This window comes from Extensimonas vulgaris, assembly GCF_003337425.1.
In the GTDB taxonomy this organism is placed as follows: domain Bacteria; phylum Pseudomonadota; class Gammaproteobacteria; order Burkholderiales; family Burkholderiaceae_C; genus Extensimonas; species Extensimonas vulgaris.
Genome location: NZ_QPJU01000002.1, coordinates 54,920 through 111,991, shown reverse-complemented (window position 1 = coordinate 111,991; position 57,072 = coordinate 54,920). Strand labels below are relative to the sequence as shown.

General features: G+C 66.9%; 52 protein-coding genes (1 of these 52 running past the window's edge). 37 read left to right on the top strand and 15 right to left on the bottom strand.

Annotated elements, in window-relative coordinates; translation table 11 throughout:
- Position 1: 1 nt before the first annotated feature.
- The 20 genes from DFR45_RS03465 to DFR45_RS03370 all read left to right on the top strand — a co-directional run bounded on the left by DFR45_RS03465 (position 2) and on the right by DFR45_RS03370 (position 20,001).
- Entirely contained in the window at positions 2-244 is a 243-nt protein-coding gene (locus DFR45_RS03465; protein WP_114482308.1) for a hypothetical protein, read from the top strand.
- Positions 245-463: 219 nt separating this feature from the next.
- Positions 464-961, top strand: coding sequence for a hypothetical protein (locus DFR45_RS03460; protein ID WP_144686907.1), 498 nt, complete (start codon positions 464-466; stop codon positions 959-961).
- A 7-nt stretch (positions 962-968) separates the two neighbouring features.
- The gene (locus DFR45_RS03455) at positions 969-1,439 is read left to right on the top strand and encodes a regulatory protein GemA (RefSeq protein ID WP_114482306.1); all 471 of its coding nucleotides are present in this window, start codon (positions 969-971) and stop codon (positions 1,437-1,439) included.
- Positions 1,432-1,866 (top strand): Mor transcription activator family protein, encoded by a 435-nt coding sequence (locus DFR45_RS03450; RefSeq protein WP_114482305.1) that lies wholly within the window; start codon positions 1,432-1,434, stop codon positions 1,864-1,866. The genes DFR45_RS03455 and DFR45_RS03450 overlap by 8 nt, the downstream gene beginning before the upstream one ends.
- 66 nt (positions 1,867-1,932) lie before the next feature.
- Positions 1,933-3,108 (top strand): peptidase, encoded by a 1,176-nt coding sequence (locus DFR45_RS03445; RefSeq protein WP_114482304.1) that lies wholly within the window; start codon positions 1,933-1,935, stop codon positions 3,106-3,108.
- 29 nt (positions 3,109-3,137) lie between these two features.
- On the top strand, positions 3,138-4,061 hold the full coding sequence (locus DFR45_RS03440; protein WP_114482303.1) for a major capsid protein: 924 nt from the start codon (positions 3,138-3,140) through the stop codon (positions 4,059-4,061).
- A gap of 10 nt (positions 4,062-4,071) precedes the next feature.
- On the top strand, positions 4,072-4,296 hold the full coding sequence (locus DFR45_RS03435; protein ID WP_114482302.1) for a hypothetical protein: 225 nt from the start codon (positions 4,072-4,074) through the stop codon (positions 4,294-4,296).
- 3 nt (positions 4,297-4,299) lie between these two features.
- Positions 4,300-4,626 carry a capsid cement protein gene (locus DFR45_RS03430; protein WP_114482301.1) on the top strand — a complete coding sequence of 109 codons (327 nt, stop codon included), beginning with the start codon at positions 4,300-4,302 and terminating at the stop codon, positions 4,624-4,626.
- A 31-nt stretch (positions 4,627-4,657) separates the two neighbouring features.
- Positions 4,658-5,170: a phage protein Gp36 family protein gene (locus DFR45_RS03425; protein WP_114482300.1), complete on the top strand. Its 513-nt coding sequence runs from the start codon at positions 4,658-4,660 to the stop codon at positions 5,168-5,170.
- A gap of 1 nt (position 5,171) precedes the next feature.
- Entirely contained in the window at positions 5,172-5,621 is a 450-nt protein-coding gene (locus DFR45_RS03420; RefSeq protein WP_114482299.1) for a phage tail terminator protein, read from the top strand.
- A 32-nt stretch (positions 5,622-5,653) separates the two neighbouring features.
- The gene (locus DFR45_RS03415) at positions 5,654-6,397 is read left to right on the top strand and encodes a phage tail tube protein (RefSeq protein WP_144686906.1); all 744 of its coding nucleotides are present in this window, start codon (positions 5,654-5,656) and stop codon (positions 6,395-6,397) included.
- Positions 6,398-6,670: 273 nt separating this feature from the next.
- The gene (locus DFR45_RS03410) at positions 6,671-9,883 is read left to right on the top strand and encodes a tape measure protein (RefSeq protein ID WP_114482297.1); all 3,213 of its coding nucleotides are present in this window, start codon (positions 6,671-6,673) and stop codon (positions 9,881-9,883) included.
- Positions 9,884-10,285 carry a hypothetical protein gene (locus DFR45_RS03405; protein ID WP_114482296.1) on the top strand — a complete coding sequence of 134 codons (402 nt, stop codon included), beginning with the start codon at positions 9,884-9,886 and terminating at the stop codon, positions 10,283-10,285. It begins immediately after the preceding gene.
- Between the two features lie 6 nt (positions 10,286-10,291).
- The gene (locus DFR45_RS03400; RefSeq protein WP_114482295.1) at positions 10,292-13,867 is read left to right on the top strand and encodes a hypothetical protein; all 3,576 of its coding nucleotides are present in this window, start codon (positions 10,292-10,294) and stop codon (positions 13,865-13,867) included.
- A 24-nt stretch (positions 13,868-13,891) separates the two neighbouring features.
- A complete protein-coding gene (locus tag DFR45_RS03395) occupies positions 13,892-14,587 on the top strand; it encodes a hypothetical protein (RefSeq protein WP_114482294.1) in 696 nt (231 codons plus the stop codon).
- Between the two features lie 20 nt (positions 14,588-14,607).
- Positions 14,608-15,297: a LamG-like jellyroll fold domain-containing protein gene (locus DFR45_RS03390; protein WP_158636967.1), complete on the top strand. Its 690-nt coding sequence runs from the start codon at positions 14,608-14,610 to the stop codon at positions 15,295-15,297.
- A complete protein-coding gene (locus DFR45_RS03385) occupies positions 15,297-17,498 on the top strand; it encodes a hypothetical protein (protein WP_114482292.1) in 2,202 nt (733 codons plus the stop codon). The genes DFR45_RS03390 and DFR45_RS03385 overlap by 1 nt, the downstream gene beginning before the upstream one ends.
- 9 nt (positions 17,499-17,507) lie before the next feature.
- Positions 17,508-17,798 carry a hypothetical protein gene (locus DFR45_RS03380; RefSeq protein ID WP_114482291.1) on the top strand — a complete coding sequence of 97 codons (291 nt, stop codon included), beginning with the start codon at positions 17,508-17,510 and terminating at the stop codon, positions 17,796-17,798.
- Between the two features lie 3 nt (positions 17,799-17,801).
- The gene (locus DFR45_RS03375; RefSeq protein WP_114482290.1) at positions 17,802-19,787 is read left to right on the top strand and encodes a hypothetical protein; all 1,986 of its coding nucleotides are present in this window, start codon (positions 17,802-17,804) and stop codon (positions 19,785-19,787) included.
- On the top strand, positions 19,780-20,001 hold the full coding sequence (locus DFR45_RS03370; protein ID WP_114482289.1) for a hypothetical protein: 222 nt from the start codon (positions 19,780-19,782) through the stop codon (positions 19,999-20,001). Before DFR45_RS03375 ends, DFR45_RS03370 begins: the two co-directional genes overlap by 8 nt.
- A gap of 131 nt (positions 20,002-20,132) precedes the next feature.
- Here the strand turns inward: DFR45_RS03370 and DFR45_RS03365 are convergent, their stop codons facing one another.
- Genes DFR45_RS03365 through DFR45_RS03350 form a run of 4 tightly spaced genes read right to left on the bottom strand, consistent with a single transcriptional unit; the run spans position 20,133 to position 23,837 of the window.
- A complete protein-coding gene (locus tag DFR45_RS03365) occupies positions 20,133-20,846 on the bottom strand; it encodes an ABC-type transport auxiliary lipoprotein family protein (protein ID WP_114482288.1) in 714 nt (237 codons plus the stop codon).
- Positions 20,843-21,811 carry an MlaD family protein gene (locus DFR45_RS03360; RefSeq protein WP_114482287.1) on the bottom strand — a complete coding sequence of 323 codons (969 nt, stop codon included), beginning with the start codon at positions 21,809-21,811 and terminating at the stop codon, positions 20,843-20,845. Before DFR45_RS03360 ends, DFR45_RS03365 begins: the two co-directional genes overlap by 4 nt.
- Positions 21,811-22,707, bottom strand: coding sequence for an ABC transporter ATP-binding protein (locus DFR45_RS03355; protein WP_114482286.1), 897 nt, complete (start codon positions 22,705-22,707; stop codon positions 21,811-21,813). The genes DFR45_RS03360 and DFR45_RS03355 overlap by 1 nt, the downstream gene beginning before the upstream one ends.
- Positions 22,707-23,837 carry an MlaE family ABC transporter permease gene (locus DFR45_RS03350; RefSeq protein WP_114482285.1) on the bottom strand — a complete coding sequence of 377 codons (1,131 nt, stop codon included), beginning with the start codon at positions 23,835-23,837 and terminating at the stop codon, positions 22,707-22,709. The genes DFR45_RS03355 and DFR45_RS03350 overlap by 1 nt, the downstream gene beginning before the upstream one ends.
- 208 nt (positions 23,838-24,045) lie before the next feature.
- Between DFR45_RS03350 and DFR45_RS03345 the strand changes: the two genes are divergently transcribed.
- The 13 genes from DFR45_RS03345 (at position 24,046) to DFR45_RS03285 (ending at position 43,303) form a co-directional block, all read left to right on the top strand.
- Complete coding sequence (locus DFR45_RS03345) at positions 24,046-25,716, top strand: GMC family oxidoreductase (protein WP_114482284.1); 1,671 nt, start codon at positions 24,046-24,048, stop codon at positions 25,714-25,716.
- Positions 25,717-25,778: 62 nt separating this feature from the next.
- Complete coding sequence (gene apaG, locus DFR45_RS03340) at positions 25,779-26,213, top strand: Co2+/Mg2+ efflux protein ApaG (RefSeq protein WP_114482283.1); 435 nt, start codon at positions 25,779-25,781, stop codon at positions 26,211-26,213.
- Positions 26,210-28,273, top strand: a complete 2,064-nt coding sequence (locus DFR45_RS03335; protein ID WP_114482282.1) for a site-specific recombinase — start codon at positions 26,210-26,212, stop codon at positions 28,271-28,273. The genes apaG and DFR45_RS03335 overlap by 4 nt, the downstream gene beginning before the upstream one ends.
- A 104-nt stretch (positions 28,274-28,377) precedes the next feature.
- Complete coding sequence (locus DFR45_RS03330) at positions 28,378-29,676, top strand: cation:proton antiporter domain-containing protein (protein WP_114482673.1); 1,299 nt, start codon at positions 28,378-28,380, stop codon at positions 29,674-29,676.
- Positions 29,666-30,790, top strand: a complete 1,125-nt coding sequence (locus DFR45_RS03325; RefSeq protein WP_114482672.1) for a YbdK family carboxylate-amine ligase — start codon at positions 29,666-29,668, stop codon at positions 30,788-30,790. Before DFR45_RS03330 ends, DFR45_RS03325 begins: the two co-directional genes overlap by 11 nt.
- Positions 30,791-30,815: 25 nt before the next feature.
- Entirely contained in the window at positions 30,816-31,892 is a 1,077-nt protein-coding gene (thiL, locus tag DFR45_RS03320) for a thiamine-phosphate kinase (protein ID WP_114482281.1), read from the top strand.
- A gap of 165 nt (positions 31,893-32,057) precedes the next feature.
- Positions 32,058-33,908 (top strand): PHA/PHB synthase family protein, encoded by a 1,851-nt coding sequence (locus DFR45_RS03315; protein ID WP_114482280.1) that lies wholly within the window; start codon positions 32,058-32,060, stop codon positions 33,906-33,908.
- 115 nt (positions 33,909-34,023) lie between these two features.
- Positions 34,024-35,562, top strand: a complete 1,539-nt coding sequence (locus tag DFR45_RS03310) for an efflux transporter outer membrane subunit (protein WP_114482279.1) — start codon at positions 34,024-34,026, stop codon at positions 35,560-35,562.
- Between the two features lie 21 nt (positions 35,563-35,583).
- Positions 35,584-36,663, top strand: coding sequence for an HlyD family secretion protein (locus DFR45_RS03305; RefSeq protein WP_114482278.1), 1,080 nt, complete (start codon positions 35,584-35,586; stop codon positions 36,661-36,663).
- Entirely contained in the window at positions 36,660-39,449 is a 2,790-nt protein-coding gene (rbbA, locus tag DFR45_RS03300) for a ribosome-associated ATPase/putative transporter RbbA (RefSeq protein ID WP_114482277.1), read from the top strand. Before DFR45_RS03305 ends, rbbA begins: the two co-directional genes overlap by 4 nt.
- A gap of 2 nt (positions 39,450-39,451) precedes the next feature.
- Positions 39,452-40,588: an ABC-2 transporter permease gene (locus DFR45_RS03295; RefSeq protein WP_114482276.1), complete on the top strand. Its 1,137-nt coding sequence runs from the start codon at positions 39,452-39,454 to the stop codon at positions 40,586-40,588.
- A gap of 40 nt (positions 40,589-40,628) precedes the next feature.
- Positions 40,629-42,080 (top strand): bifunctional enoyl-CoA hydratase/phosphate acetyltransferase, encoded by a 1,452-nt coding sequence (locus DFR45_RS03290; RefSeq protein WP_114482275.1) that lies wholly within the window; start codon positions 40,629-40,631, stop codon positions 42,078-42,080.
- Entirely contained in the window at positions 42,077-43,303 is a 1,227-nt protein-coding gene (locus tag DFR45_RS03285; protein WP_114482274.1) for an acetate/propionate family kinase, read from the top strand. The genes DFR45_RS03290 and DFR45_RS03285 overlap by 4 nt, the downstream gene beginning before the upstream one ends.
- Here the strand turns inward: DFR45_RS03285 and DFR45_RS03280 are convergent.
- From DFR45_RS03280 to DFR45_RS03230, 11 genes are all read right to left on the bottom strand, one after another.
- On the bottom strand, positions 43,291-43,824 hold the full coding sequence (locus tag DFR45_RS03280; RefSeq protein WP_241659304.1) for an aromatic-ring-hydroxylating dioxygenase subunit beta: 534 nt from the start codon (positions 43,822-43,824) through the stop codon (positions 43,291-43,293). The two genes, DFR45_RS03285 and DFR45_RS03280, sit on opposite strands and share 13 nt — an antisense overlap.
- Positions 43,821-45,140 (bottom strand): aromatic ring-hydroxylating oxygenase subunit alpha, encoded by a 1,320-nt coding sequence (locus DFR45_RS03275; RefSeq protein ID WP_114482273.1) that lies wholly within the window; start codon positions 45,138-45,140, stop codon positions 43,821-43,823. The genes DFR45_RS03280 and DFR45_RS03275 overlap by 4 nt, the downstream gene beginning before the upstream one ends.
- A gap of 37 nt (positions 45,141-45,177) precedes the next feature.
- On the bottom strand, positions 45,178-46,449 hold the full coding sequence (locus DFR45_RS03270; RefSeq protein WP_114482272.1) for an aromatic ring-hydroxylating dioxygenase subunit alpha: 1,272 nt from the start codon (positions 46,447-46,449) through the stop codon (positions 45,178-45,180).
- Positions 46,450-46,470: 21 nt separating this feature from the next.
- Positions 46,471-46,959: an aromatic-ring-hydroxylating dioxygenase subunit beta gene (locus DFR45_RS03265; RefSeq protein ID WP_114482271.1), complete on the bottom strand. Its 489-nt coding sequence runs from the start codon at positions 46,957-46,959 to the stop codon at positions 46,471-46,473.
- 32 nt (positions 46,960-46,991) lie between these two features.
- Complete coding sequence (locus DFR45_RS03260) at positions 46,992-47,987, bottom strand: PdxA family dehydrogenase (protein WP_199755282.1); 996 nt, start codon at positions 47,985-47,987, stop codon at positions 46,992-46,994.
- Between the two features lie 154 nt (positions 47,988-48,141).
- A complete protein-coding gene (locus DFR45_RS03255) occupies positions 48,142-49,170 on the bottom strand; it encodes an amidohydrolase family protein (RefSeq protein ID WP_114482270.1) in 1,029 nt (342 codons plus the stop codon).
- Entirely contained in the window at positions 49,167-49,925 is a 759-nt protein-coding gene (locus DFR45_RS03250) for a TetR/AcrR family transcriptional regulator (protein WP_114482269.1), read from the bottom strand. Before DFR45_RS03250 ends, DFR45_RS03255 begins: the two co-directional genes overlap by 4 nt.
- 34 nt (positions 49,926-49,959) lie before the next feature.
- On the bottom strand, positions 49,960-50,760 hold the full coding sequence (locus DFR45_RS03245; protein ID WP_114482268.1) for an SDR family oxidoreductase: 801 nt from the start codon (positions 50,758-50,760) through the stop codon (positions 49,960-49,962).
- Complete coding sequence (locus tag DFR45_RS03240) at positions 50,757-51,668, bottom strand: VOC family protein (RefSeq protein WP_114482267.1); 912 nt, start codon at positions 51,666-51,668, stop codon at positions 50,757-50,759. The genes DFR45_RS03245 and DFR45_RS03240 overlap by 4 nt, the downstream gene beginning before the upstream one ends.
- 14 nt (positions 51,669-51,682) lie before the next feature.
- Positions 51,683-52,171, bottom strand: a complete 489-nt coding sequence (locus tag DFR45_RS03235; protein WP_114482266.1) for an aromatic-ring-hydroxylating dioxygenase subunit beta — start codon at positions 52,169-52,171, stop codon at positions 51,683-51,685.
- Positions 52,159-53,466 carry an aromatic ring-hydroxylating oxygenase subunit alpha gene (locus DFR45_RS03230; protein ID WP_114482265.1) on the bottom strand — a complete coding sequence of 436 codons (1,308 nt, stop codon included), beginning with the start codon at positions 53,464-53,466 and terminating at the stop codon, positions 52,159-52,161. The genes DFR45_RS03235 and DFR45_RS03230 overlap by 13 nt, the downstream gene beginning before the upstream one ends.
- A gap of 616 nt (positions 53,467-54,082) precedes the next feature.
- Here DFR45_RS03230 and DFR45_RS03225 point away from each other — a divergent pair.
- The 4 genes from DFR45_RS03225 to DFR45_RS03210 all read left to right on the top strand — a co-directional run.
- Positions 54,083-54,622: a phosphatidylglycerophosphatase A family protein gene (locus DFR45_RS03225; RefSeq protein WP_114482264.1), complete on the top strand. Its 540-nt coding sequence runs from the start codon at positions 54,083-54,085 to the stop codon at positions 54,620-54,622.
- Complete coding sequence (locus tag DFR45_RS03220) at positions 54,619-55,185, top strand: CinA family protein (protein WP_114482263.1); 567 nt, start codon at positions 54,619-54,621, stop codon at positions 55,183-55,185. The genes DFR45_RS03225 and DFR45_RS03220 overlap by 4 nt, the downstream gene beginning before the upstream one ends.
- Positions 55,186-55,213: 28 nt before the next feature.
- A complete protein-coding gene (locus tag DFR45_RS03215; RefSeq protein WP_114482262.1) occupies positions 55,214-55,618 on the top strand; it encodes a DUF2946 domain-containing protein in 405 nt (134 codons plus the stop codon).
- A gap of 107 nt (positions 55,619-55,725) precedes the next feature.
- Positions 55,726-57,072, top strand: partial view of a TonB-dependent receptor gene (locus DFR45_RS03210; RefSeq protein WP_114482261.1) — the 5' portion only. It continues 942 nt past the right edge of the window; 1,347 of the gene's 2,289 nt are visible here — the first part of the coding sequence; its start codon is at positions 55,726-55,728; the stop codon falls past the right edge of the window.

Sequence of the window (57,072 nt, the reverse complement as noted above, 5' to 3'; positions counted from 1 at the left end):
CATGGGCAGCATCAAGATGCGGCAGTTGGACATGGGCTACAAGCCGCTACAGGCGCGCCCCAGCTGCGGCAATTGCGCGCATTCGGCCGTGGCGGGCTCTGAGGGTGCCGTGGCCGTGTGCTACTGGCGCGAAGAGCGCGGCATGGTGTGCAACGTGGGGGCGTTTTTCGTCACGCCCTACGCCACCTGCGCACGGCACGAACCAAAGCCGCGCCCGCCGGCGACGCCGGAGGATTACCGCTGATGCGTAACGCGCGCCGGCCGCCGAGGGGCGCGACAGGCCGGCAGGGCAGGCAGTGGGTGCCCTGGGGTGGCTTCAGCCCCGCAACCGCTGCAGGCACGTGCACCAATGCGCCGCGTTGACCCTTGCGCGCCGCAGTCTCCAGGCCGGCAACGGCCGGTGCAGCAAAGCCCGGTTTCCGGTGTCCGAGAACACCGGATCTCGAATTTTTGGAGGTTGATGATGTATGACCATGCAGCGAATGCCTCAACGCACGATTTGCACGCGCCTGGGAGCGCTGAAAACGTGTGTGGCAATACGAAGGTAGCCACGGATGCGTTGCGCGCGTCCTGCGGCGTTTTATCGTGTCCGCCTGATTTGACGGATTTTGTCCATGCGAAGCCGCTGTCGGAAGCCGCTCGCGCACTCAATCTCACGCGCTGGACGATCCGGCGCCTGCGCAATGGCTATTGGCCCAGGGACGCGGGCAACATTTTGTCTGCATGGGCATGCTACAAGGCGGAAAAGGCGGTGGTGACGTCGTGGTTCCTGCGCCGTGTGCGCGCCGGCGGTGTCGTGCGCCATGCCGGGGCTGAGTTCGGCGCGCCTTACCTGACGAGCTGCACCGGGCAGATGGTGGCCGTGGCGCGCATGGGCCACGATCTGGTGGCGCAAACCCTGGAATTGCCTGCGCAGCGGTTCACATTGTTTGCGCTGCATGCTGCAGACAAGGGCCGGTGAGGCGATCATGGCCGCAAACCACACTGCAGCAATCCATGTGCTCAAGGCCAAACTGGGCATGAGCGACGACGACTACCGCGCGTTGCTGCTGCACCTGACGGGCAAGGCCAGCAGCAAGGACATGACGCAGGCGCAGCGCCGCACGGTGCGCGAGCACCTGCAGGGCCTGACGGTGCGTATGGGCCTGGCACAGACCACGCGCCGCCACCCGCTGACGCAAGAGCGCTTTGCGCAGGCAAAGGCCTCCGCCAGCCCGCGCGAGCGCAAGGTGTGGGCACTGTGGCACCAGCTGCACCAGGACGGCCTGGTCAACAACCCAAGCCGCGCCGCGCTCGATGCGTGGGTGGAGCGCACGGTGCATGTGAGCGCACTGCGTTTTTGCAACAGCGCCCAGCTGGATACCTGCATCGAGGCGCTGAAGGAGTGGGTCAAGCGCGGGCCGGCGCCGCGCAACGCGCAAGGGGAACGCCATGAGTGACAGGCACCTGAGCGCCGCCGAATTGGCCATTTTGGAGGCGCTGTACCTCGATGGCATGACCGAGGACATGCGCGACATAGCGCATTGCCTGTACGAGGCACTGGTGTTGCAGGACGAGCGCGCCGGGTGCGCAGCACCCACGGGGGAGTGGGGACAAAAGCTGCGCGCCATGGCGGCGCAGTGCATGGCGCAGCTGCTGCACCTGTGCGAGCAAAAAGGTGGCGGGCAGGTGTATTTGCCCAAGGGCGTGGCGGTGCGCCTGAGCCTGCGCGACCGCGAAATGTGTGCCAAATTCCGGGGCGACTACCGTACACTGGCACGCGAGTATGGTCTGACCGAAGTGCGCGTGCGGCAGATCGTGGACACCTATCAGCGCGAGCGCTTTCTGCGGCGCCAGTCTGACCTTCCTGGCATGGACGCCGCCTGAGCGCGGCCAAAAATACTAAAGCGCTTGCGTTCGCCCAGGCGCACGCCCTGCAGCACATTGCAGGGCATGGACACCAAAGAGCTGCATATCTTCCGGGTCGGGCGGCACACCGCTATGGGCGGGCAAACGATCTCGTTTGCCGAGTCTGACCTGCAGGCCACCGTGGCCGCCTATGACCCCGCGAAACACGAAGCGCCGCTGGTGATTGGTCACCCGCGGCACGACCTGCCCGCGTATGGCTGGGTGCAGAGCCTGCGCTATGCCGATGGCAACGGGAAGGATGGCGGCGGACTGTATGCGCTGCCTGCGCAGGTGAACCCCGATTTTGCCGACATGCTGGCCGCAGGGGCGTTCAAAAAAATCTCCGCGTCGTTTTACGGCCCCACCGCGCCGAACAACCCCGTGCCAGGTGTGTATTACCTGCGCCATGTGGGTTTTTTGGGGGCGCAACCGCCCGCCGTGAAGGGGCTGCGCAATCCACAGTTTGCCGACGATGAGGCAGGCATCCTGACGATGGAATATGGCGAATGGGATGACGTGACCAACGCCAGCCTGTGGCGCAGCCTGCGCGACTGGATCATCGGCAAGTTTGGCCAGGATGAGGCCGATCGCGTGGTGCCGAGCTTCCAGGTGCAGAGCCTCGAGGCCAGCGCACAAACCGAACTGGTGCGTGACCAGCTGGAGCAACAGGCTGCCGCGCAGGATGCACAAGCCACGCAGGACCTGCAGCCGCTGCAGGCGAGCTTTTCCCAACCCTCAACCATCCACGAGGAGCCCACAGTGACCGAAGAGGAAGCCGCGCGTTTGCGCGCAGACAACGAGCGCCTGAGTGCCGAGCTGGCCCAGGCCAAGGCCGCGCGGCTGCATGCCGACAACGTGGCATTTTGCGATGAGCTGGTGGCGCAGGGGCGCATGCTGCCCGCCGCGCGCGACGTGCTGGTGGCGACGCTGGACTACCTGGCTGCGCAGGATGCGCCCGTGGAGTTTGGCGAGGGCGACGCCAAGGCACCGCTGCTGACGGCGCTGAAAACTGCATTGCAGGCGCAGCCTGCCATGGTGCAGTTTGGCGAGCATGCCACGCGCGACGCCGTGGCGCCTGAGGTGGCCATGGGCGCAGCTGCTGATGGTGCCGCGTTTGCCGAGTCCGATCCGCAGCGCCTGGCGCAACACAAACAGGTGCTGGCCTACATGGCCGAGCACAAAACCGACTACGCCACGGCCGCTGCGGCCGTGCTGCGCTGACCCACGCCCACGCATAAGGAGTACGCACCATGGGACGTTTGAGCAAACTGCGGATCGTCGATCCGGTATTGACCAACCTGGCCATTGGCTACAGCAACGACCAGTTCGTGGGCGATGCGCTGATGCCGTTCGTGCTGGTGGACAAGGAGGGCGGCAAGATTCCCGTCTTTGGAAAGGAGCATTTCAAGCTCTACGCCACCGAGCGGGCGCTGCGCGCCAAAAGCAACCGCATTGCGCCCGAGGACATCGGCGCCATCGATATTGCGCTCGATGAGCATGACCTCGAATACCCGATCGACTATCGCGAGGACGCGGAATCTGCATTCCCGTTGCAGGCCCGCGCCACGGCCGTGGTGACGGAAGGCATACGCCTGCGCCACGAGGTCATGGTGGCCACGCTGGCGCAGAATCCGGCAAGCTACCCCACGGGCAACAAGATCGCACTGTCTGGAACCAGCCAGTTCACGGATGTTGCCAACTCCGACCCTGAAGGGGTCATCACCGATGCCAAGGCTGCCGTGCGCGCGAAAATCGTACGCGAGCCCAATACGATGGTGATCGGCTATGCGGCCTGGATGGCGCTCAAAAAGCACCCCAAGCTGCGCGCCATCCTGAGCGATACGCGCCAGCGTGTGCTGCAGCTCAACGACCTGCGCGACATCTTTGAAATCCCCAATATCTACGTGGGGCGTGCCGTGACCGCGAACGATGCGGGCGTGGTGAGCGACGTGTGGGGCGACAACATCGTGCTGGCCTATGTGCCGCAGACCGACATGGCCCAGCGCAGCCCGTATGAGCCCAGCTATGGCTACACGCTGCGCCGCCGCGGGCAGCCCGTGGTGGACACGCGCACCGAGGACGGCAAGATCGAGTTGATCCGCAACACCGACATTTTCCGCCCCTATCTGCTGGGCGCGGACGCGGGCTACCTCATCAGCAACACCAACGCCTGATCGATAAGCCATGGCCACACGACACGCCAAAGTTGCGCCGCCCTATGCCATGCAGGACGCCCAGGCAGCGTCCGATGCGCTGGGCAAGTTCGTCGCCGTGCACAGCCACGTGCTGCACGACGGCGTGCTGTATGCACCTGGCCAGACGATCACCATTGATGCCAAAGCGGCGCAGCGCCTGGGCCTCACGCCTGCGGCATGCGATGCCACAGAAACACAGATTGCACAGGAGTAAACCATGCAAACCGAGAAAATCCTGCTCACGCTGACGGTGCCTGCTGCCGCGGCGCTCACCCCGAAACGTTTTGTTGACGTAACGGGCAACATGGCAAGCGCCGGCGAGCGCTCCATAGGCGTGGCCAATGCGTCTTACGACGCTGGCGAAATGGCAGGCGTGGCCACGCACGGAGCCATCCTGGTGGAGGCCGGCGCAGCCATTGCTGCCGGTGCCGAGGTGGAAAGCGACGCCAGTGGCCGCGCCATCACGAAGAGCACTGGCGTCTCCAACGGCGTGGCACTGGATGCCGCTGGCGCCGCGGGCGACGTGATCCGCGTGCTGCGCTGATCCACCCCGCAGACCTATACCTGGCTGAACCATGACCTACGCCTCCATAGCCGACATGGCCCGCGCCGCAACCGGCGGCTGGGACGAGCTGGCGCAGCGTGCCGCCACCGGCAGTGCCGCGGCACTGGTGGATGGTGCGCTGCTGCAGGCCGTGGAGGCGCAGGCAGACCTGAGCGCATGGAGCGCTGAGGCCGAGCAGGCCGCCATCGATGCGCTGGCACGCCTGCAGGATGCGCTGGAGCGTGCGAGCCGCCATGCGGATACGTACCTGTTCCCGCGGTATCGACAGGTGATGCCGCTGGCGCCCGAACTGGTGGCGGGCTCTGACCTGCCTGGCGTGGTGGCCGCGATTGCCGTGAAGCGCCTGTATGGCGCCAGCGTGCCCGAGGAGCTGCGCCGCGGCACCCAATGGGCGGACGACTACCTGGCTGCACTGGCCAAAGGCACGGTGAGCCTGGGCGCTGCGGACACTGCCGTGGCGCAGCCCGCAGGGGCCACCATGGTGCGCACGCAGCCCAAGGCGATCGACTGGAGTGGCTACTGACATGGACAACCTGTTGGCCATCGAAGCCGAGCTGGTGCAGCGCCTGCAGCAGCGCCTGGCGCCGCTGCGCCCAGCGGTGCACGTGCTCACGGCGGCAGACCTTGCCGACGTGACCGAGGAAAAGCAGCTTTGCCCTGCGGTGCATGTGATCTATCAGGGCTACACGCCCACCGAATCGCGCGCCGATGGGCGCGCGGTGCGTATCGAGCAAACCTGGCTCGCCGTGGTGGCGGTGCGCAATGCGCGCGCGGTGCAAAGCGGCGCAGCTGCCCGCGCCGAGGCGGGCGCGCTGGCCCAGCAGGTGCTGCTGGCACTGCAGGGGTGGCAACCCGCTGACGCCACCAAGCCGCTGCAGCTGGCAAGCGCACCCAATGCAGGCTACAGCGCCGGTTACCAATACGTGCCGCTGGCGTTCACGGCTGAGTTGATCTGCAGAACGACCCACAACTGATACCCAACTGAACTGTAGAGAGGAATCACATCATGGCTATTTCTACCCGCACCTTCCGGCCCGTGCTGAACGCTGGCGTGGTGTACGCGCGCCTGGCCGGATCGGCTGCACCCATGGAAAGCATTGGCGGCATCGAGGTGCTCGAGCTGGCCATTGCCGAGGACACCAAAAAGCAGACCGACTACACCCGTGGCGGTGGCGGCACGCGCGCGCAGGTCAAGCGCGTGACGGGCGTAACGATGAGCGCCAGCCTGCAAGACGTAAACGCTGCCAACCTGGCGCGCGCGGTGTTTGGCACGGCCACGTCTGTGACTGGCGGCACGGTGAGCAATGAGACACACACGGCCTACCGCGGAGGCATCATCCCGCTGGCCAATATCGTGCCCACGTCGGTCACGGTGAAGATCGCAGCAGACACTGTAACCATGGCGGGCAATTACGAGGTGCGGCCCGAGGGCATCTATGTGCTGCCCGATGCGACGGGGATCACCGATGGCGATGCACTCATCATCGGCTACACGCATACAGGCCATGACCTGATAGAGGCCCTGACAACGACGGCGCCCATCCTCGAGATGTATTACGCCGGCGTCAATGAGGCGGACAGTGGCAGTGCGAGCACGGTGGAGATTTTCCGCGTGCAGCTGGGCGCGGCGAAAAAAGTGGGTCTGATCGATAAGGATTTTGGCCTGCTAGAAATCGAGGGCGAGGTGTTGTCTGACCCGACGAAAACGGGCATCGGAGTGAGCCCGTTTTTCCGCGTGCGCATGCAGTAAGCGGCACGGCATCGTCAACCTGGCGCCATGGCGCTGAAACACTCATGCCGCCATGGCCCGCTCGCAACATGAGGCTTACGGGACGGAAGGGGACTATCGCTCTGGGCCAAAAAACATGCGTACCAAGCACCAGAAAAGGTAGCCGACCAAGCCCAACACTGCTACGGCAGCTATCGCCATCCCAAGGCGCACCGATGCGCCGGCACCGACCAGGAAGGCGATGCAGAACATGAATGCAATCAGGCGCGGCATGCCCGCATTGTAGGAACCGCAGTGGCAGACAAGCAAGTCACGTATGAAATACGTACCGATGTGCAGGGGCGCGAGTCCATCATCGGACTCGCCAACGACCTGGATGAAGTCTCCAAGGTTTTGAGCGGCGAGCTTGCCCCGCAAGCGCAGTCTGCGGCTGCGCGCTTGCGCGAGCTGGCAACGCAAGACGCCGCAATCACCGGTTTCACCAGACTACAGGCTGAAGTGCGCGATGCGGGCCGCGCTCTCAAAGCTGCCGAGACAGAAGCGGCGAACTACGGCAAGCAGATATCTGCCATGGGGCCACCCACGGCGCAGGAGGCCGCTGCACTCCAGCGGCTGCAGGCAGCGGCTGAAGGCGCGCGCACCACATTCACAGCGCAGCAGCAGGCCCTAGCCAGCTCGCAGGCAGAGTTGCAGCGCTATGGCATATCCGCTCAGAACACCGCGGCGGCGCAGCAGCGCCTGCGCCAGGAAGTGGCGCAGGTGCGCGAATCAGTGCAGGGGCTAGTGCCGGCGTACCAGAATGCTGCAGCAGGCGCCCAGAATGCTGGCAATGCGATGGAAGGAACGCACCGCAAGATCGGCTCAGGAGTGGAGTCGATCAGCCAGCAGCTGGCCAGACTGCAGAGTTTTTACGCCGGGTTCGTGGGAATTTCAGGCCTCAAGTCCATGGCGGAAGACCTTGCCGCCACGGCAGACCAGGTCAACAACCTGCAAAGCCGCATCAAGCTGGTGACAGGGGAGGGAGAGAATTTCAGGCAGACATGGCAGGGCGTCACCGAGGTGGCGCTTCGCACCCATGGCGCACTGCAGGAAACTGGAGATCTATTCACGCGCCTGGCACAGGCCGGAAAGGACGCAGGCCTTTCCACGGCTGCTGCGAGCGCCCAGGCGCTGGCTCTGACGGAGACGATCGGACAGACCATTGCGCTGAGCGGCGCCAGTGCGGAGGCATCCAGCGCGGCCATTACGCAGTTGGTGCAGGGACTTCAGAGCGGCGTGCTTCGCGGTGATGAGTTCAACAGCGTGATGGAGCAATCACCCAGGCTGGCGAGGGCATTGGCAGATGGCCTTGGGGTCAGCACGGGTGAGCTGCGCAAGATGGCAGAGGCGGGTGCGCTTACCAGCGATGCGGTCATCAAGGCGCTGAAGGGGCAGAGTGAGGCCGTGGCCTCTGAATTCGCTAAATTGCCGCCTACGGTAGGCCGAGCGCTGCAGGACCTGTCAACCCAGTGGACTTTGTACGTGGCAGAGGCCGACAAGGCTTCCGGCGCCAGCACGATGGCGGCAGCAGCGATCAATGCGCTGGCCGATAACCTGCAAACCATTGCGGGACTGCTCATCGACGCCGGACAGGCTGCGTTGGCATTCACCGCGTTAAGGCTGGCGCAGCACTTTCTCGGCATTGGCGCTGCAGCACAAAGCGCGGCTGCAGCAGTGGCCGCGAGCAATGCACAGCTTGTGGCCACGGGCCAGGCAGCAGCCGCTGCAGCAGCTGGCGCCAGCCGTTTTGCCACGATCATGGCCAGCCTGCGCACGTTCACACTGGTGGGCATCGTTGCCAATTTCAAGGATATAGGCACATGGATCGGTGAGACCGCAGCCAAATTGGCAGGCTACAAGGACCAGACGGAAGAGCTTGCCCGTGCAGAGAAGCTGCAGGCTGAGATAGCCAAGCAAAATGCGGCCGATCGAGATCGGCTCGCGGCATCCATCCAGGCCGCCATAGACAAGCAGTTTGAGCTGTCGAAGGCAGCGCGAGCGAGTGGTACAGAGTTCGACAATCTGACCAAGCAGGGCATGAGTTCTGCGGAAGCCATCAAGAAAGTCACCGACTCGTTCGACTTGAGCAAGGTTCAGGGCATCAAGGATTTTTCTGCCGTGCTGGACAAGCTCGCGGCGGATGGAAAAATCTCGGCAACCGAGTTGCAGAATGCATGGTCGCAGGCCCTGAACGGCAAAGACCTGGCGCAGTTCGAGGTGACGGCGCGTGCGGCGTTTGCAGGCTCGGCCCGCGAAGGGGAGCGCGTAGCCCAGATGATGGATTCCGTGCTGCGCGAGGCTGTAAGGCGCACCGGCCTTGATTTTGATGTGCTGCAGGGAAAGATTGGTGCAGCGTCACGCAGCGCCATCAATGATGTGGATGCACTGATCGGCGGGATGGATAAGCTCAAGCAGCAGGGCGTTGATACTGGACGCGCGCTCACCGCCAGTTTGTCCAAGGCCATTGATACCGCAGACAGCGAGAAAGCGCTCGAGGTCATCAGCGCAAAAATTGAGCAGGTACGCGCCCAGCTCGGAAACAAGGTTGCGGACGGCCTGCTCGACCAGGCCAAAGACAAAGCCGATGCGCTCAAGGATGCGATGGACAAGGCCCTGCCGGGAATCAACAGCGTGCGTGAGGCCATGAAAACGCTGGGCATCACCAGCGACGAAACCCTCAAGAAAACTGCAGCGACAGCCAAAGACGCCTATGACACCATGGCCAGCAGCGGTGAGGCCAGCGCGCGCGAAATGGGTGATGCGTTCAAAAAGGCCGCCGAGGCTGCGATTGCAGCAAACAATGGCATTGCGCCTGGATGGGTCGAGGCGCAGGCCGCCATGCGCGGCTACCAGGTGGAGGTGGACAAGTCCGGCAAGGCCACGTTGACGCTCGTCGATAGTACGAACATGCATGCCGATGCGCAAAAGCGTGCTGCAGGAGCAGTGGATACCCATACAAGCGCCCTGGAACGCCAGAACGCAGAGCAGGAACGCGCAATTGCAGCGCAGGAAAAGGCCAACGAGCTTGCCACCCGTGACCTGCAGTTGCAGGATGCCAAGCGCAAGGCTGGAACCATCAGCAACGTGGATGCCGTGCCATCGTTCGAGACCCAGCAACAGGCAGATGCATGGATGGCTGAGTGGAAGCGGCAGTATTTGCGGGACAACCCATTCAGCACCAATACGATGGGGCAGTTGGGTGCATTCGGCGTAGCCATGACAGAGTTTGAGTGGCAAAAAGAGGTGGACGCCATGAAGCTGCGCAACGCCATGAAGGGCAGTGGTAATGCGAGCACGTCTTCATTGACCCCACTCGAGGCCATAGACCGCGTGGTCAACCTCTACATAGGCCCCTACAACAACCCCTACGGCATCCCCACCAACGCCACGGGCCAGGCCGCGCTGCAGCGCATGGCCAGCGACATCGTGGACACCCTCCAAACCAGCCGCAGCCAGGCGCTCGCATAAATGCCCATCACCCTCTCAGACGGCGCCCGCACCATCACCCTGCGCGACGATGTGCAGTGGGTCGATGAGTTTGGCTGGCAGCCCGTATCGCAGTCCATCGACTACACCCTCAGCGGCGCGGTAGTCATAGAGCCCTACCAACTGCAGGGCGGCCGCCCCATCACGCTCGCCGGCGCCGATGACCGCGCCTGGATCACCTACGCCGACGTGCAGCAACTGCAATCGTGGGCCAGTGAGGCCGGCAAAACGCTACAGCTCACCCTGCGCGGCAGCACGCGCAGCGTGGTGTTCGACGCCCGCTCAGGCTCAGCCATCGCCGCCGCGCCCGTGGCCTACATCGACGACGCCAACCTGCCCGGCGACTGGTGGGCCGTCACCGCCATCAAACTCCTAGAGGTCTAGCCCCCCATGGCCATCCTACCCACCGACATCAAGCTGCTCGAATCGCAGCGCATGACGGACACCACCGACGGCGGTGGCCGCATGACCAGCCGCGAAATACCCGACAACGTGGCAGGCAACCTGTTCCCCAAAATTTCGCGCATCGACTCCGTGTACGGCCGCGTCAACCTGCGCAAGTTTTACATGGCCGTGCAGACGCAAAACCTGGACGTCTATGCCGGCGCGCACATCGGCGTTTTTGCGCCCCCCGCAAACCCCAATGTCAACATCACCCTGTTTACGACCGGCTCTGACTTTGACACCCGCTCAGACGCGCAAAACCGCGTCGAGGGCTACGTCATCAAGGGCGTCAAAAGCCGCATGAAACTCTTTGGCGACCAGATCATCGGCCAAAAAGCCATCCTGGTGTACCAAAAAACCACCGAGCCGCTTCCCGAGATTGGCGAAACCTATCTGCTCAGCGTCGAAAAATCCGGCTACACGCCCGCCGAGCAATACATCCGCATCACCGACCTCAAGTACGAAGACCGCGAGTTCACAGTAGGCGTTGGTGGCGGCGGCGAAACCACCTTCACCCGCCGCATCATTACGCTTGGCCTTACCAACCCGCTCAAGCAGACCTTCCCTGGCGCCGAGGTCACATACCTAGAGGATACCGGCTCGCCCACCATCGTGCGCGAAACCAACGTGGCCGACACGGCGCGCTACTACGGCATCCAGCCGCTCACCGGCAGCTACACGCCCGGCGCCATGACCATCAAGGCCGCGAGCATGTTCGCCCCCCTGGTGCCCAGCACGAGCCGCGAGACGGCGATCGGGCTGGCGTCTGCGTCGGGGGCTTCAATTATTGTTCCATGCGCATCGCCTGGAAATGAGATAGTTTTTACTCCACCCACAAGGCAAAATTCAAGATATTTTCCGATTGGCATTGACAAGCATGCAACAACATTACAGGTTGACCCGTCAAGAATAACGGTTGACCTGACAAGAAAAGACAATATTTTCACAGTCAATGACGTCTATTATAAAATCATCGAAACAACACCGCTGCATATCGAATATCAGAACGGTGGAACTTGGCTCAATTACGCCTATAACTGGTATTTCAAAAATCCTGCAGTACCAGTCGCCCAACCCGCCCACACCCACGCCATCCCCGTCACGCTAGGCACGCAGGGCCTGGTGCAAAGCCTGGTGTGCATGCCCATCCCAGCGCCCGGATCGCTCATCCTCGACTACCGCAGCAACGGCCGCTGGTACCGGCTGGTGGACGACGGCACCGGCGCCGTTGCCGATGCCGATGGCAACACGGCGCTGGGCTCCGGCAAGCTGTCGTTTATCGACGGATCGTTGCTCGTAACGCTGGGCGCGCTACCGGATGTTGGCAGCAGCATCTTGCTCTCGTGGGGCTCGTTTGTGCACTACGACTTGCTCAGCAACGTGTCGCCCACCATCACCCCGCCCACAGTGCGCCAAACGCTCGCGGCCTCCGATGCAGCCAATGTGGTAGCGCCCGGCACGGTCACCGCCACCTGGGGCAGCGGCTTGAGCGTGACAGACAATGGCAAAGGTGCGCTCACCGGCAGCGCAGGCAGCGGCAGCATCAACTACGCCACGCGCGAGGTGCGCCTGCAGTTTGCAGCGCTGCCCGCGCCAAATACCGTGGTGCAGTGGGCCTATAACCAGGTGCCGCCCAACGCCACCAGCCCGCAAATCGTCACAGCGGCCAGCACGCAGGGCAATTTGCAGCTCAACGGCATCGGCGGCGGCAGCCTCAAGCAGGGCTCTGTGCGCATCGAGGCGCTTGCGGCGTTTCCGCAGTCCATCACAGCCACGGTGGTTTTTTGCGACGACGGCAATGGCAAGCTCATCGCGCAACCGCTGAGCAGTGCAGTTTCCAACCCGTTTTACAGACTACCGCAAAGCTACGGGCCAAACCCCGCAGGCACCATCGATTACGTCACCGGCAACGCGGTCATCTACCCATCCACAGGCTACGCGCTCTATTGGGATGGGACGGCGTGGCAGCAGCAGTTTTTCACCGCCACATGGGCATCCAACACTGCCACCTGTTATTTTTCGCTCACATCTGACGCAGCCAGCGCCGCCACCGACTCCACCACCATCACCCAGCTGCAGATAGACCTCACGCCCTACACCGCAAACCCCGTAGTGCCCGCCAGCCTGCTTTTCGACGCCTGCGGGCGCACGTACTACGACAAGCAGGGCACGCTCTACAACCAGTTCGATTTTTCGACGGGCAGCGGTCACCCCGCCGGCAGCATCGACTACGCCGCCGGCGTGGCCACGCTCACCGAGTGGGTAGCCGCCAGCAGCCCGGCATTTACGCTCAAGGCCGGCTTGGTCAAAAAAGGCGACTACTGGGTCTATGACAGCAGCTGGCGCGTGCCCGGCTCGCCGTTGCGCCCCGCCAGCCTCTACGTGCAGGTGTCCAGCGCAGACGGGCGCCTGCTGGCCGGCAGCGCAGACCAAAACGGCAAAATCACCGGCCCCGAAATGGACGGCCAGGTGCAGCAAGAGGTGGGCGTGGTCAACGTGCGCTTTGGCGCCACCGTGCTCGACAGCAGCCTGACCGACGCCGAAAAAGCCGAACCCTGGTACAACCCCGCCAACGTGGACGGCACAGGCCATATCTGGCGCCCCACCAGGTGCATGCCCGAGACGCTCCGCTACTCGTGCGTGGTGCTCACCCAGCTGCCGCTAGACCCCGCCCTGCTGGGCCTAGACCCCGTGCGCCTGCCGCGTGACGGGCGCGTGCCCATATACCGCCCGGCCGACGTGGTGGTGGTGCACAACACCAAAACCGACGCCGTGCCCACACTCAGCGCCGGCCAGGTGGTCACGCTCAGCCGCTCTCCGGTCGATGTAGTCATGGTGATCGACGCCGCCGGCAAAAAGCTCAACCCATCCCTATACACCGCAGACCTCGACGCCGGCACGCTCACCATGGCCACGCCGCTAGACCTGACCGGCTACACCGCGCCCTACACCGTGCGCCACCGCATCGAGGAAGAAAACCTCGTCTCCCGCACGCAGATCGACGGCACGCTGGAGCTGTCGCGCCCGCTCACCTACGCGCACGACGCCACCAGCTACGTGAGCAGCGCGCTCGTGTTTGGCGACCTGCAGGCGCGCTACACCAACCTGTTCGACCAGCAAACATGGACGGGCGTGTGGAGCGACACACTGATAGGCAACGCCGCAAGCGCCACCTACGATGACCTCAATCACCCCATCGAGGTGCTCAACAACGGCACCGTCAACGAGCGCTGGCGCATCGACTTCACCAGCGCCACGGCGTTCAACATCACCGGCGAACACCTCGGCATCATCGCCACCGGCAACACCAGCACCGACATTGCCGTCATCAACAACCTGACCGGAAAGCCGTATTTCGTGCTGCGCGCCGCAGGCTGGGGCCTAGGCTGGGCCGCGGGCAACCAACTGCGGTTCAACACCCTGGGCGCCACCGGCAGCGTATGGGCCGCGCGCACCATCCTCTCAGGCGCCGCAGTCACCGGCGATGCGTTCGTGGTCGAGCGCCGCGGCGACGTTGACTGATTTACCAAACCAAGGTTCTTACTCATGGCCATCAAAAACAAAAACTTTTGGGTGTCCGCGCTCAGCGTCGCGGCCACCGCCACCGACACCACCCTCTACATCCCCACGGGCGACGCGGCCAACCTGCCCGCGCTATCGGCTGGCAACACCACGCGCCTGGTGCTACCCGTCACCGACGGAAGCGGGGCCGAGACAGACTGGGAGATTGTCGAGGTCACCGCCTACAACACCAGCACCGGCGCGCTCACCGTCACGCGCGGCGCGGAAGGCACCATCGCCAAACCATGGCCCATCGGCAACCTGATCGACATGCGCGTCACCGCCGGCATGCTGGACGGCGTAGGCGTGCCTCCGGCTGATTTTGGCGGCACCGCCATCAGCAACTACACCGACGACACGGCCAGCATCACCGTCACCGGCGCCACTACCACCATAGACCTGGCCTCCACCAAGGCGCGCGTCATCAGCCTGGCAATGCAGGCCAACACCACGCTCGCGTTTGCCAATGTACCCAGCAATGGCGTGGTAGCAATCACGCTGATCTGCACGCAGGACGCGACGGGCGGGCGGACGTTGACGTTTCCTGGTGGCACAAAATTCCCAGGCGGAAGCGTGCCAACGCTATCCACAACGGCCAACGCGGAAGATTGGTTTGAGTTGGTCAAGCCCCCGCTGCTTACAAATTGGCGTGTTTTCACCGTTGGGAAAAAGGTGTCGTAATGCTAGCGCACGGAATGGCAATGGCATGCAATAAATCTTACCGCGATATGATTATCGCGGACGGTGCGGCGTATTTTTGGGATTTTAATGATCAGCCCGCAGCGACAGCCGCGCCGACCGTGCCGACCGTAGGAGGTGTTGCGCTTAATGTGTTTGGATCACCATCTGCGCAGCCTTTTACTGGAGACACCAAGGCGCTGATGCTGAACGGCTCCAGTCAATGCGCAGGTATAAATCAGCCGCTCATAAACAACACCAACTGCTCTATAGAGGAATGGATAAAAACATCATCAAAATATGGCGGAATTTTTGGAGCAAACAATAGTGGAAACAATCAAACACCAACAGCTTACGATAAGCACTGCTACTTAAATTCAGCAGGAAATATAGTTTTTGGCGTCTATTCCGGAGGAAAAAGGTCTGACACGTCAATAACTAATGTTTGTGATAATGAACATCATCATGTCGTTCTATCGTTTTCCAACAACTCAACAACTTTATATATTGATGGAGCAACAGAAAAAACCATAAACTATGTTAGCTCTGATTCAGGGAAGTATCCTGTATTCGGCTACGTATATGCGAGCACTTGGAGTGGATATGTGAGCCCTTGGTTAAACGGTCTGCTCGCATGTCCTGCAATTTATAACTTTGCCATGACGCCAGAAATGGCGATGCGTCACTACCAAATGGGGATGCAATGCCTTTGATGGCAAGGGTTGGGCTCGCCACGATCGCCGGCCTCCCGCACAAGGCGGCGGGCAGAACCTACTCCAACGCCCGCCCCACATCCGCCACCATTGGCATGGGCCGTTTCGGCGCCGTGCGCATGGGCGCGGCCAAGGCGCGGCCTACCGTCTGGACATACTCCAACGCCCACCCCACCCCAGCCACCATCGGCATGGCCTACCCCATGCTCGCGCGTTTCGGCGGCCCGTGCGCACGCGGGCGGCGCGTGGTGGTGCGCAAGCGCCCGCTGGCCGTTGCCACCACAGGCGCATGGATGCCGCCAGCGCAGGCGCAGGACGTGCCCGTCGCCGCGCCGTGGGCCCGCATCACGCCAGCGTTTGCCGACGTGCGCATGCGCACCGCCAAGGCGCAGGCGCTGCCCTACGCATCCAGCGCAGGCTGGGGCCAAACGCATGCGCTCGATGCGCAGCGCGCGCTGCCATGGGCCGGGCAGCACGGCGCCACCATCGTGAGCGTGCATACCCAAGCAGCAGTGCGGCGCGCAGGTGCCGCAGGCCGCTTTGGCATGGCGCGCTTTGGCGTGGCACCCATCGTCTATGCGCCGCAGCGCACCGTGCAGATCATCCGCCCCACAGCGCTGCAAACTGAGGAGCACCTGCGCTGGGTGGCAACGCGCCGCAACGACGGCGCAGAACGTCTGCCTTGGGGCCAATACGCCACGCACGCGCAAACTCCGCAGCGCATGCCATGGCTGCACCTGCGCCGCGCAGACGCGGCCGAGCGCGCGCCGTGGCTCACCTATGCCACGCACCTGCAAACGCCCGAGCGCATGCCCTGGGGCCGCAACCGCCCAAGCAACCTGCCCATGCGCATGCCCAGCGGCGCGCGCCGCCCGCTGGACTCCGGCTGGGCCGTGGTCATCAGCCCCGGCGTGCCAGGCCCGCAGGGCGACGAGCCCATCATCATCCCCATCCTGCGGGCCTACATCATGCTCCACGACATCTCCGTCACCCGCGTGTCTGATGGCATCGCCATCCCCGTGCGCGGCCTGCAGCTCGCACTCGACGTGGACACTCCGTCCTGGACGTTTTCGGCCACGCTGCTCGGCCCCGACGCCGTTGACGCCGTGCGCGCCGATGCCTCGGGCAACCCCGTCATCCTGCAGGCCGCCATCGACGGCAATGTGTGGCGCCTTGTGGTGGAGGACTGGAGCGAGGATCGCTCATTCGGCCAGCGCGCCGTGCAGTGCAGGGGCCGCGGCACATCGGCACTGCTCTCGCAGCCGTATCAGCTCCCCACCAGCGGCAGCACCACCAGCGACATGACCATGCAGCAGGTGCTCAACGCGCACCTGCCCATCGGCAGCGGCTGGACGATCGTGTGGGCCACGGGCACGCCAGACTGGCTCGTGCCTGCGGGCGCGTGGTCATGGGCAGACCAAAGCCCGCTGGCGGCCATGCAGGCTGCCGCATCCGGCGCGGGGCTGGTGCTGCTGCCGGACACCCTGGCGCAAACCCTGACCGTGCAGCCGCGCTACCCCGTGCTGCCGTGGGCGTTTGACGGGGCCACGCCGCTCATCACCGTGCCCGATGCCGCCATCACCGCGCTGCAGCGCCGCAACGCGCCGCCCAGCCAGGCCAACGCCGCTATGGTGTCTGGCGGCAACATCGGCGGCGTGCTGGCCCGCGTGTACCGCAGCGACAGCGCGGGCGACATGGCGCTGGCGCAGGTGCAGCACCCGCTCATCACCCACACCGACGCCGCCCGCCTGCTTGGCGCGCGCCTGCTGGCCGGCCAGCACCAGCAGCCCGACGTGCGCAGCATCACCATGCCGCTAGGAGGCGCCATTGCGCTGGGCACGCCCGGCAAGCTGCTACAGGCCACCATAGGCGGCGCCGTCACGCGCGGAATCGTCAACGCCGTGCAGATCAGCGCCGCCACCAACCAACGCACCGTAACCGTGCGCCAAACGCTCACCCTGGGCGAGGACACGCCCAACGTGTGGGCAGGCTTCGCCCGCCTGGTGCCCAAAGACGCGTTGCGCATCGCCACCGTGCAGGCCGCCTTTGCCGATGGCACCGCCTCCATCCAATACCCCGGCGGCGGCACGCAGCGCGTGCGCAACCCCGCAGGCATCGCCGCAGGCAGCACCGTGTACGTGCGCGGCGACAAGATCGACGGCCCCGCGCCGGCCATGACACCTATCGACATCACCGTTTAAGGCGCGCCTATGAACAACCCCACCGACATCGCCCAATCCGAGATTGACGACCTCATCCGCAGCGAGCAAGACCCGCGCAACCGCGCCATGCTGCTCGTGCTGGCAAAAATCGCCAGCACCCTCACCGACAACACGCGCCTCACACGAGAGATTGGCGACCGGCTCGAAGACCACCTCACCAGTTACGAGCGCAAGGCCGCCTCCGATGCCGACACCGCAGGCCCCGCCACCATCCGCCTGGCCACCACGCAGCTCTACGCGGGCGGCTCGGTGCGCCTGGCGTCTGGCGTGCTGGGGTAATCCGTGGCGCAGGTCGATCTGCTGTTTGGGCCGTTGCCCATCACGGGGCAGCCGGTTGACCTCATCTTTGGCGCGGATGATGCAAGCACCCCCGCCACGGTAATCGCCACGCTGCAAGGCACGCTGGCGCAGCCAGAGCTGCATGGCACGCTGATTGGCGGCCCCGTTGTTGATGCCAGCATCATCGCCACGCTGCCGCAGCCCACGCTCAGCGCCTTGCTCGACGTGCGGCAGATATACACGGCGGCCACGGCCATCCTCATGCCGCAGCCCGCATTGCCTGCCGACTTGCAGGCAGCGTACTTGAGCAACACCGCCCGCCCCACCGTGGCCCAGGCCGCCAATCCGTGGCAGCTTGCAGACTTTGCCCAGGCTGGCACCCAGGGCCGCATGCAGTCCACCGTGGCCACCACATCGGGCACCAGCACGCTCTGGCAACGCGCCGTGCAATCCGCTGCAAGCTCATCGCCGCGCACAGTCAACGCAGTGCGCACCCCTGCGGCCATAGGCGCGGCCTACTCCAACGGCGTGCCATACGCCACCCAGGCCGTGGCCCTGTACCAGGACGCCACGCGCGACGTGCGCAACCTGCTGCGCACTGCCTTTGCCAACGCAGAGCGCGCGCAAACCCCGCTGCTATCCCAGCGCCACCAGGACGCCATGCGCGACCGCAGAGCGTGGCTGCGCACCGGCTGGCAAGTTGCCCGCCCGCAGCCGCCCATAGGCAGCACCAGCGGCCAAGGCCCAGCGCAATGGCTGATCGTCGGCTTCGGCGGCCGCCACCAAAACGCCATGCGCCCGCCCGCCGGCATGTACGTGCGCCCGCCACCACCAGCGCCGCCGCCGTGCTACCTGCCCACGCTGCCAGCGCACTTGCTGTTTGCCGGCCTTGCCGCTAGTAGCCTGCCCGCGCACCTGGTGTTTGTGTGCGAGCGCCACACCGGCACCGAGCCGCCAGGCCCAGGGCCGGGCGAGCCCATCGTCATCCCAACCTTGCGGGTGTATATCGTGAGCAATGACATCATTTTGCGCCGCGCGAGCGACAACGCCGAGGTGCCGTGCATCGGCATGTCGCTGGCGCTGGACTCATCGAGCTGGACTTGGGGCTTTGACGCCACGCTGCCCGCCGCCGCGCTGGACATGGTGCAGCCAGACAGCAGCAGCCCGGTGGAGCTGCAGGCGCTGGTCAACGGCACCACGTTTACCGTATTGGCAGAGCGCGTATCGCGCGAGCGGGTTTTTGGCAAGGCCGCCCTGCGCGTGAGCGGGCGGGGCCGCAATGCCGAGCTCGACGCGCCCTACGCGCCCACGCAGGTTTTTGGCAACGCCGCGGATCGCACGCACCAGCAGCTCTTTGCCGACGTGCTGACCGTCAATGGCGTGCCCATGGGCTACGCCATCGATTACCGGCTGCAGGACTGGCTGGTGCCCGCGGGCGTGTGGAGCGTGCAGGGCACGTACATCGACGCGCTGTCGTCGCTGGCGCAGGCGGCGGGCGCGTACCTGCGCCCGCACACTAGCGATCTTGCCTTTGCCGTGATGCCGCTGTACCCCGCCTGGCCGCCAGACAGCGCCACGCCAGACATCATCCTGCCGCCCGACGTGCTCACGCGCGAGTCCGTGGCGTGGATTGACAGGCCCGCGTACAACCGCGTGTTCGTGCGCGGGCAGAACCAGGGCGTGCTCGCGCAGGTCACGCGCGCCGGCACCGCGGGCGACGTGCTCGCGCCCATGGTGACGGATGCGCTCATCACCGACATTGCCGCAGCGCGCCAGCGCGCCATATCGATTTTTGGCGCCACGGGCCGCAGCCTCGATGTAAGCCTGAGCCTGCCCGTGCTGCCCGCCACCGGCGTCATCCAGCCCGGCACGTGCGTGCAGTACGCAGACGGCGCCACCACCCGCAAGGGCCTCGTGCGGTCTGTGTCCGTGCAGGTGTCGGGCCAGGTGAGCGTGCTGCAAACCATCGGGGTCGAAGTAAATGCGTAATCTCTACAAAGCGTTCCGCGACCTGATCCCCGAGGCGCCCCTGCAGACCGGCACCGTGATTGCGGTGGACGGCCCTATCTACACCGTGCAACTCCCCGGCGGCCCGCAGCTGCAGGCCCGCGGCAATGCCGCCGTAGGGCAGCAGGTGTTTGTGCGCGACGGCGTGATCGAGGGCGAGGCGCCGTCCATTACGCTCGTCTCCTTCGTCGTTTAGTTTCATGCTGCACAATTATGTTTCTCTGCATGCAACTTCTGCACGCTCAATTTATCGCATCATTTGATCTGCATTTATCGCGCCGCGCTTCAATCTGACCCCAATTTCCGAATCTGACCCCAATTTCCCGATCACCGCCCCCACTGACGCAGCCAGGCGTCGAGTTCTTGCGCGGCCTGCTGCGTGGCTTCGGCGAGGGCTTGGGTGCCGCCGGCGGCGTCGGGGCTTCTGGCGGGGCGCTCGATGCTGAAGACGCGCTGGCCCAGCAGCTTGACGCCTTGCGGGCGTGGCTCGACCAGGGTGGCGCGCAGGCGCAAAAGGCCCACGCTGTCACTGGGAGTCTGAAAGACCTGGCTGAATTCCTCGAGCTCCACGCGCAGCACGGCGGGACGTGGATCGCTCAGTGCGGCGGCGTCGTTGGCGTCGAGCAGCGCGCGGTGGCGGCCGAGTTCGGCGCGCAGGCGCTGCTGCACGAGTTGTGCGGGCGGCTGGCTCCAGCGCGCGAGCGTGTAGGGGCGCAGCTGCTGGGCGTTGGCGTAAGCCAGGCGGTAGAGCACGGCGCTGCTGCCGTCGGTCAGGCCGCCGGCTTGCACCTCGGCGAGCGCCAGCGCTGGCAGCGCCGGGGCGGCGCCTGGCGCGGAAGCCGGCGCCCGGGCGATGGCAGGCGCAGCGCTCGGGGCTGCAGCAGGCGCCGCGGGGCCGAAGTCGTACATCAAGGGGCGCTGCGCGGGCGCGGGCAGTCCCGTGCAGGCGGTGAGCGCAGTGCCCAGAAAAAAGGCATGAAATAGGCCTGTGGCGCCCCATTGACGGGCACAAGCAACTACTGAATCAATAGTGTTTCTCATGGCTGGGCTCCCACGGCTTGGGGCGGGATGGTGAAGCCGGGCTCGCCCGGCCCTGGCGGCGCGCGGCCGGGGCCGAAGAGCAGCACCTGCGGGTTGTCGGAGATGTTGCCCGCCACGCGCCCGAGCTGGCGCGCGGTGCGGGCGCTTTCCTCGGTGGCGCGGTTGATGCGCGGCAGGGTACTGCTGGCGAACTGCTCGGCCGCATGCGCGAAGGCTTGCGTGCCCTGCGTGATCTGGTCTATGGCACCACCCGCGGCGTTCAGGCGTTCGGTGGTCTGGCGCGCCTGCTGCGCGAGCGCCGCCACACCGTTGCCGGCCTGCTGCACGGCGCTCAAGGTGGCGGGCAGGCCCGCGAGCGCCGGGTCTATGCGCTGCATCAGGATGCCGTCGACGTGCGTGGTCAAGGTGCGCAGGCTGCCTGCGGTCTGGCCGATCTGGTCGATGGCGGTGCGGATCAATTGCTGGTTTTCGTCGCCGAGCAACTGGTTCAGGCGGCGCGTGTTTTCTTCGATCTGGTGCAGGATGAGGGGCACCTGCTCGGCAATCTGGGCCACGGGCGAGCTGCGCAGCGGCAGGCGCGGCAAACCGCTCGGGCCCGGCGGCAGCGGCGGCAGGGGCTTGTCGGCGTCGTCGAGCAGGACGTGCGCAAGGCCGGTCACGCCCTGGTAGTTGAGCATGGCGAAGGTTTTTGCGCTGACGGGCGTCTGTTCGTTCACGGCGATGCGGATCAGCACGTTGCCCTGGACCTTCGGGTCGAACCCTATGCGCGTGACTTTGCCCACGGCCACGCCCTTGTAGCGCACGGCCGCCTGCGGCTGCAGGCCGCTCACGCCGTCGGGGGTGGAGAGCTCGTATTCCTTGTAGTTCGCGCTGTCGCGCGTGAGCCAGAGCACCAGTCCCGCGAGCATGGCCAGCATCACGAGCACGAACACGCCGGCAGCGATGGCATGCGATTTGTTTTCCATCACACCTCCTGAGAAGCCGCAAACGCAGCGGCGGGCGCCTGGGGCGGCAGCGCGAGCAGGGCGCGGCGCCCGCGTTCGCCGCCGAAAAACTCGCGCACGAACGGATGCGCAAAATGCACCACCTCGCGCGGCGCGCCGCTGACGACGACCTTTTTGTCGGCCAGCACGGCCACGCGCGTGCTCAGCGCAAACAGCGTGTCCAGGTCGTGCGTGACCATGACCACGGTGAGCCCGAGTGACTGGTGCAGTGCGCGCAGCAAGGCGCAAAACTCGTCCGAGCTGCCCGGGTCCAGCCCCGCCGTGGGCTCGTCGAGCAGCAACAGCGGCGGGTCCATGACCAGGGCGCGCGCGAGCGCCACACGCTTGACCATGCCGCCCGAGAGGTCGGCCGGCATGCGCGTGGCGTGCGCGGGCTGCAGGCCCACCATCTGCAGCTTGACCAGGGCCGCGTCGCGCACCAGCGCGGCGGGCAGCGTGCCCAGCTCCTGCAGCGCCAAGCCCACGTTGCCGAGCACGTCGAAAGCCGAAAACAGCGCGCCGTGCTGGAACAGCATGCCCACGCGGCTCGCCGCGCCCTCGCGCCCCATCTCGGCGGCGGGGCGGCCCAGCACCGTGACGCTGCCGCGCGTGGGCTGGGCCAGGCCCAGCATCTGGCGCAGCAGCACCGTCTTGCCCGTGCCCGAGCCGCCCACGAGCGCCAAAATCTCGCCGCGCTGCACCGTGAGATCCAGATCCTGGTGCACGACGAAGGCGTCTTTCCCTTTGCCGAACACCGTCCACAGGCCGCGCACCTCGACCACGGGCTCGGCCGACGGGCTCGAAACCGGGCTGGCAGCGGGCGCGGCGGGCAAAGCCGCTGCGGCCGGCGCGCTGAGTGTCTGACTGGGGCTTGGCATCAAATTCCTATGTTCTTGAACGCCACGGCGAACAGCGCATCGACGAGGATCACCATGGTGACCGAGGTCACGACCGAGGCCGTCGTGCCTTCGCCCAGGCTCTGCGTGTTGGGCTTCACGCGCAGGCCCCAGTGGCAGCCTATGAGCGCGATCAAAAGGCCAAACACCACCGATTTGGCGAGCGCCAGCGTCAGGTTCGAGAACTTCACCGCGGCGGGCAGCGCCTGCACGAAGTACGCGGGCGAGACGCCCATGGAAACGTCGGCCGCGAGCATGCCGCCGGTCAGCGCCGCGAGCGTGGTCCACACGCTGATGAGCGGCATGGCCAGCGCGAGCGCGAGCGCGCGCGGCAGCACCAGGCGAAAGCCGTGCGGGATGCCCATCACGCGCATGGCGTCGAGCTCCTCGGTCACGCGCATCACGCCGATCTGCGCCGTGATCGCCGAGCCCGAGCGCCCCGCGACCAAAATCGCGCCGAGCATGGGGCCGAGCTCGCGGATCAGCGAAACCCCCAGGATGTTGACGATGAACGATTCGGCGCCGAACTGGCGCAGCTGCAGCGACAGCAGATAGGCCAGCACCACGCCGATCAAAAAACCCACGAGCGCCGTGATCGGCAAGGCCGTGGCGCCCATGCGGTACACGTGGCCCGACATGTCGCGCCAGGGCGCGCGGCGCGGCGCGCGCACCAGGCGCAGCAGGTCGAGCGCGAGCTGCCCCACGAGCTCCAGCAGCTGCAGCGCGTGGCCCAGCCCGCGCAGCACCAGCACGCCCAGCCCATCGATCTGCGCCGCCGCGCTCCAGCGCGCGGGCGGCGGCGCTGCGGTCGTGAAGCGCGCGACGCGCTCGAGCATGGCGCGCTGCGCATCGGTGAGCTGCAGGCGCTGCGGCCAAGTGCGGCCCCAGTGGTTCCACAACAGCTGCGCGCCGACGTGATCGAGCCATTGCACGCTGCGCAAGTCCCAGCCCGGCGCCTGCGGCCCTTGCCCCGGGCAGGCGCGCAACTGGGCCTGCAGCGCACGCCATTGCGCCCGCTGCCCGAACTCGGCCGCGCCCCAGCGCCCCAGCAGTTGCGCGCAAGGGCCTTGCGGCGTATCGACCAAAAGGATGCGGGGGGCGGCGTCGTTCATCGGTAAAGCATGGTAACGAACTTGCGTGCCCGAGCGCGGCAGCGGGTTTCGGCGCGCGCAGGAATTTGAGAAAAATTCGCCTCCAGCCCTTGTAGATACTGCCACGGCAGCTTCATATACGATAGCGTTCGGCGGAATCAAGGAAGCAGCAAGGAAGTATGGCCGGCGTGGCGCTACCATCTTGCAGACCTTCTACCCTCTCTTTGCCATGAGCGACACCACCTTCGACTACATCGTCATCGGCGGCGGCACTGCCGGTGCCCTGCTGTGCAACCGCCTGAGCGCCGACGGGCGCAGCCGCGTGCTGCTGATCGAGGCCGGCCGCAAGGACGACTACCCCTGGATTCACATCCCCGTGGGCTACCTCTACTGCATAGGCAACCCGCGCACCGACTGGCTCTACCAGACCGAGCCCGACCCCGGACTCAATGGCCGCCAGCTGCGCTACCCGCGCGGCAAGGTGCTGGGTGGCTGCAGCAGCATCAACGGCATGATCTACATGCGCGGCCAGGCGCGCGACTACGACCAGTGGGCCGCGCTCACCGGCGATGCACGCTGGCGCTGGGACGCGGTGCTGCCCTACTTTCGCCGCCACGAAGACCACTGGCGGCTCGACCGCCCCGAGACCGCGAGCGAAGACTTCGCGCGCCTGCACGGCCACCGGCGCCTGGGCAGCACGGGCGAGTGGCGCGTCGAAAAGCAGCGCCTGCGCTGGGACATCCTCGACGCCTTCGCGCAGGCCGCGCAGCAGGCCGGCATCCGCGCGACCGACGACTTCAACCGCGGCGACAACGAGGGCGTGGGCTACTTCGAGGTCAACCAAAAAGACGGCTGGCGCTGGAACACCGCCAAGGCCTTCCTGCGCCCCGCGTGCTACGGCCGGCCGAACTTCGAGATGTGGACGGGCGCGCAGGCCAGCCGCCTGCTCGTGCAGCGCCAGCCCGACGGCAGCCTGCGCTGTAGCGGCGTGCAGGTCTGGACGGGCCAGGAGATGGTCACGGCGCACGCCGCGCGCGAGCTCATCCTGAGCGCGGGCGCGGTCAACTCGCCGCAGCTTTTGCAGCTCTCGGGCATAGGCCCGGGCGCGCTGCTGCAGCGCCACGGCATCGCGGTGCTGCACGATCTGCCCGGCGTGGGCGCGAATCTGCAGGATCACTTGCAAATCCGCGCCGTCTTCAAGGTGCAGGGCGCGCGCACGCTCAACACGCTGGTTCACTCGCTCTGGGGCAAGGCGCGCATCGGCCTCGAATACGCGCTGTGGCGCAGCGGCCCCATGAGCATGGCGCCCTCGCAGCTCGGCGCGTTCACGCGCAGCCGCCCCGAGCTGGCGCACCCCAACCTCGAATACCACGTGCAGCCGCTCTCGCTCGACGCCTTCGGCGAGCCGCTGCACCGCTTTCCCGCCTTCACGGCGAGCGTGTGCAACCTCAACCCCACGAGCCGCGGCACGGTGCAGATCCGCAGCGCGCAATTCACCGACGCGCCCGCGATCGCGCCGTGCTACCTGAGCACGCCCGAAGACCGCCAGGTGGCGGCCGACAGCCTGCGCGTGACGCGCCGCATCGTCGCCCAGCCCGCGCTGCAAAAGTACCAGCCGCAGGAATGGAAGCCCGGCCCGCAGTACCAGAGCGACGAGGAGCTCGCGCGCCTCGCGGGCGACATCGCCACCACCATCTTCCACCCCGTGGGCACGACCAAAATGGGGCGCGCGGACGACCCCATGGCCGTGCTCGACCCTGAGCTGCGCGTGCGCGGCGTGGCCGGCCTGCGCGTGGTCGATGCGGGCGCCATGCCCACCATCACGAGCGGCAACACCAACTCGCCCACGCTCATGCTGGCCGAAAAGGCGGCCGAGTGGATTCTTGCGGCGCGCGGGTAATGGGTAATGGGTAATGCCGGCAGGCCGTGCAAGCCTCCGGCCTGCGCCGTTACCATCGCCGCATGTCCAAGCCAGCGTCCAAACATCCCCAGCCCACGTACCGCTTCGCCGTCGCGGCCGAGCCTGAATACCTGCCCGAAGAGTCCGCGCCCGGCGCGGGCATATTCCGCTTCGCCTACACCATCACCATCACGAACACCGGCACGGCGCCCGCGCAGTTGATCGCGCGGCGCTGGGTCATCTGCGACGCGCACGGCCACACCGAAGAGGTCAAAGGCCTGGGCGTGGTCGGCCAGCAGCCGCTGCTGCAGCCGGGCGAATCCTTCCAGTACACGAGCGGCTGCAGCCTGCGCACCGCGAGCGGCACCATGCACGGCCACTACTTCTGCGTGGGCGAGGACGGCACGCCGTTCGACTGCGAGATTCCCCTGTTCGTGCTCGAAGCCGCCGACCCCGACGCACCGGGCGCAAGCTCCAAGGGACGGGTATTGCATTGACGAAGCGCCGCCCCACTCCCGATCTGGCCGCGCTGCTCGCGGCGCTGGAGCCTCCCGCGCCGCCGCAGCCCGACACCTTGCTGCAGCCGCAAGCCGGCCTGGTCGCGCGCCACCTCTGGCTGCTCGGGCTGCTCGCGTGGGTGCGCGGCGCGCAGGATTCGGTGCCCGCTGCGCTCGACCGGCTGGGCTTGTTCATCGATGCCGTGCAAGCCCGCCCGCCGCTGCGCGCGCGCCTGCAAGCCTGCTGGGCCTTGCTGCTCGAAACCGTGGACGTGACCACGCTGCTGGCCGACTTCGGCTTTGCGCCGCGCACGGCGCTGCTCAGCGAGCTCGGCGCGCGCCTGCGCGAGCGCCTGCTGCCGCACAGCCCCGAGACCATAGACGCGGCCGAGCTGTTCGCGCTCGCGCTGCCAGGCCCCTTCGATGCGCAGTGGCTGCAGGCGCTGGAGGTAGATTTGCTCGCGCGCTTGCAGGCGCTGCTGACGCCAATCACTGAAGCAACGCCCGAGGGCGCGCAGACCGAGAGCGCACAGGACGCCGCCGGCCCCACGCTGTGGCAGCGCACGCTGCTCGACGCCATGACCTACTGCGCGGGGCAGATTCTGGCGACCGGCTTCGCGCCCGAGCTGCGCCTGCGCATGAGCGCGCAGGCACGTGCCGACCAGCCTTTTCATGCGCTGATCCGCGAGGTGGAGAGCCTGCGCGTGGAAGTGCTGCACCCGCTGCGCACGCCCGAGCGCCTGCAGGCCACGGCGCAGCAGCTGCGCGCACGCCTCGAAGCCTGCCGCGCCGCGGCGGCCACGGTGTACGCACACTTCGAGGACGAGGGCATTTCGGTGGGGCTGGTGTTTCGCCTGCGCCAGCTGCGCGAGCGCATCGTGCGCGTGCGTGCCCTGCTCGACTGCCTGCTCGCGCCACAGCCCGCGCAGGCCGCAGCGCGCCTGCTGGCGCAGCTCGTGCAGGTGCAACAGCAGCGGCGCAGCCTGCGCGCGCTATTTGCCACCAATGCCTCGCTGCTGTCCGCGCGCATTGCCGAGCGCAGCGCCGAGACGGGCGAGCACTACATCACGCGCACGCCGCACGAATACCGCGCCATGCTGCGCATGGCCGCAGGCGGCGGCGCGCTCATGGCGCCGACCACGCTGCTGAAGTTCGGCATCTACGCGCTTGCCTTGTCGCCGTTCTGGGGCGGCTTCTGGGCGGGCATGAATTACGCGCTGAGCTTCGTGCTGATCCAGCTGCTGCACTGCACCGTCGCCACCAAACAGCCCGCGATGACGGCGCCGGCGATGGCCGCCAAATTGGACGAGCTGGGGGCCGGGGAGGCGGTGGAATCGTTCGTCGATGAAGTCACGCACCTCGTGCGTTCGCAGGTGGCGGCGGTGCTGGGCAACGTGCTCGTGGTGTTTCCGGCGGTGCTGGCGCTCGCGGCGCTGCTCGCCTGGGTCACGGGGGCGCCAGTCATCAGCACCGCGCAGGCAAAGCATGTGCTGGAGTCGCTGCACCTGCTCGGGCCCTCGCTGGGGTTTGCGGCATTGACGGGCGTGCTGCTCTTTGCCTCGAGCATCGTCGCGGGCTGGGCGGAAAACGCTTTCGTGCTCTACCGGCTCGACTCGGCGCTGCGCTTCCACCCTGGCATCACGGCGCGCCTGGGCGCCGCACGTGCGGCGCGCTGGGCGCAGTTCTTGCGCCACAACGTCTCGGGCCTCGCGGCGAACGTGTCGTTGGGCTTCATGCTCGGTTTGGTGCCCGCGCTTGCAGGGTTTTTTGGTTTGGGTCTGGACGTGCGCCATGTCACACTCTCCACGGGCCAGGTGGCCGCGGCCTGTGCCGCGCTCGGCTGGCAGGTGGTGCAGCACAGCGCCTTGTGGTGGGCCGTTGCCACTTTGCCGCTGATCGGCGCGCTCAATGTGGGCGTGAGTTTTTACCTGGCTTTTCGTGTGGCGCTGCGCGCGCGCAACGTCACGGGTGTGGAGCGCGCACGGGTTTATGCCGCGCTGCGCGCACGCTGGCGCCGCGCGCCGCTGAGTTTCTTCCTGCCGCCGCGCAGCGCGGCCTGAGCGGCCCTTTGGCTGCGGGCATTTCGGGCCGACGTGATGCGCCCCCGGCGGCGCCACTGCGGCTCCGGCGCTTGCTGAAAAAAGAAAGGAGTTTGCGCAAGATGATGAACGCCATCGTGGATTTCTGGGCGCAGTGGCTGCGCCCTTCTGCCGGGCTGCCGGTGGTGCAGTGGTCGCTGCTGCTGGCCGTCGCTGCAGTGGCGGGCTCGTGGTGCCAGCGTGCCCTCGGGCTGCCGCAAGTGCTGGGCTACGCCGCGGCCGGCACGCTCGCGGGGCTCGCGGGCTTCAACGGCGCGGTCTGGCCGCTGCAGGGCATAGCGCTGTTCCTGCTCGAATTGAGCCTGGCCGTGGTGCTGTTCGAATGTGGCGGGCGCATTCCGCTGCGCTGGTTTCGCCACAACCCCATGGTGCTCGTGCAAAGCCTGCTCGAATCGGCGCTGACCTACTTTGCCGTCTATGCGGCGCTGCGCTGGCTGGAGGTGCCAGCGCAGGTGGCCAGGCCGCTCGCGCTCGTGGCGATCGCGGCCTCGCCCGCGGTGCTCGTGCGCGTGGTGGCCGACACGCGCGCCACGGGCCCGGTGACCGACCGCGCCACGGTGCTCGCCACGCTCTCCTCGCTGTGGGCATTGGCGCTGGGCTCGGCGCGTGCCGGGCAGATGAACCGCCCGAGCGAGGGCTTGCTGGGCACGGTGTTTCCCGTGCTCGTGGTGCTGGGCGTGTCCATCGTGGTGGCGGCGCTGCTTGCGCTTGCGCTGCGCCTGGCGCTGCGCTGGATGAGCCCCACGGGCGAGAACACCGCCGTGCTGCTGCTCGCGCTGATCGCCGCGGCGGCGGCCGTGGCCGCGCACCTGGGGGGCTCGGCGCCGCTCGCGGCGCTGCTCGCGGGCATGCTGCTCAAGCAGATCTACCCGCGCCCCTGGGCCTGGCCGCGCCAGCCGGGCAGCGCGGCTTCGCTGCTGGGCATGCTGATGTTCGTGCTGGTCTCGGCCGTGGCCGCGCAGGCCGATTGGGATGCGGCTGTGACCCAGCTCGCGCTTACGCTCGTGGCCGTGCGCCTGTTCGCGAAGATCGTGGGCGTGGCACTGGGCACGGTGGGCAGCGGTGCGAGCTGGAAGCAGGCGTTCTGGATGGGCGGTGCGCTCACGCCCATGTCTGCCGTGGCGCTGCTGCTGGTGTCGCAGTTTGCGAGCGCCGCGCCGGGCACGGGCGCGCAGATCGCGCGCGTGGCGCTGCCGGCGATTTTGCTCATGGAGCTGCTGGGTGCGATGATCGCCACGGTGGCGCTGTACCGTGCGGGTGAGAGCCCCCGGCCTCTGGCGCGCTTGGCGCCGTTGAGCCCGCTCTTGCGGCGCGTGCCGGGCAACGCAGCTCGCGACAACACGGGAGATGACCATGCCGCTTGAGCCTTTTTCGCATTCCGAGCCGCTGACGCTGGGCGTGGAGCTGGAGCTGCAGCTCGTGAACACGCACGACTACGACCTCGCGCCCTACGCCGAAGACATGCTGCGCCTGGTGCACAAGACCGCGCTGCCCGGCAGTGTGGTGCCCGAGATGACGAGCAGCATGATCGAGATTTCCACGGGCGTATGCCATACGGCCGGCGAGGTGCTGGGCCAGCTCGGGCAGATCCGCAACGCGCTCGTGCAAAGCGCCGACAAGCTCAACATCGCCGTGGTCGGCGGCGGCACGCACCCGTTCCAGCAGTGGCACGAGCGGCGCATCTACGACAAGCCGCGCTTTCGCGAGCTCTCCGAGCTCTACGGCTACCTATCCAAACAGTTCACGATCTTCGGCCAGCACGTGCACATCGGCTGCCCCGACGCGGACGCCGCGCTGCTCATGCTGCACCGGCTGTCGCGCTACATCCCGCACTTCATCGCGCTGTCGGCGTCCAGCCCCTATGTGCAGGGGCACGACACGGCCTTCGACTCGGCGCGGCTCAATTCGGTGTTTGCCTTCCCGCTCTCGGGGCGCGCGCCCTTCGTGCTGACCTGGGATGAATTCGGGAAGTATTTCGACAAGATGACGCGCACCGGCGTGGTCAAGAGCATGAAGGATTTTTACTGGGACATCCGGCCCAAGCCCGAATACGGCACGGTAGAAATTCGCGTGTTCGACACGCCGCTGACCATAGAGCGCGCCGCCGCGCTCGCGGGCTTCGTGCAGGCGCTGGGCGCGTGGTTCCTCGCCGAGCAGCCTTTCATGCCCGCCGAGGACGACTACCTCGTCTATACCTACAACCGCTTCCAGGCCTGCCGCTTCGGGCTCGACGCGGTCTATGTCGATCCGGCCAGCGGCGCACACCTGCCGCTGCGCGAACACCTGCTGCTGACCATGGAGCGCATCGCCGGCCACGCCGCGGCGCGCGGTGCGACGCCCGCGCTGCAGCTGCTGCGCAGCCAGGTCGAGGCCGGCCACAACGACGCGCGCTGGCTGCGCGAATGCCAGCAGCGCGAGCAGCTGCTCGCCGAAGTCAGCCGCCAGGCGGCGCTGCGCTTTCGCGGCGCGGCGGTGTAAGAACCAGCCATCGAGGAGCCCGCACATGGGAGAGTTCGAGCTGATCGCGCGCTATTTCACGCGTCCCGTGCCGGCAACCGCGCCGGACGCGCCGGGCACGGCCGGCCGTGTGGTGCTGGGCGTGGGCGACGACTGCGCGCTGCTCGCGCCCGCGCCGGGCATGCAGCTGGCGGTCTCGAGCGACATGCTGGTCGAGGGCCGGCATTTTTTTGCCGACGTCGCGCCCGAGCGGCTCGGGCACAAGGCGCTCGCGGTGAACCTGTCCGACCTCGCCGCGTGCGGCGCGCGGCCGCTCGCGTTCACGCTGGCACTCGCGCTGCCCGAGGCAGACGAAGACTGGCTCGCGGGCTTTGCGCGCGGCCTGTTCGCGCTGGCCGACGCGCACGGCTGCGCGCTCGTGGGCGGCGACACCACGCAGGGGCCGCGCAACTTGTGCATCACGGTGCTGGGCGAGGTGCCCGCAGGCCAGGCCCTGCTGCGCAGCGGCGCCCGGCCCGGCGACGACGTGTACGTGAGCGGCACGCTCGGCGACGCTGCCCTGGCGCTCGCCGCGCTGCAGGGGCGATTGCCCGCGCACTGGCGCCTGCCGGGCGCCGTGCTCGCCGCGGCGCGCGCGCGCCTGGAGCTGCCCACGCCGCGCGTCGCGCTGGGCCTGGCGCTGCGCGGCGTGGCCAGCAGCGCGATCGACGTCAGCGACGGCCTGCTCGGCGACCTCGGCCATATCCTGCGGGCCTCGGGCGTGGGCGCTTGCATAGACTGTTCGGTGACTACGCCATTGATAGCTGCTTACGCAGAACTATCAAGCGTTAGAGGCCAATTTGGCTCTGAATTCGACCCTGCAACCGACGGCGAATTCCTGCGCCGCTACACACTCGCAGGCGGTGACGATTACGAGCTGCTCTTCACCGCCGCGCCCGCCCAGCGCGTCGCCGTCGCCGCCGCGGCGCTGTCCAGCGCCACGCCGGTCACGCGAATAGGGCGCATAGAGGCGCAGCCGGGCCTGCGCCTGATCGATGCCCAAGGCCAGCCCGTGGCGGCGCGCTATGCCTCGTTTGACCACTTTGCGCCGCACGCCTGCACCAAGGCCGAAAAACCCGAATAGGCGAGTCGGGCGCTGCGCCTTTGCACGAACGCTTCTCCTTCAGGGTTTATCCTGAGCCCTCACCACGGCGCATTGGCTGCGTTGACATGCGTCAAGACCTGCCGCCGAGATGCCGTCTACAGTCTGCGCTCAACCTACGGTGGAGCCGCACGAAAGGACACGTCCATGCCCCGTTCTGCTTCCAACCCTCCGTCCAGCACCTTGCCCAATCCCTTGGCGGACGAGCTCGACCCGGTGTTTCGCGCTGCGCTCGCGCGCGCCACGGCTTCGCTCTCGCCGATGGCGGGCGTGCTGTCCGCGGGCGACTGGGCCATGCACCTTGCCGCCTCGCCCGGCAAATGCCTGGACTTGCTGCGCCTCGCGCAGCAAAAGAGCGACGCCCTGCTGCGCTACGCCGCCGAAGAAGCCATCGCCCAGCTGCAATCCCCGGCAGCCACGCCCGAAGAAAAATCCAGGCCCGACGAGAGCGAAAAAGCGCCCAAGAGCGCGGCTGCAGCACCCATGGCGCTGCCGCCGCGCCATCCCAGCGCCAAGCCTCCGGCGCAAGACCGGCGCTTTGCCGCGCCCGAATGGCAGCAGTGGCCATTCAACGTGCTGCAGCAATCGTTTTCGCTCACCGAAGAATGGTGGGAGGCCGCCACGCGCGGCGTCTGGGGCGTGGACAAGCACCACGAAGACATCGTCGCCTTCGCGGCGCGGCAGATCCTTGACGTGTTCTCGCCGGGCAACCAGCTGCTCACCAACCCCGTGGCGCTGCAGCGCACCGCCAAGGAAGGCGGCATGAACCTCGTGCGCGGCGCCTTCCATGCGCTCGACGACTGGCGCCGCGCGCTCACGGGCGCGCCGCCCGCCGGCACCGAAAACTTTGCCGTGGGCCAGAACCTCGCCATCACGCCCGGCAAGGTGGTGCTGAGAAACCGCCTGATCGAGCTGATCCAGTACGCGCCGACGACCGAGACCGTGCACCCCGAACCCATCCTGATCACGCCGGCGTGGATCATGAAGTACTACATCCTCGACCTTTCGCCGCACAACTCGCTGGTCAAGTACCTGGTCGATCACGGCTTCACGGTGTTTTGCATTTCCTGGAAAAACCCCACGGCCGAAGATCGCGACCTGAGCATGGACGACTACCTGGATCTGGGTTTTCGCGCTGCGCTGGCCGCCGTGAACGCCATCGTGCCCGAGCGCAAGGTGCATGCCGTGGGCTACTGCCTGGGCGGCACGCTGCTGGCCATCGCCACGGCCGCGATGGCGCGCGACGGCGACGAACGCCTCGCCAGCATGACGCTGTTCGCCGCGCAGACCGACTTCACCGAGCCCGGCGAGCTCGCGCTCTTCATCGACGAAAGCCAGCTCAGCCTGCTCGAAGCGCAGATGGCGATGCGCGGCTATTTGCGCGCCGAACAGATGGCCGGCGCGTTCCAGATGCTGCGCTCGTATGACCTGCTGTGGTCGCGCATGGTCAACGACTACCTGCTCGGCGAACGCACCCCCATGAACGACCTCATGGCCTGGAACGCCGACGGCACGCGCATGCCCGCGACCATGCACGCGCAGTACCTGCGCCGCCTGTTCCTCGACGACGACCTCAGCGAGGGCCGCTACCACGTCGATGGCAAACCCGTGAGCCTGGGCCGCATCACGCTGCCCACCTTCATGGTCGGCACCGAGACCGACCACGTCGCGCCCTGGCGCTCGGTGCACAAGCTGCACTACCTGAGCCCGGCCGAGATCACCTTCGTGCTCACCAATGGCGGACACAACGCCGGCATCGTGAACCCGCCGGGCAACCCGCGCCGCCACCACCGCATCCTCACGCGGCCCGCGGGCGGCAATTACGTCGATCCCGACGACTGGCTCGCGCTGGCCGAGCTGCGGCCCGACTCCTGGTGGCCGTCATGGCTGGCATGGCTCGAAGCGCACTCGGGCGCCCCGGTCGCACCGCCGGCCATGGGCAGCCAGGCGTATCCGCCGCTCGCCGACGCACCCGGCACGTATGTGCTGCAAAAATGAAAGACCGCTCCACGTTGGGTTCGGCCACCGATTTACTCCTGAAAAAATAGCTGCCTGCGCTTGATACTTCTTCGCAAACGGCCAATTTGTTCATAAAAATAAATTTTTGCGCGCAATGACTGCACCCTTTGCCCTTTCCCTCCGCCCGCCACACCCGCGCTGGCCGGCCCTGTGCGCAGGTGCGGCGGCGCTGGCGCTCGGCGGCTGCATGTCGCTCGCGCCGCCCTACGCACCACCGCCGGCGCCCGTGGCCCAGCACTACGCGGCCGAAGACCTCGGCGGCGCCGATGGCAGCGTAGCGGCGGCCGCGCTGGCCTGGCGCAGCTACTTCACCGAGCCGCTGCTGCAGCAGCTCATAGCCCAGGCGCTCGACAACAGCCGCGACTTGCGCAGCGCCACCCTGCGCGTGGCCGAGGCGCAGGCGCTTTTGGGCATCCAACGCGCCGACCTGTTCCCGACCATTGCGGCCACGGCCGACGGCGCACGCGGGCGCACACCGGCCGACCTGAGCCCCACGGGCCGCGCCGTCACGGCAAGCCAGTACCAGGTGGGTCTGGGCCTTGCAAGCTGGGAGCTCGACTTCTGGGGCCGCGTGCGCAGCCTGCGCGACGCCGCACTCGAAAATTACCTTGCCACCGACGAGGCGCGCCGCGCCGCGAGCGTGAGCCTGGTCACGCAGGTGGCCAGCGCCTACCTTGCGCTGCGCGAGCTCGACGAGCGCCTCGCGCTCGCCCGGCAGACCGTCACCAACCGGCAGGAATCGGTGCGCATCTTCACGCGCCGCTTCGAGGTCGGCGCGATCGCACGCACCGACCTCGTGCAGGTCGAAACCCTGCTGCACCAGGCGCAAAGCCTGGTCGCGCAGCTCGGCCAGTTGCGCGCCACGCAATGGCACGCGCTCAGCCTGCTCGTGGGTGCGCCGCTGCCCGCGCTCGCGCAGCCCGGAACGCTCGACGACCAGGCCATGGCGGCAGACCTGCGCGCGGGGCTGCCCTCTGACCTGCTGCTGCAGCGCCCCGACATCCGCGCCGCCGAGCATCGCCTGCGCGCGGCCAACGCCAACATCGGCGCGGCGCGCGCGGCCTTCTTCCCGCGCGTCACGCTCACGGGCGCCTACGGCACGGCGAGCGCCGAATTCAGCGGCCTGTTCGACTCCGGCAGCAGCGCCTGGCAATTCATGCCCAGCCTGTCGCTGCCGATCTTCGACGGCGGGCGCAACAGCGCCAACCTCGACCTGGCGCAGGTGCGGCGCAACCTGGCCGTGTCCGACTACGAAAAAACCATCCAGTCCGCGTTCCGCGAAGTCTCCGACGCGCTTGCCGCGCGCCGCTGGCTCGGCGAGCAGCTCGGTGCCGACCAGGCCACGCTGGCCGCACAGGCCGAGCGCGCGCGCCTCGCGCAACTGCGTTACGACAACGGCAGCGCTCCTTATTTCGAAGTGCTCGACGCACAGCGCGAGCTGCTTACCGCCCAACAGCAGCTGGTACAGACGCGCCGCGCCTTGCTCGCGAGCCGCGTCAACCTCTATGCTGCGCTCGGTGGCGGCAGCGATGAATTTGCCGCCCTGCCCGCTTTGGCCACGACCGCCGCCACTGCCGCGCCCTCTGCCGCGCCCTCTGCCGCAGCGGCCGCTGCAGCACCGCCCGCCCCCTGAAACCACGCCACGAGTCCTGCCATGCCTGCTCCCCTGCCAAGAAAAAAAATCATCCCCGCCGTCGCCATCGTTCTGGTCGTCGCGCTGCTTGCCTGGTTCGGCTGGAAAAAGCTGCACAGCGACGGTAGCGAGCAGGCCGTGGTCGGCGGCAACGGCCGCATCGAGGCGACCGAGATCGACGTGGCCACCAAATTCGCGGGCCGCGTGGTCGACGTGTTTGCCAACGAGGGCGACTTCGTCAGCGCCGGCCAGGTGCTCGCGCAGATGCAGGTCGACACGCTGAAGGCCCAGCGCGACGAAGCCGTGGCGCAAAAGCAGCAGGCGATGACCAACGTCGCAAGCGCCCAGGCCCAGGTCAAAATGCGCGAGAGCGATCTTGCGGCTGCGCAGGCCGTGGTCGTGCAGCGCGCGAGCGAGCTCGACAACGCGCGCCGGCGCCTCGCGCGCTCGCAAACGCTCTCGACCGAGGGCGCGACCTCGATCCAGCAGCTCGACGACGACCGCGCTGCCGTGCGCAACGGCGAGGCCGCGCTGGCTGCCGCGCAAGCGCAGGTCAAGGCCGCCGAGTCGGCCGTCGCCGCAGCCAAGGCGCAAGTCACGGGCGCGCAGGCCACCGTGGAAGCGCTGACGGCCACGATCGCGCGCATCGACGTGGACATCGCCGACAGCAAACTCAAGGCGCCGCGCGACGGCCGCGTGCAGTACCGCGTCGCGCAGCCCGGCGAGGTGCTGGGCGCGGGCGGCAAGGTGCTCAACATGGTCGATTTGAGCGACGTTTACATGACCTTTTTCCTGCCCGAGACCATCGTGGGCCGCGTACCGCTGGGCACCGAAGCGCGCATCGTGCTCGACGCCCTGCCGGGCTACGTGATCCCCGCCAAGGTGTCCTACGTCTCCAGCGTCGCGCAGTTCACGCCCAAAACGGTCGAAACCGCCGTCGAACGGCAAAAGCTCATGTTTCGCGTCAAGGCGCGCATAGACCCCGAGCTGCTGCGCAAGCACCTCCAGCAGGTCAAGACGGGTCTGCCCGGCATGGCCTGGGTCAAGATCGACGCGCAGGCGCCCTGGCCGCAAAACCTGACCGCGAAGGTGCCTGAATGACGCTGCCATCCAGCAGTTCGGGCGCTGCAGGCGCCAGCCTGTCCGGCGCCACAGCGGGTGGCACCGTCGCGCGCCTCGCCGGCGTGGGCCTGCGCTACGGCAAGACGCGCGCGCTCGATGGCGTCAGCCTCGAAATCCCTGCGGGTTGCATGGTGGGGTTGCTGGGCCCCGACGGCGTGGGCAAATCCAGCCTGCTTGCGCTGATCGCTGGCGCACGTGCCATACAGGAGGGCAGCGTCGAAGTGCTCGGCGGCGACATGCGCTCCAAGCGCCACCGCGACCGCGTCTGCCCAGCCATCGCCTACATGCCGCAGGGCCTGGGCAAAAACCTCTACCCCTCGCTGTCGATCGAGGACAACCTGCAGTTCTTCGCACGCCTGTTCGGCCACGACGCGGCCGAGCGGCGCCGGCGCATCGACGAGCTCACGCGCGCCACGGGCCTGTACCCGTTCCTTTCGCGTCCCGCGGGCAAGCTCTCGGGCGGCATGAAGCAAAAGCTCGGGCTGTGCTGCGCGCTGATCCACGACCCGGACCTGCTGATCCTCGACGAGCCCACCACAGGGGTCGATCCGCTCTCGCGCAGCCAGTTCTGGAGCCTGATCGGCGACATCCGGCGCGAACGCCCCGGCATGAGCGTGATGGTGGCCACGGCCTACATGGAAGAAGCCGAACGCTTCGACTGGCTCGTGGCCATGGATGCGGGCCACATTCTCGCCACCGGCACGCCGCAGGAGCTGCACGCGCGCACGGGCACGCAGACGCTCGAACAAGCCTTCATCGCGCTGCTGCCCGAGGAAAAAAAGCGCGGCCACCAGGCCGTGGTCGTGCCGCCCTTCGTCGATGGCGAAGAGATCGCCATCGAGGCGCAGGATCTCACTATGCGCTTTGGCGACTTCACTGCGGTCGATCACGTCAATTTCCGCATCCGCCGCGGCGAGATCTTCGGCTTTCTGGGCAGCAACGGCTGCGGCAAAACCACCACCATGAAGATGCTCACCGGCCTGCTGCCGCCCACCGAGGGGCAAGCCTGGCTGTTCGGGCAAGAGGTCGATGCGCACGACATCGCCACGCGCCGGCGCGTGGGCTACATGTCGCAAGCGTTCTCGCTGTATTCCGAGCTCAACGTCGAGCAAAACCTCGTGCTGCACGCGCGCCTGTTTGGCGTGCCCGAGGCGCAGATTCCGGCGCGCGTGCAGGCGCTGATGGAGCGCTTCGGCCTCGCCGAGCACCCCCGGGATCTGCCCGACAAGCTGCCCCTGGGCGTGCGCCAGCGCCTGTCGCTGGCCGTGGCGCTGGTGCACGGGCCGGAGCTGTTGATTCTCGATGAGCCCACCTCGGGCGTCGATCCGGTGGCGCGCGATGCGTTCTGGCAGTTTCTGGTCGAGCTCTCGCGCAAGGACAAGGTCACGATCTTCATCTCGACCCATTTCATGAACGAGGCCGAGCGCTGCGACCGCATCTCGCTCATGCACCAGGGCAAGGTGCTGGTCAGCGACACGCCCAAAGCCATCATTGCCAAGCGCGGCGCGGCCACGCTCGAAGAAGCCTTCATCGCCTACCTCAAGGACGCCGCGCCGACCGAAGCCGCCGCGGCTGGCGGCGCGGCGCCAGCACCCACGGCACCCAAGCCCCATGCCCGACCGCATCCACGCCCGCGCCTGTTCAGCCCTGGACGCGCCTTGAGCTACACCTTGCGCGAGGCGCGCGAGCTGCGCCACGACCCGGTGCGCCTGGTGATGGCGCTGTTCGGCACGGTGGTCTTGATGCTCATCATGGGCTACGGCATCACCATGGACGTGAACGACCTCAGCTACGCCGTGCTCGACCGCGACCACAGCCCGCTGAGCCAGAACTACGCGCTCAATCTCTCGGGCTCGCGCTACTTCATCGAGCACGCGCCGATCACCGACTACGAAGACCTCGACCGGCGCATGCGCAAGGGCGAGATTACGCTCGCCATCGAAATCCCTCCAGGTTTCGAGCGGGATGTGTTGCGCGGCCAGGCGGTGGAGATTGGCGCCTGGGTGGACGGCGCCATGCCCATGCGCGCCGACACCATCCAGGGCTACGTGCAAGGCATCCACCAGAAATGGCTCGAAGACGTGGCGCGCACGCAGCTCGGCGCGGACATCTCCAAGGGCGCCGCGACCGTGGAGACGCGCTTTCGCTACAACCCCGACGTGAAAAGCCTGCCCGCCATGGTGCCGGCCGTGATTCCGCTGCTGCTGATGATGATTCCGTCCATCCTCACGGCGCTGTCGGTGGTGCGCGAAAAAGAGCTGGGCTCCATCATCAACCTCTACGTCACGCCGGTGACGCGCGCCGAATTCTTGCTCGGCAAGCAGTTGCCCTACATCGTGCTGGGCGTATTCAACTTCCTCGTGCTCACGCTGCTCGCCGTCACGCTGTTCGACGTGCCTGTGAAAGGCAGCTTTCCGACTTTGTTGCTGGCTTCGGTAATTTTCATCGGTTTTTCGACGGGGTTCGGTCTGTTTGCGTCGATTTTCACGCGCAGCCAGGTCGCGGCGATGTTCTTCACCATGGTCGGCTCGATGCTGCCGGCGATGCAGTTCTCGGGCCTCATCCATCCCGTGTCTTCGCTCGAAGGTGCGGGGCGCATGATCGGTGAGGTCTATCCGCTCGCGAAATACGTCATCATCAGTCGCGGCGTGTTCAACAAGGCGCTCACGTTTTCCGACCTGCACGCGATGTTCCCGCCCATGGTGATCGCGGCGCTGCTCATCGTGGCACTGTCCATCGTACTGCTCCAAAAACAGGAAAAGTGAGCATGGCCAAGCGATCGAGCTATCTCGCCAACATCTACCGGCTGGGCATCAAAGAGTTCTGGAGCCTGATCCGCGACCCCATCATGCTGGTGTTGATCGCCTACGCCTTCAGCTTCCAGGTGTATGTCGCGGCCACCGGCATCCCCGACCGCATCAGCCGGATACCGGTCGCCGTCGTCGATGAGGACGACTCGGCGCTGTCGGGGCGCATCGTCTCGGCGCTGCAACCGCCGGAATTCCTGCCGCCGCAGCGCGTCACGCTGAACGAGGTCGATGCCGGCCTCGACGACGGTCTCTTCACCTTCTCGATCGACATCCCGCCGAACTTCCAGCGCGACGTGCTCGCGGGGCGCTCTCCGGCCGTGCAGCTCAACGTCGACGCCACGCGCATGGGGCAGGCGTTCACGGGCAGCGCATATGCACAGCAGGTCATCCTGGGCGAAGTCAATGAATTCGTGCAGCGCTACCGCAGCGTGCCGCAGCTGCCCGTCGATCTCGCGCTGCGCATGCGCTTCAACCCGGCCCTGACGCAATCCTGGTTCGGCGCGCTCATGGAAATCATCAACAACGTCACCATGCTGTCCATCGTGCTCGCGGGCGCAGCGCTGATCCGCGAGCGCGAACATGGCACCGTCGAGCACCTCTTGGTCATGCCCGTGACACCCTCGGAGATCATGCTGGGCAAGATATGGTCCATGGGCGTGGTGGTGTTGCTTGCAACGGCGTTCTCGCTGCACTTCATCGTGCAGGGGGCGCTGCAGGTGCCGATCGAAGGTTCGGTGACGCTGTTTCTGGCAATTGCCGCGCTGCACCTGTTCGTCACCACCTCGATGGGCATTTTCATGGGCACGATCGCGCGCAGCATGCCGCAGTTCGGCCTCTTGATGATGCTGGTGCTTCTGCCCATGCAGATGCTCTCGGGCGGCTCCACGCCGCGCGAGAGCATGCCCAAGCTCGCGCAGGACATCATGGAATTCGCACCCACCACGCACTTCGTCGCGGCGTCGCAGGCCATCCTCTACCGTGGTGGGGGCTTTTCCGTGGTCTGGCCGCAGATCGTGGCGCTGTGCCTCATCGGTGCGGCGTTCTTCATCGGCTCGCTCGCGTACTTCCGCAAGAGCATCACGCGCATGGCCTGAGAGGCTGAGCACACCGTTTTCCCACTCCCTTCGCACCCCCATGCCAGAAACCGCCTTGCCCGCACCTGCCCGCCCCGCCGACGCCAGCGCCTCGGACTTGCGCGTGGTGCGCAACCGCACCTTCGATGAGATCGCGATCGGCGACACCGCCAGCCTAGAGCGCACGCTCACGGCCGAGGACATCCAGCTGTTCGCGATCCTCTCGGGCGACGTGAATCCGCAGCACCTCGATCCGGAGTTTGCCGCCTCCACGCGCTTTCATGGCGTGATCGCGCACGGCATGCTCGGCGGCGCGCTGATTTCGGCCGTGCTCGGCACGCGCTTGCCCGGCCCCGGCACGATCTACCTGGCGCAGACACTCAAATTCCTCGCGCCCGTGCGCGTGGGCGACCGCCTGCGCGTGAGCGTGCGCGTGATTGCGCGCGACGAGGCCAAAAAACGCCTGCAGCTCGACTGCAGCTGCGTGAACCAGGACGGCGTGACCACGATCACCGGCGTGGCCGAGGTGCTCGCGCCCACCGAGCGCATAGAGCGCCCGCGCAGCACGCTGCCCGAAGTGCGCCTGACCATGGGCGAAGCAGGCCTCACGCGCCTGCTCGACCATGCGCGCCCGCTCGGGCCGCTGCGTGTGGCCGTGGTGCACCCATGCGACGAAATCAGCCTGCAAGGTGCGCTCGATGCGCACGCGGCCGGGCTGATCGAGCCCGTGCTCGTGGCGCCGCGCGCGCGCCTGCAAGCCGTGGCGCAGTCCGCCGGGCTGGATATTTCCGGCTTCGCCATCGAAGACGTGCCGCACAGCCACGCCGCCGCCGCGCGTGCCGTGCAGCTCGCCGCGCAAAGCAAGGTGCAGGCGCTCATGAAAGGCAGCCTGCACACCGACGAGCTCATGGGCGCGGTGGTCGCGCACGATTCGGGGCTGCGCACCAAGCGCCGCATCAGCCACTGCTACCTGATGCAGTCGCCCGCCTACCCGCGCCCCTTCATCGTCACCGACGCGGCCGTCAACATCGCGCCCACGCTCGAAGAAAAAGCCGACATCGTGCGCAACGCGATCGAGCTCGCGCAAGCGATCGGCGTCGCGCAGCCGCGCGTGGCGATCCTCGCCGCGGTCGAGACCGTGAACCCCGACATGCCCGCGACGCTCGACGCCGCCGCGCTGTGCAAGATGGCCGACCGCGGCCAGATCAGCGGCGGCATCCTCGATGGGCCGCTGGCGTTCGACAACGCCGTGTCGATCGCCGCCGCGCGCATCAAGGGCATCCAGTCCGCCGTTGCGGGCCAGGCCGACATTCTGGTGGTGCCCGACCTCGAGAGCGGCAACATGCTCGCCAAGCAGCTCGAATACCTTGGTGGCGCCGCGAGCGCGGGCATCGTGCTCGGTGCGCGCGTGCCCATCGTGCTCACGAGCCGCGCCGACACGCGCGAGACGCGCATCGCCTCGTGCGCCCTCGCGCTGCTGCTGGCCCAGCATTACCAGGTGTCGCCCCCATGAGCGCCGCAAAGAACGACCTCATCCTGGTGCTCAACTGCGGCTCGTCGAGCATCAAATTCGCGCTCTACGATGCCGCCGTGCAGCCGCTGCCACGCCGGCCTGCATGGGGTGGCAAGGTCGATGGCATCACCGGAGTGCACCCGCAGTGGAGCGAAAGCGGCCAGGCGCCGCAGCCTTTGGCGCTGGACGCCAAAGCGCCGTACCACGCGGCGCTCGAACACATCCGCGCGCGCGTGCGCGCTTTCGTGGCGCAGCACTGTGCAGGCCGCGGCATCGCAGCCATCGCGCACCGCGTGGTGCACGGTGGCAGCAAATACTTTGCGCCCGTGCGCATGGACGCAGCCGTGCTCGCCGACCTACGCAGCTACATCCCGCTCGCGCCGCTGCACCAGCCGTTCGCGCTCGAGGCGATCGCGGTGCTGCTCGAGTCGCGCCCCGAACTGCCGCAGGTCGCGGTGTTCGACACGGCCTTCCACCACACGCTGCCCGAGGTCGAAAAATTGCTGCCCCTGCCCTATTCGGCCTGGGAGCGCGGCGTGCGCCGCTATGGTTTTCATGGCCTGTCGTATGAATACATGGCGCTCGCGCTCGCCGAGCGCTACGGCGCGGCCGCGCGCGGGCGCACCATCGTCGCGCACCTGGGCAGCGGCGCGAGCCTGTGCGCGATGCAGGACTTGCGCAGCGTGGCCACGACCATGGGCTTTTCGGCGCTCGACGGGCTCATGATGGGCACGCGCTGCGGCGCGCTCGACCCCGGCGCGCTGCTGTACCTGATGGAAATCGAAAAGCGCACGCTGGAAGAAGTCGGCCACATGCTCTACCACGAGTGCGGCCTGCTGGGCCTCTCGGGCGTGTCGGCCGACCCGCGCGAGCTGCTGCCGCTCGAAGCCGGCAACGCGCGTGTGCAGGCGGCGCTCGCGCTGTACGTGCGGCGCATCGTGCGCGAGATCGGCGCGCTCTGCGCCGTGCTCGGTGGCCTGGACATGCTGGTGTTCACCGCAGGCATAGGCGAGCACAACGACACCCTGCGTGCGCGCGTGTGCGATGGGCTCGCCTTTTTGGGCGTGGCCATAGACGCCGAGGCCAACGCGCGCCACGCGCCGTGCATCTCGAGCGCCGCCAGCCGCGTGCGCGTGGCCGTCGAGCCCACCAACGAGGAGTGGATCGCGGCCTGGCACGCGGCGCGCCTTTTGCAAGGCGCACGCGCGGCTCAGACGCTGTAGATATCGAGCACGGTGTCGATCAGGTCATTGAGCACAATGACCTTCTTCTTGCGGATCAGCCAGCTGCCCTCGTGCGGCGTGAGCAAATACTCGTAGTGACCGTAAAAAAGCTGCGTCGCATCGTTGCGAAACAGGTGCGTGAGGAAGTTCGCCTTCACGCTGCAGCTGCCGTCGGCCTGCAGCACGGGCCGCACGTTGCTCACCGTGTGGCAGGTGCGCGGCAGCGGCGTCGAGGCGGCCGAGCGTCCGGTGCGCAGGCGGAACACGCGGTCTTCGAGGCCCGCGCGGCTGGGGTAATACATCAGCGAAACTTCGCTCTGCGGATTGCTCACGAGCTCGTATTCCGAATCCCACGACGGAATCCAGTATTCGGCCTGGGCGTCGAACAAGGCGAGCCAGTCGTCCCAGCGGCGCTCATCGACGCACTCGGCTTCGCGGTACAAAAAGGCGCTGACGCTTTGTTGCAGGTCTGTGGCGTTCATGGTGTTTTTGCTCTCCAGGGTGTTCTTGTTGGTGCTCATTCGGCCTGCATCAACTCGAGCCAGCGCTGGTGCTGGGCCACGAAAATACCCTCATCCGAGACGCGCGCGCCGCTGCTGCCCGGGTGTATGCCCAGCGCTGCGGCGTCGGCGTCGGCGCCCACGACTTCGTGCGCGGCGCCGCGCGTCATGTCGCTCCAGCGCATCACGTCGTAGTTCTTGCAGCCGATCTGCGAGGCGTTGAACTCGGTCAGGTCGTCGGGCGTGGCCATGCCCGAGGCGTTGAAGAAGTCCTCGTACTGGCGGATGCGCTTGGCGCGCTCGGCGGGTGCCTCGCCCACGGGGCCGAAGCAGTAAATCGTGACCTCGGTCTTGTCCACGGAGATCGGGCGAAACACGCGGATCTGCGTGCCCATCTGGTCCATGAGAAACATGTTGGGATAGACGAGCAGGTTGCGCGAGCGGTACACGGCCCACTTGGCTTTTTCCGGGCCCAGGCGCGCCTCGATGTCTTCGCGCGCGGCGTAGACGGGCCTGTCCTGCGGGTTGGTGATTTCGGTCCAGATCACCGTGTGGCCGTTTTTCAGGTCGTAGTAGCCGCCGCGGTTGCGCGTGAAGTCACCCACCGCGAGCACTTTCATGCCCTTGCTTTCGGCGTTGATGCGGGCGCGGTTTTTGATCATCTGCACGTAATTGGCATGTACCGTATCCACGTGGTAGCCATCGACACCGTTTTCGACCTGCAGCTTCCAGTTGCCGTTGTAGGTGTAAACCGAGCGGCCCTTGAGCACTTCTATCCCTTGCGGCGATTGGTCGACCACCAGGTCGATGAAGGTTTTGCTCTCGGCCAGGTGGTCTTCGAGCGGCTCGGCGTCGGGGTTGAGCGTGGCGAACAGAAAGCCGCGGTAGCTTTGCAGGCGCACCTTGACGAGGCCGCGCTTGGCTTTGTCGAAGTCGCTCGGGTAGCCGGCGCCTTCCTCGTTCATCACCGACAGCAGGTCGCCCTTGGCGTTGAAGGCCCAGCCGTGGAACGAGCACACGAAGTTGTTCGCACTACCCCTGGAGGTGCGCGCCAGCGTGGCACCGCGGTGCGAGCAGATGTTCACGAAGGCGTTGAGCTCGCCGTTCTTGTCGCGGTTCACGACGATGGGCGTGCGCCCTATCCAGGTGGTCAGGTAGTCCTTGGGCTTGGGCAGCTGGCTTTCGTGGGCTACATAGACCCAGATTTTTTGCCAGATTTTTTTGTGTTCGAGCTCGAACAGTTCTTCATCGACGAAGATGCGCCGATCGACCGCGCGCAGCGCGTCGCGCTCGTGGTGTATGCATTCGTCGAGTAGGGTTTGGGGGGCGGCGTCCATGGCATGTCTCCTTTGGTGGCAGGTGAGTGGGTGAAAATCAACCGGCGGTTTTCGGGTGGTCGAAGCCAACGACTTTGGCGTAATACTCCCAAAAGCCGATGATCGAGGACTCGGTGACCAAATGGTCTGCGTCGCGCGCCTCGGCTCCGCCCATGGCGATGAAGGAGGTCTTGTCCTGATCGCGCACCACGGCGCGCTGGACGATCTCGACGGCCTCCCCGTCTTCCATGGAGATCAACCCTGCCGGGCCGATCAGGTTGCTTTGCTTGAGGCGGATGCGGGTCATTTCCGCGTCGTCGTCGGCGTAGCCGAATTCGGTCCAGACGAGCTCGAAGGCGTCGGGCGCATAGGGCACGATCTGGCGCACGGCCAGGGTGTTGGCGATCTGCTGCACCACCAGGTTCGGGAACACCGACAGGATCACCAGCGTGATGCCGTCGTCGAACTCTGGCCGCCCGGCCAGCAGCGACGGATCCTGCAGACGAAACTGCGCATTGAAGGTGCGCATGTCCTTGTACACCTCCTGGTCGCGCTGCGCGTCGTTGCTGCCCGAGCGCGCATGCAGCATCGAATGCCTGTGCTGCGCGTCGAGCTTCACGCCGCCCTGCTGCGAGGAGCGGTAGGTACCGAAGGTGGTGTGGAACAGGTGCAGCAGGCTTGCGTGGTAGGGGTCGCGGATGTTTTCGGCGTAGAGCTTCCAGTTGCCGTGCACGTACTGGCGCAAGTCGCCGAGCGGGCGCACGGGCTTGCGGAAGATCCGCGCGATCGACTCGATCACCATGGGGCCGAGGTATTCGGCCAGCGGCGGCGTCTCGGGCGAGAAGGTCGCAAAGACGAGCCCGTGCAGCAGCTCGACGCGCAGGCGCTGCAGATCGTGCTGGCGCATGTCGAAATCGGCCGGCATGCCGCCCTGCCCCCGGATGCCGCGCCGAAACGGCAGGCCTACCAGGGCACCGTCGAGCGAGAAGCACCACTGGTGGTACACGCATTCGAGCGTCTGCCGGTTGCCGCGCAGGTCGCGCGCGAGCAGGGCGCCGCGGTGTGCGCAGCGGTTGACCACGGTGTGCACCTGGCCGTCGGCGGCGCGCGTGACGATCACCGGGGTGTCGCCGACGAAGGTGGTCTTGTAGTCACCGGCGTTGGGGATTTCGGCTTCGAGCGCCACGAAAGACCAATGTGCGCCGCGAAAGATTTGTTCCTGCTCGCGCGCATAAAACGCCGGATCAGTGAAGACCGCATAAGGCACGCGGCAGCCGCTGTCCTGGGGCTTGGCTGCCGTCGCGGCAGAGTGGGGGGTTGAAGTTGGCATCTTCGTGGTTCCTTGGTCTGCTCAGAGCGGCCGCACCATCAGGCTGTCGATGCGGTAGGTGTCGAAGATCACGCGCTTTTCCTTGAAGCGCAGCCCGCCATCGGTGGCGACGATGCGATCCTGGTACTTGCCCGCACTGTAGATGGCGGTTTCGCCCTGCACGCGCGTCTGGAACACCACGAAATTGCACTGCGCCTGCACTTCGGCGTCGCTGCGCTGGGTGATGCGCAGATTGCTGAGCACATGCCGGTGGTAGTGCAAGGCGTAGATGTTGGCCTGGCGCAGAGACACCACCCGGTCGATCAGCATGCCCTTGCTGTCGCAGAACATCGCCGCCAGCGGCAGGCCGCGGTCGCTGTTTTCGCGCGGCACGACCTCGTAGCGCGCGTCGTCCACGAACAGCTCGGGCCATTGCTCGAGCCGGTCGTCGTCGATCACCTCGACGTATTCGGCCAGCAGTTGCTGCACGCGAAAATGCAGGCTTTCATCGCTCAACTCATTCAATCGCATATCTTCTCCATGGCAAAAAATGGCCGACGCGCTCACACAAGCGCCGGAAAGCCGCGCCCCGCGGCGAGCGAGGCGGCGGTGAGGATGGCGTTGAGCAACATCGAGTGGTCGGCCACGCCGCGGCCCACGATGTCGTAGGCCGTGCCGTGCGCCACCGTCACGTGCGGGTAGGGCGGGCCCACGACCACCGCCACGTTGCCCGCGAAGGCCGCAGTCTTGATCGCGATGTGGCCCTGGTCGTGGTACATCGCGAGCACGATGTCGTAGCGCCCCTCGATGCAGTGGCGAAACACGGTGTCGGGGCTGATCGGGCCGCTCACGTCCAGGCCCGCGGCCTGCGCGCGCACGATGCCGGGCAGCATGCGCTCTTCTTCGGGGCCCTTGGCGTGCGGGTTGAAGCCCGCCACCGCGATGCGCGGGTGCGCGAGGCCCCAGCGGCGCAGCACCTCGTGCAGCGTGTGCACGGCGGACTCGATGAGCTCGGCCGTGATGAGCCCGGACACGTCGCGCAGCAGCACGTGGTCGGTGAGGTGCGCCACGCGCAGCGGCCCCGAGACCAGCAGCAGGTAGCTTTCGCCCGGCTTGGCCTGCACCACGCGGTCGAGTACGCCCGCCATGTCCATGGCCACCGAACTGATGGGCGCCATGACGGTGGCCTGCAGCCGGCCCGCGCGCGCAAAGGCGTCGGCCTCGTCGAGCCAGACTGCCGAGGCGCGCCCGCAGGCTTCGTTGTCGCGCCCGGGCGTGACCAGCGCCGGGTCGAGCGCGCCCGAGTCGAGCACTTCGAGCGCGTCGGCGCCGCCGCGCACTTCTTCGGGCGCAGCGACGGTGCGCACGGGCACGCGCAAGCCGAGCTGCGCCGCAGTCTGCTGCAGCACCGCGGCGCTGCCGATGGCGACGGGTTGGCACACCGCCTGCAGCCGGCCGCTTGCCCAGGATTTGAGCAGCACCTCGGGGCCCACGCCGCAAGGGTCGCCGATCATGACGCCTACGCGCGGTAGCTCAGCGGCTTGGTTGGCAGAAATCACGGCAATCTCCAAAAGTCGGTACAGCAAAAGAACAAAAACGCATGCTTCAGCGGCGTGGCGTTTGCTATTGAATTCATTGCAAAAAATAGGTGGTCAATTTGGCATCTTGCGCTTTAATGGAAAGCGCGAGAAGCTCTTTTTTTGATTGCAAAAATTACCCGTTTTTAGGCTCCTCTGCAGGCGTGCGTCCAAGCCAGCGCAAGGCGTTGCCCAGGCGCAGCGCCTGCTGCGCGGCGGCGTCCAGCGGCAGCGCCGCGATGCGGCCCACCGGGTCTTTGTCCATGATCGCGAACGGGTAGTCGCTGCCCAGCATGAGCTGGCCCAGGCCAAAACTCTCGATCAAAAATGCGATGCCGGCCGCGTCATACACCAGGTCGTCGTAAAACATGCTGCGCGCCGCCGTGCGCGGCGCCACGGGCATGGCCTGCTGCAGCGGCGCGAACTGCTCCCAGGCGTGCTGCAGGCGCGGCAGCAGTTGCGCGAGCGTGCCGCCGCCGTGGCTGAAGGCGATGCGCAGGCGCGGATGGCGCGCGAGCGTGCCGCCGGTCAATAGCGATGCCGCCGCCAGACCCACCTCGCCCGGAAAGGCAAGCGCCTGCTCCAAGATGGGCGGGCCGACCAGCCTGTCCATGCCCGCAGGGCGCAGCGCGTGCACGAAGATGGCTGCACCCCAGCGCTCGGCCGCCGCAAAAAACGGCTCGAAGCGCGCGTCGCCAATGCTCACGCCGTCGATGTTGCTGCCGATCTCCACGCCTGCAAGGCCGCACTGGTGCACGGCATGGTCGAGCTCGTCGATCGCGCGCTCCACGTCCTGCAAGGGCACGGCGCCCAGGCCGACGAAGCGCGCCGGCGCCTGCTGCACCATGGCCGCGATGCGCTCGTTCAAAAAGCGCGTGAGTACCTGCGCGTCAGCGCCCTCCAGCCAGTACGACAGCAGCTCGGGCATGGGCGACAGCACCTGCTGGCCGACCTGCATGGCGTCCATGTCGGCCAGGCGCACCTGGCAGTCCCAGCACTGGTGCGACACGGTGCGATAGACCTTGCCGTCCAGCATCACGTGCTTGTGGCAGGGCTGGGCATCGGCCATGCTGGGCCAGCGCACGCCCAGGCGCCGCCCCAGGTAGGGCGGGAATTCGGCCGGAACGACGTGCGTGTGCACGTCCATGCTTGCAAAAGTGCTCATACGGCGGGGGGCCTGCGGGCAGGCTGGGGTTCGGGCGGGGTTGCGGAGGGCTCCGACGGGCCGCAGGGCTGCGCGGCGCGCGAGGTGGGCTGACGGTGTGCGAGGTAGCTGCCGAGAATCTCCACCCACAGGCGCAGCAGGCGCTGCACCTGCGCGGGGTCTGGCGCCCACAAGTGGCGCACACCCAGGCCGCGCACCAGGCTCACGGTGAGCAGCAGCAGGTCTTCGCTGAGCTCGGGGCTCAGGCCCAGCTCCTCGATCACCGCGAGCCACTGCCGCTCGACCGGACGGCGGTAGTTGTGCACCACGGCCACGGCGGTGTCCTTCAGGGCCGGGTCCTTGCCGCCGGCGAGCAGCATGTCCAGCCCCACGGCAAAGCAGTCGCTGAAGTAAAACGCCTGCGTGTCCTTGAGCAGCGCCTCGGCCGGGTTGCCCGAATGCCGCGCGCTCTCGGCCAGGCGCAGGCCGTCGGCGAGCGCGATGCCAAACACGTGCTCCATGGCAGCGGCGACGAGTTCGAGCTTGCTCGGGAAGTGGTGCACCAGCGCCCCGCGCGACACCCCGGCGCGCTGCGCGACTTCGGGCGTCGTGAGCCCGGCAAAGCCGCGCTCCTTGAGCACCGCGAAGGCCGCGTCGAGGATGCGCCCGCGCGTCTCGTCGCTGCGCATCGCCTGCGTGCGGCGCGGCTTTTGGGCTGTGCCCCGTGGCTTGCGGGGTGCCGCTGCGGGGATTTCGGGCGTTTGCTTGGCGGGCATGGTGTGTGCGAAAAAAGAGCGTGCGCTCGGTGGGCTAGCCGCGCATGGTGCTGCCGCCGTTGACGCTGATCACCTGCCCGGTCACGAAAGCCGCCTCGGGCGAGGCCACGTAGCTGACCATGGACGCAACCTCGGCCATCTCGGCCGCGCGCCCCATGGGGATGATGCTGACGAAGCGCTCGACCAGCGCCGGGTCTTTTGCGGCGATCTCTTCGAGCTGCGGCGTGCGCACGGCGCAGGGGGCGACCGTGTTCACGGTGATGCCGTCGCGTGCAAACTCGCGCGCCAGGCCCGTGGTCAGGCCGTGCGCGCCGCCCTTGGCCGCGTTGTAAGCGGCGTGCGCCCACAGGCCGCTCATGACCGAGTCCGCGCCGATGATGATGACGCGCCCGTAGCGCTGCTTTTGCATGGTCGGCAGGGCCGCGCGGCAGCACCACAGCACCGTCCAGAGGTTGCGGTCTATGGTCTGCTTGAGCGTCTGCGGCGTGTGCTCGAGAAAGGGCAGGATCACCCCGCCGCCCGCGTTGTTCACGAGGATGTCTATGCGCCCGAAGGCGTCGCGCGTGGCCTGCATCAGCGCCTCGGCCGTGGCTTCGAGCGACAGGTCGCCCGCGGCGGTGATGACCTCGGCGCCGGTGGCGCGCACCTTGGCCGCGCTGGCTTCGAGCCCCGCGGCATCGGCGTCGGCAAGCGCCAGGCGGGCGCCGTCGCGCGCCAGGCGCAGCGCGATTTCGAGCCCTATGCCGCGCGCCGCGCCCGTGACCACGGCCACGCGGCCTGCATGCGGCTGTGCCTTGAAAGCCCAGTCCTGCCCTGAAGATGTGCCCGCGTTCATGCCGCCTCCTGCCGTTCGATCTGCCCCACCTTGCCGAAAGCCGGCTTGGGCAGACTGCCCCAGGTGTCGAGCGCGAGTGGGTGCGGCTCGAGCATGCGCGGCTCGCGGGCGCCTTTTTCGGGGAACTCCTCCATGCCGAAGCTGTATTCGATGGTCATGCCGTCGGGGTCGAGGAAATACAGAAAGATGCTGCCCGAGGGCATGTGGCGGCCGGGGCCGAAGACGATGGGAATGTCGGCCTTCTGCATGCGGTTCATGGCGCGGCCGATGTCGTCGATATCGCTGACCATGAAGTTCACGTGGTTCAGGTGGTTGCCGCCTTGCGAGCGCCCGATCGCGAAGCTGTGGTGCAACGGATTGGGCTGGCAGCGCATGAAGGCAAAGTGCCCTTCGACGAAGTCCGAAATCGCAAAACCCAGTTGCGCGTGCAAAAACGCCGCCATCTCGTCAAAGCGCTCGACCGAGAGCACCACATGCCCCAGGCGCGCAATCTTGGTCAGGCGCTGCTGGAACGGCACGGCCATCTGCTGCATGCGCGTGTAAAGCTCCATGGTCAGGCCCGAGTGCGGCTCGACGAAGCGCAGGCCGTCGCCCTGGCGCAGCAGGGCACGCTCCTCGGCGCTGATGTCGTGCACGGCCAGGCCCAGGCTTTCGAGGTGCTTGCGCGCATGTTCGAGCTCGGCGCGGCTTTCGAGCTCGAAGCCCACGCGCTTGACGCCCGGCGCCGCGGCCGGGTAGAGCACCATGTTGTGGTGGTCGGTGCTGCAGCGCAAAAACGCCGGCCCGCCGGGCACGCGCTCGGTGAGGTCCAGCCCCACGAGTTCGGTATAAAACTTGGTCGAGCGCTCGACGTCGGTGACATTCAAGGCCACGTAGCCGAGCTTGCGGTAGCGAAAGGGGATGCTCATGGCGGTGCTCTTTCTTACAGCAGGATGCTCACGCGCCCTTGCGGACGCAGCGATTCGAGGTCGAGCACGCAGCGCTTGCTGCGAATCTTGAGCGCACCGTCGGCGCCGCGCACCAGCGTGTAGTCGGTGCTGCCCACGTAGGTGTCGGTGAAGCCGTCCTTGCTGCGGTAGGTGACGAAGGCGGCGTTGACCTGGGCGCTGTCGGCGCTGCGCGCGAGAATGCGCACGTTGCTCACGATGTGGCGCGTCTTGGAGCGCGGCTGCTCGGAGACGGCCATCTTCTTGTTCAGGCGCTTCACGCGCTCGCTGAGCCGGAAGGCGTCGTCGGCGATGTAAAACAGGCTGCTGGCGGGGTTGGCGTCACGCGGCAGGTCGGTGGCGGGCACCTCGTAGCGCGCATCGGCAGTGAAGAGCGCGAGCCATTCGTCGAGCCGCCAGTCGTCGAGCAGCGCGGCTTCGTGGTAGAGGAAGTCCTCGACTTCGGAGCGGGTCAGGTTTTGCATGGGCTGCCTCCTTCATTTTTCTGCTGGGCCTGGTTCAAACGGCTCAGGCGCTTGTGCCATTCGGTCCAGAAGACGCGCATCTGAATCTCGTCGTCCGCGGCGGGCTGCGGCTTGCCCATGCCCTTGGAGATGTCGTTCCAGGGCACTTCCTGCAGGTTGTTGAAACCCGCCTGGCATTGCTGCAGCGCTTCGACGTCGTCGGGGGTCGCAAAGCCGCCCGGCCCCAAAAATTCGAGGAAGTTTTCGAGGCGCGACTTGCGCGCCCAATCGCTTTCTTCGGCCGGCGCGAGCGCCCAGGCGTTCACGTGCAGGTGATCCGGTGCGAGCGGGTAAAACGTGCGCACCGTGATCGCCATGATGTCGTTGATGATCAGGTTCGGGAAGATCAGCAGATTGCGATTCTTGAACGCGATGCGCTGCGCGCGTTCGGCGCCGAAGCGTTCGGTCAGGCGCGCGATGATCCTGTCGATGTCGGCCTTGCCCTGCTCGCCCCAGGCCGGGATCCACTGCCCGATCGGGCGGCCCCAGGGCGCGGAGTATTCGATCACGCCGTGGCCGTTGCCCAGGTCGCGCCCCACACCTTCAATGCCCACGGCAGCGAGCGCGCCGGCCGTGCCTTTGAGGTAGTCGAGGTAGGTGGCGTGCGTGGTGGCGGCGTGGTAGCCGTCGATGCTGTTTTCGACCAGCAGCTTCCAATTCGCACGCATGCTGTACTCCTGCGTGCCGCCGACGATGGTCATGCCGGCTTCGGACTGATCGGCCACGAGGTCGATGTATTCGCGCGCCTGGCCCAGGTAGGTGGGCAGGTCGACGATGTCCTTGTCGAACGAGACGAAGTGAAAGCCGCGGTATTCCTCATGGCGCGGCGCGGGCGTCAGGTCGGCGCCGCCTTGCGCGTTGAAGTCCGGCGCGTACGCCGCCTGGCCGGGCTGCTCGCGCAGCTTGCCCGTCGAGTGGAACACCCAGCCGTGGTAGAAGCACAAAAAGTTCTTGGCCGTGCCCGAGCGCTCGCGGCACACCGTGGCGCCGCGGTGCGGGCAGGTGTTCATGAGCGCGTTGATGCGCCCGTCGGTGTCGCGGTTGAAGATCAGGCGCCGGCCGGCCACGGTGCGCGTCACGAACTGCCCCGGCGCGGCAATCTCGGAGGCGTGGCCCAGGTACAGCCAGCAGCGGTCGAAAATCGCCTGGCGCTCGGCCGCCATGACCTCGGGATCGACGAAGGACGCGCGCGGCACCTTGAAGCGCTGGCGCGCGGGGTCCACCAGCAGGTGGATACGTTGCGAAAGGTCTTGCATCTGTCTCCTCTTTCTTCTGCGTGAATACCCGGGCCTCCCAGGGGCCCGGGGAATGGCGCGACAGCACCAGATCAAAAAACAAACAGGACAGTCTGTTTTTGACTTGGCAAGCGCTCCAGCGTTTGTCCGGTTGCGCTCAGCGCCCCAGCCAGCAAGAGTTTCGCAAAATATCGACAGATGGCTTATTAAGGATAACCCTAGGTTATCTTGAGATTTTTTCTGAACTTGCGCCCACAAGGATGCAGCGGGGCTGTGTTGCCACGGGGCGACCGCCTTGACAGACCACGATTTGCGTAAGCCATGTCTTTTATCCCAGATTGTTCATTAGGACGCGGGATGGTGGCGAGGCGGCTGGCGTGGCAGCTTGGTCGCGGGTGAGAAGTCCATGGCCCGAGCCATGGACGCCGAGGCCGCGGCCGAATTGACCGGCAGACGTCCGCCAACGCCCGCGTAGGTGCGCAGCACCGCCGAATGGACCATCTGGGTTTATCGCTTGTCGCAGCCAATGCGGCCGCCGTGCGCCGGCATTTGCGTGGCTGCGGCCGTTACACTTTGCGTTTCCTTGCGCGGCAATCTTCACCGTGCGTTTTCTCCAGATTTGCTACGCCCCTTTGGAATGAGCCCCGCTTCGCCAACGCCAGCCACCGCAGCGCGCCGGGTCTTGCGCCCCGACGTAGGCTTTTTGTTGCTGCATCCGGCGCACTTCGTCGCGCTGGGCGCAGGTGCGGGGCTGAGCCGCGTTGCGCCGGGCACGGTGGGCACGTTCTGGGCCTGGCTCAGCTACCTGGTGCTGCAGCAGTGGCTGGGCACTATGCAGATCGGCCTCTTGATCGCCGCGAGCGCCGTGCTCGGCTGGTGGGCCTGCACGCTCACGGCGCGGCACCTGGGCGTGGCCGACCCGCCCGCCGTGGTCTGGGACGAGATCGTGGCGTTCTGGCTGGTGCTGTGGCTAGCCATGCCGATGGGCGGCTGGGGGCAGTTCTGGGCCTTCGTGCTGTTTCGCTTTTTCGACGCCGCCAAGCCCGGCCCTGTGGGCTGGGCCGACCGCGTGTGCAAGGGCCTGGGCTGGCGCGGCGGCTTCGGTATTTTGTGGGACGACCTGGTGGCGGCGTTTTGCACGCTGCTCGTGATCGCGCTCTGGAGGTTCTTCGCATGAGCGCCTCGGAACTCATAAAACAAGAGCTTCCAGCGCTTGATTTATCTGCGCTAGAGCCTGTTTTGAGCATTATTTCTGCGCAGTTGCTGCGGCGCGGCTGGATGCTCGCCACGGCCGAGAGTTGCACGGGCGGGCTGATCGCCGCGGCCTGCACCGAGCTTGCGGGTTCGAGCCAATGGTTCGAGCGCGGCTTCGTGAGCTATTCGAACGCCGCCAAGAGCGAGCTGCTGGGCGTGGACGCGGCGCTGATCGCGCGCCACGGCGCCGTGAGCGAGCCCGTGGTGCGCGCCATGGCCGGCGGCGCGCTGGCGCATGCGCACGCGCAGCTGAGCCTCGCCGTCACCGGCGTCGCGGGCCCGAGCGGCGGCAGCGCCGACAAGCCCGTAGGCACGGTGTGGTTCGGCTGGTGTCTGCCCGGCGCCACGACCGGGCAGCCGCCGTTGCTGCACAGCGAAGTACGGCACTTCGCCGCGGACGGCCTGACTACACGCGCACAGATACGCGCCGCCACGGTGCAGCACGCGCTCGGCTGGCTGGCCGGGCGGCTCGCGGCCTTGGACTGAGCGCAAACCCGCAGATCGGTAACCCACCATGACGGCATTGCGCAACACTCGGCTCCAGCGCTTGGGCGCGTGGCTGGCCTTGTGCGCGCTGCTGTGGAACCTGGGCGCGCCGCTGCTGTCGGCCTGGGCGCAGTCCCGGGCCGCGCTCGACGCGCTGCCCTGGGGCGAGCAGGTGTGCAGCGCCATGGGCACCGTGCATGCGGGCGTGCCCGATCCGGCCGCGCCGCAAAGCCCCGACGCGCTGCTGGCGCTGGCGCACTGCCCGCTGTGCGTGCTGCACGGCCACACGCCCGCGCTGCCGCCCGCAACCGGGCCCATCGTTTTCAGCGCCGTGCCGGCGCAAGCCCCGCCGCAGGGCCCTGCCGCGCAGGCGCCGCGCGCGCACGAGCCGCTGCGCGCGCACCGCACGCGCGCACCTCCCGTTTTCTCCTGACCCCTCCGTATCACCGCAGGCATGCGCTGCGCGCGCAAGGCCCTGCCTGTTTGCTTTCCGGCGCCGTGTCGGCGCCGGTGAAAGTCGTTCATGTTCAGGAGAATTCGATGAAAACCCGTCCCCCCAAAGCCGAGCGTCTGGCGCTCGGCCTGATCGCTGCGGCGGTCTGCCAGGCCGTCGCCGCCCAGGAGGCGCAAGAAGCGCCGGAAAAATCGACGCCGCGCCTGCCGCAGGTCACCGTGACCGCGCCCAAAGAGGCGCGCACCGTCGCCACGCCCGCCGAGCCCCAAGACCTGCCCGCGCTGCGCGCCGCCACGAGCGACACCGCGAGCCTGCTGCGCGACGTGCCGGGCGTGAGCCTGTACGGCGCCGGCGGCGTCTCCAGCCTGCCCGTGATCCACGGCCTGGCCGACGACCGGCTGCGCATCAAGCTCGACGGCATGGACCTGATGGCCGCCTGCCCCAACCACATGAACCCGCCGCTGTCGTACATCGACCCGAGCAACGTGGGCAGCATGCAGGTCTATGCCGGCATCGTGCCCGTGAGCGTGGGTGGCGACGCGATCGGCGGCGCGATCATCGTCGATCCGCCGCCGCCGGTGTTCGCCGCGCCCGGCACGGGCAGCCTCACCACGGGCCAGGCCGGCACGCACTACCGCAGCAACGGCGATGCCGCGGGCGCCAACCTGCGCGCCACCTACGCCACCGAGACGTTCAACATCACCTACGCGGGCTCGATCGCGCAATCCGACAACTACAAGGCCGGCGGCGACTTCAAGAACTACGACGCCACGGGCCGCCCGGGCCACACGCTGGCGCGCGACGAGGTCGGCTCCACGGCTTACGAGACGCGCAACCACGAGCTCGGCGTCGCCTGGCGCGGCAGCGGCCAGCTCGTCGAGGCCAAGCTCGGGTTCCAGGACGTCCCCTACCAGCTGTACCCGAACCAGCGCATGGACATGCTCGACAACACGCAGCACCGCATCAACCTGCGCTACCTGGGCCAGTTCGACTGGGGCGCGCTCGAGGCACGCGCCTACCACGAGAAGGTCGATCATTACATGGACTTTGGCGACGACAAGCGCTACTGGTACGGCAGCGCCTCGGGCGGCGCCGTGCCCTTCACGGGCTACCCCTGCTCCCCCATCGGCTCGACCTGCGCGGCGGGCATGCCCATGTACACGCAAAGCAAAAACACCGGTGCGTCGCTCAAGGCCAGCATAGACATGGGCCCGCGCGACCTGCTGCGCGTAGGCGGCGAGCTGCAAAACTACCGCCTCGACGACTGGTGGCCCCCATCGGGCGGCGGCATGTGGCCCAACACCTTCTGGAACATCAACGATGGCAAGCGCGACCGCATCGGCCTGTTCGGCGAATGGGAGCGCCAGATCGACGCGCAGTGGATGGCCCTGGTCGGCGCACGCTACGAGCACGTGAAAACGGACGCTGGCAAT

Coding starts and splice junctions, on each gene's coding strand:
- DFR45_RS03465 (WP_114482308.1), top strand. CDS start 2: ATGGGCAGCATCAAGATGCGGCAGTTGGACATGGGCTACAAGCCGCTA.
- DFR45_RS03460 (WP_144686907.1), top strand. CDS start 464: ATGTATGACCATGCAGCGAATGCCTCAACGCACGATTTGCACGCGCCT.
- DFR45_RS03455 (WP_114482306.1), top strand. CDS start 969: ATGGCCGCAAACCACACTGCAGCAATCCATGTGCTCAAGGCCAAACTG.
- DFR45_RS03450 (WP_114482305.1), top strand. CDS start 1,432: ATGAGTGACAGGCACCTGAGCGCCGCCGAATTGGCCATTTTGGAGGCG.
- DFR45_RS03445 (WP_114482304.1), top strand. CDS start 1,933: ATGGACACCAAAGAGCTGCATATCTTCCGGGTCGGGCGGCACACCGCT.
- DFR45_RS03440 (WP_114482303.1), top strand. CDS start 3,138: ATGGGACGTTTGAGCAAACTGCGGATCGTCGATCCGGTATTGACCAAC.
- DFR45_RS03435 (WP_114482302.1), top strand. CDS start 4,072: ATGGCCACACGACACGCCAAAGTTGCGCCGCCCTATGCCATGCAGGAC.
- DFR45_RS03430 (WP_114482301.1), top strand. CDS start 4,300: ATGCAAACCGAGAAAATCCTGCTCACGCTGACGGTGCCTGCTGCCGCG.
- DFR45_RS03425 (WP_114482300.1), top strand. CDS start 4,658: ATGACCTACGCCTCCATAGCCGACATGGCCCGCGCCGCAACCGGCGGC.
- DFR45_RS03420 (WP_114482299.1), top strand. CDS start 5,172: ATGGACAACCTGTTGGCCATCGAAGCCGAGCTGGTGCAGCGCCTGCAG.
- DFR45_RS03415 (WP_144686906.1), top strand. CDS start 5,654: ATGGCTATTTCTACCCGCACCTTCCGGCCCGTGCTGAACGCTGGCGTG.
- DFR45_RS03405 (WP_114482296.1), top strand. CDS start 9,884: ATGCCCATCACCCTCTCAGACGGCGCCCGCACCATCACCCTGCGCGAC.
- DFR45_RS03400 (WP_114482295.1), top strand. CDS start 10,292: ATGGCCATCCTACCCACCGACATCAAGCTGCTCGAATCGCAGCGCATG.
- DFR45_RS03395 (WP_114482294.1), top strand. CDS start 13,892: ATGGCCATCAAAAACAAAAACTTTTGGGTGTCCGCGCTCAGCGTCGCG.
- DFR45_RS03390 (WP_158636967.1), top strand. CDS start 14,608: ATGGCATGCAATAAATCTTACCGCGATATGATTATCGCGGACGGTGCG.
- DFR45_RS03385 (WP_114482292.1), top strand. CDS start 15,297: ATGGCAAGGGTTGGGCTCGCCACGATCGCCGGCCTCCCGCACAAGGCG.
- DFR45_RS03380 (WP_114482291.1), top strand. CDS start 17,508: ATGAACAACCCCACCGACATCGCCCAATCCGAGATTGACGACCTCATC.
- DFR45_RS03370 (WP_114482289.1), top strand. CDS start 19,780: ATGCGTAATCTCTACAAAGCGTTCCGCGACCTGATCCCCGAGGCGCCC.
- DFR45_RS03365 (WP_114482288.1), bottom strand. CDS start 20,846: ATGAGAAACACTATTGATTCAGTAGTTGCTTGTGCCCGTCAATGGGGC.
- DFR45_RS03360 (WP_114482287.1), bottom strand. CDS start 21,811: ATGGAAAACAAATCGCATGCCATCGCTGCCGGCGTGTTCGTGCTCGTG.
- DFR45_RS03355 (WP_114482286.1), bottom strand. CDS start 22,707: ATGCCAAGCCCCAGTCAGACACTCAGCGCGCCGGCCGCAGCGGCTTTG.
- DFR45_RS03350 (WP_114482285.1), bottom strand. CDS start 23,837: ATGAACGACGCCGCCCCCCGCATCCTTTTGGTCGATACGCCGCAAGGC.
- DFR45_RS03345 (WP_114482284.1), top strand. CDS start 24,046: ATGAGCGACACCACCTTCGACTACATCGTCATCGGCGGCGGCACTGCC.
- apaG (WP_114482283.1), top strand. CDS start 25,779: ATGTCCAAGCCAGCGTCCAAACATCCCCAGCCCACGTACCGCTTCGCC.
- DFR45_RS03330 (WP_114482673.1), top strand. CDS start 28,378: ATGAACGCCATCGTGGATTTCTGGGCGCAGTGGCTGCGCCCTTCTGCC.
- DFR45_RS03325 (WP_114482672.1), top strand. CDS start 29,666: ATGCCGCTTGAGCCTTTTTCGCATTCCGAGCCGCTGACGCTGGGCGTG.
- thiL (WP_114482281.1), top strand. CDS start 30,816: ATGGGAGAGTTCGAGCTGATCGCGCGCTATTTCACGCGTCCCGTGCCG.
- DFR45_RS03315 (WP_114482280.1), top strand. CDS start 32,058: ATGCCCCGTTCTGCTTCCAACCCTCCGTCCAGCACCTTGCCCAATCCC.
- DFR45_RS03310 (WP_114482279.1), top strand. CDS start 34,024: ATGACTGCACCCTTTGCCCTTTCCCTCCGCCCGCCACACCCGCGCTGG.
- DFR45_RS03305 (WP_114482278.1), top strand. CDS start 35,584: ATGCCTGCTCCCCTGCCAAGAAAAAAAATCATCCCCGCCGTCGCCATC.
- rbbA (WP_114482277.1), top strand. CDS start 36,660: ATGACGCTGCCATCCAGCAGTTCGGGCGCTGCAGGCGCCAGCCTGTCC.
- DFR45_RS03295 (WP_114482276.1), top strand. CDS start 39,452: ATGGCCAAGCGATCGAGCTATCTCGCCAACATCTACCGGCTGGGCATC.
- DFR45_RS03290 (WP_114482275.1), top strand. CDS start 40,629: ATGCCAGAAACCGCCTTGCCCGCACCTGCCCGCCCCGCCGACGCCAGC.
- DFR45_RS03285 (WP_114482274.1), top strand. CDS start 42,077: ATGAGCGCCGCAAAGAACGACCTCATCCTGGTGCTCAACTGCGGCTCG.
- DFR45_RS03280 (WP_241659304.1), bottom strand. CDS start 43,824: ATGAGCACCAACAAGAACACCCTGGAGAGCAAAAACACCATGAACGCC.
- DFR45_RS03275 (WP_114482273.1), bottom strand. CDS start 45,140: ATGGACGCCGCCCCCCAAACCCTACTCGACGAATGCATACACCACGAG.
- DFR45_RS03270 (WP_114482272.1), bottom strand. CDS start 46,449: ATGCCAACTTCAACCCCCCACTCTGCCGCGACGGCAGCCAAGCCCCAG.
- DFR45_RS03265 (WP_114482271.1), bottom strand. CDS start 46,959: ATGCGATTGAATGAGTTGAGCGATGAAAGCCTGCATTTTCGCGTGCAG.
- DFR45_RS03255 (WP_114482270.1), bottom strand. CDS start 49,170: ATGAGCACTTTTGCAAGCATGGACGTGCACACGCACGTCGTTCCGGCC.
- DFR45_RS03250 (WP_114482269.1), bottom strand. CDS start 49,925: ATGCCCGCCAAGCAAACGCCCGAAATCCCCGCAGCGGCACCCCGCAAG.
- DFR45_RS03245 (WP_114482268.1), bottom strand. CDS start 50,760: ATGAACGCGGGCACATCTTCAGGGCAGGACTGGGCTTTCAAGGCACAG.
- DFR45_RS03240 (WP_114482267.1), bottom strand. CDS start 51,668: ATGAGCATCCCCTTTCGCTACCGCAAGCTCGGCTACGTGGCCTTGAAT.
- DFR45_RS03235 (WP_114482266.1), bottom strand. CDS start 52,171: ATGCAAAACCTGACCCGCTCCGAAGTCGAGGACTTCCTCTACCACGAA.
- DFR45_RS03230 (WP_114482265.1), bottom strand. CDS start 53,466: ATGCAAGACCTTTCGCAACGTATCCACCTGCTGGTGGACCCCGCGCGC.
- DFR45_RS03225 (WP_114482264.1), top strand. CDS start 54,083: ATGAGCCCCGCTTCGCCAACGCCAGCCACCGCAGCGCGCCGGGTCTTG.
- DFR45_RS03220 (WP_114482263.1), top strand. CDS start 54,619: ATGAGCGCCTCGGAACTCATAAAACAAGAGCTTCCAGCGCTTGATTTA.
- DFR45_RS03215 (WP_114482262.1), top strand. CDS start 55,214: ATGACGGCATTGCGCAACACTCGGCTCCAGCGCTTGGGCGCGTGGCTG.